This window comes from Rickettsia amblyommatis, assembly GCF_002078335.1.
In the GTDB taxonomy this organism is placed as follows: domain Bacteria; phylum Pseudomonadota; class Alphaproteobacteria; order Rickettsiales; family Rickettsiaceae; genus Rickettsia; species Rickettsia rickettsii.
Genome location: NZ_CP015012.1, coordinates 698,811 through 756,481, shown reverse-complemented (window position 1 = coordinate 756,481; position 57,671 = coordinate 698,811). Strand labels below are relative to the sequence as shown.

The following is a 57,671-nucleotide window of genomic DNA, read 5'->3' as shown; positions in this document are numbered from 1 at the left end:
CGTGAGGGTAAGCTTTCTATGGCTGATTTGTCAGGTGGGACATTCTCGATTTCTAACGGAGGCGTATATGGCTCATTATTATCTACACCAATTATTAATCCTCCTCAATCAGGTATTCTAGGCTTACATAAAACCGAGGAAAGAGCTGTAGTTATAGACGGTAAAATTGAAATACGTTCGATGATGTATATAGCTTTATCTTACGATCATCGTATAATTGACGGGAAAGAAGGAGTATCGTTCTTGGTAAAAATTAAGCAGCTTATTGAGAATCCTGAAAAGTTATTGTTAAATTTGTAAAAAATTGTCATTGCGAGCAGCCGTAGGCTGCGTGGCAATCTCATGAAATAATAACCAAACTCCTGAGATTGCTTCGTCAATTACTTCGTAATTTTCCTCGCAATGACGTGGTCCCGTTTTTACTCTTTAAAAAAAGTAAAATCATTCAAAGAAAGGAAGTATATAATAATGATAAAATGTACTCGTCGTATTGAGTTCGATGCAGGACATAGAATTATAGAACATCAAAATAAATGTCAATTCCTGCACGGTCATCGCTATGTTCTTGAGATCGCTATAGCTGCAAACAAAACCGATAAACTTGGTATGGTAATCGATTTTGGTTTAATTAAGGATTTAGCTAAAAAATGGATTGATGAAAATTTTGATCATAGCTTAATCCTACATCAAGACGATAAGGAAATGGGGCAGCAAATAGAAAATTGTACCGGTCAAAAAATATATTACATGCAAAATAACCCGACTGCAGAAAATATAGCGACGCATTTAAAGAATGAAATTTTTCCTAAACTTTTCGTAAGTCAAAACTTCTTCATAACGAGCCTCAAACTATATGAAACACCAAATTGTTTTGTTGAGGTTTAGGCATGCAAGATTGCTGTGTAATTTTAACTACTACTAATGATTTGCAAATTGCCGAGAAAATAGCATCTGTTTTGTTAGAATTAAATCTTACTGCTTGCATTCAAATTGACGATGTCAAAAGTTACTTTAGATGGGATGGTAGAGTAACTTTAGAAACTGAATATAGACTTGTAATTAAAACAAACTCTTCTAATTATAATGAAATTGAAAATAAACTCCTTGAAATTCATAATTATGAATTACCGCAAATAATAAAAATAAATATTGACTATGGCTTCCAAAAGTACCTAGAATGGATTAATCAAAATAATAAATAGATTTATAGTTGAGCAAATTTAAAAATTAAGTAAGTAAATTATGAAATTATGGCAAAAAGTTACCTTAGGGTTAATTTTAGGTATTATATTTGGTATATACTTACCACAATATGTTAATTATATTAAACCTATCGGTGACATTTTCTTACGTTTGATAAAAATGATCATTACCCCTTTAATTTTCTTCAGTTTAGTTTCCGGTATCACTAGTATGAATGATAATTCTGCCCTTGGTAGAGTAGGAATGAAAGCGGTAGCCGCTTTTTTAGGTACTACTTTTTTTGCCACGGTTTTTGGACTCACTGTTGCCTTAGTATTAAAGCCCGGAGTAGGCGTACATATAGATTTCACCTCTTCAGGAACGACAAGCAGAACTTCATTTAATATAATTGATTTTTTTGTAAATATCGTCCCTGATAATGCTGTTGGGGCTTTTGCAAACGGTGATGTCTTACAAGTTGTATTTTTTGCTATTTTTGTTGGAATTACCTTAAACAAAATGAAATCTATCGGTGAACCTATTACTGATTTAATTCATGTAATGTCAAAATTAATATTAAAAATGATATCGTTTGTTATTCAATTATCCCCTTACGGTGCTTTTGCTTTAACAGGCTGGATTGTAGGCATGCAGGGAGTTGAGGTAATGATTAGTTTATCAAAACTTGTTGTAGCGGTAGTTGTGGCAATGACATTCCAATATTTAGTTTTTGGCTTACTTATATGTGTATTCTGTCGTGTTTCACCTATACCTTTTTATAAGAAAAGTTTTGAGTATCAGATACTTGCTTTTTCTACCTCAAGTAGTAAGGCGACTCTTGCAACTACTATGCAAGTTTGTCGTGAAAAGCTTGGCATTTCAGAGTCTAGTACTTCGTTCGTACTTCCGATAGGTGCGTCAATTAATATGGACGGCTTTGCTATAAATTTATCTCTTACCACCATATTTTTTGCTCAAATGATGGGAGTAACGCTTGCTCCTCACGACTATTTAGTAATTATTCTTACCTCAACACTTGGATCTATCGGTGGTGCCGGTATTCCCGGTGCCTCTTTGATAATGCTTCCTATGGTTCTTTCTTCGGTTCACTTACCTATAGAGGGAGTAGCAATTATTGCTGGTATTGACCGAATACTTGATATGCTACGTACTACTATCAATATTACCGGCGATGCAACAATTACTATGATTATAGATAACAGCGAAGATACTTTAGATAAGGAAGTATATTTATCTTAATGATATTGCTAACTAAGACCAGACATTGTCATTGCGAGCAATTATAAGTATTGTTGTCTGGATTGACAAATGCGTTTTATGTCATTCCCGCAAAAGCGGGAATCCAAGGAAAAGCGAAATTAAAATATAGTTATCAAAATTTCTTTTCTTGTTTTTAACTTTTAATTAAAAAAACTATTGATTTTAGAATCTAAAGCATGTATTACAATAGTTATATTAACTTAAGGTTAAAGATATATGTTAAATTTCCTAAGTAATGCAGTACAATCAAAAAGGTTTGTATCTATAAATAATAGAACTGCAGTAAGTGATATACCTGAATCGTTTTGGTATTCTATCGCTAAAAATAACTGTGATATTAATTGGGAAAATATACCATTACAAAAAAGTCCTTTTCAGATTATTACTACTCAAGGTTAAATTCAAGCATTAAAACCTAAAACCATAATTGAATTTAGAAGTTTTAAAGGAGCTTCCGCCCTTTGGTTAGCAGATATACAAAGTTTATCGGTAAAAGACAGTAAAGTTATTAGTATAGATATCGATTTTGAAAATATTGATCAAGCCGTAAAAGAAGATAATAGAATAGAATTTTTACAAGGTGATTCTAATAAAGTAGAGGCAATATTCCCAAAAGAAAAAATATCTGAAATAATACATCCTATACTTTGAATAGAAGATGCTCATATTAATAATAGGTATTTTAGAATATTTTCATAATAATATTTTTGAAGAAGGGGATTATTTCATCATATTGACTATAATAATGCGTGCTATGATGTTTGGGGGAAAATTTTAGATGAAAAAACTTGTATAGTAAAATTAGAAAATTTAAACAATAAAATCGTTAGATTAACTAGCTGGTTAAAAGAAAACAAAGCTTTATATTTAGTAGATACAAAATATGTAGATCCTTTCGGTATTATTAGTGCTTCTAAAAACTGGAACTCAGTTATAAAAAAGATTTAGATAAATTATGAGAAAGAAAATTTATCTAAAAAATTTTAATACTAATAGTGATGAGGTTTTAAACAATTTTACTAAAAATCCATATAAATCTACTGTATTTTTTAAAAATTTTTTAGAAACAAAATATGTAAATTATACAAAAGAAATTAAAGATGCCATAAATAATAATGCAGAAATTATACATATAAAAAATAAAAAAAAATTATAATATAATGACTCCCTATGACGGGTGAGGTACGGATTAGCGGAATAGAAGAATTAATTTATCATATGTATGGAGTAATAGGGATAATTGGTAGTTTGCCTGTATTATATAAAGAGGAAGATAAGAATATTATTAGAGCAGTAGCATCAAGACGTAATTCTCATAATGAACGTAGCTCTCAATCGCCGTATAATGATTGAGATTGGCATGTAGATACTGCATACCGTCCAATGACCAAGAAAAGTGATAACTTATCTCCTATAGTTGACTATTTATTTTTGGGATGTACATAAAGGACATGAGAATCTACCTGTAGTATATATTAGCCTTAAAGATATATTAAATCAATTGAGCTACCAAGATATCTTAATCGGACTTAGTAATGAATTTACAGTAATAAGTGCAGATTCTTTTTCATGTAAAATAGTGAGCAAGAACCTCCCTTTATTAGTAGAACATGCTACCGGTTATTATAGCAGAATAAAAATGGTATTCCTGATACACAAAGAGCAGCAGGGTTTTTAAATCAAATTAGAGAAATCGTAGATCAAAAATCTATTCAAAACTATATATATGTTACGTCCGGTGATATTGTTGTATTAAGCAATAAAACGGTTTTACATAAAAGAGATAGCTATAGTCCTAAATGGGATGGGCAAGACCGTTATTTTATTAGAATATATTCAGTGAAAGATATAAACCAAGGCATATTAGCAAATGCTCCTCAACCTTGGATATAGATATAATAAACATCATACCAGACGGCTTTATGTAAATCACGTAAAAACGTCATTGCAAGCATTCATAGAATAGTAATAATTGTCCAGTAGATAGGATCTCTTGTTGCATGGATCGATTTTTCAGTTGTCATACCGCGACTTGATCGCGGTATCCAGTTTAAAATACTAAAATTATTAGTATCAAAAGTTGTTTTCATAGATATAATAGTCAAACCACAGTATGACATCGCATGCGTTTGTCCGATACATGCAACAAAATCGCAGTCGTAGACTGCACGGTACTCCCCAAAAAATAATAAAAAAATTCTGTAAATCAGAATTTTTTCTCTTCCTCACTTCGTCAATTGCTATGCAATTTTCTTGCAATGACAGAGACAGAACATAAGGCAGAAAATTAAGATAGGTTTTTATCCTAACTTGTAAAGTATAAATAGAAACGCTACAAAAATTTAACGGTGAGAATTGAGAAGCTTTTTTATTTCTTTTTTTCTTTGTTTTGAGTCTTTATGCTATTTTTTTCTTTTATAATTGTCAGTTTAGTTTTAAATGGAGCAACAAATAAAGCAGTATAGTATTCTGCGTCAGAAGCATGTAAAGTTCTATTAGCATCCACCGCTATCCAATCTAAAGCTCTTGTCCCTTTGAAATCTTTAATTTTGTGATTCTGCTCCATATTCTAATAAAATACGAGTAGTTTCAACATTAAGATATGATGATGCATAATAAGGGAAGTCATTCCGGTTTTAGAATTTTGAACATTAGGATTAACACCTAACTTAAGCAAAAGTTTTACTAAATCAAGATTATTTCTTTCTGCGGCTAGCATCATTCCGGTAATACCGTCTTCATATCTTAAATTAGGACTCATTCCCTGATTAATTAAAAGTGCAGCAATTTCCGGCTTCATGAATCCTATATATTTATATGGATTAAATTCATGGATGCACCACACTTTAATAAAAAATCGGCAATTTTTATATTATTATTCGATATAGCATAATCTAAAGGAGTCCAGCCCAAGTATGGTTGATTTACTCCATATCCCTCATCTAATATTTTTTTACTTCATCAATATTATCTGCTTTAATAGCATCTGCTATCGGTGTAATTGGATTTCCGACTTTTTGATCATACTCAATACCATTCACATATATCTTTTCGCGCTTAAACTTAAGTTTACATTCCATAACATGAACAGAAGAAATAATAAAAATAATTATAAACTTTATTACTTGAATAATTTTCATATAATCAATCTAGGTACTATGTAGCTATGCAGCATTAAACCTTTGTCGGTAAGATAGATATTTTCATCTAGTCTAATTAAGTCTAACGCTTGATAATGCTTAAGATTATTCATGTCTAAAATATTCTCTAATTTCGTGTTTAATTTCTGCTCTAATGTAGAAATATGTATACCTTTGCTAAGGCGTAAACCCATCATTAGCATTTCTTCAATAATCTCTTGATGTGTTAACTTAGTATTAGTTTGAATACCAACATTTTTTGTTTTAACCGAATCTAACCATTTTGCAGGTTTATGCCACATCATAATTGCCGATACCGAACTTGAGGATTCAATGATTCTACTATGAGCTCCGGGACCTATACCTAAATAGCTATTATAATTCCAATAAGTTAAATTATGCAAACATTCATGCCCTATCATAGCATAATTGGATATTTCATATCTAAAATACTTTTTAGATTCTAGATAATGATTCGTCCATTCATACATTTCAGCTGCCGCATCTGAATGCGGCAAAATCAGATTACCATCCTTAAATAATTTATAAAACGGCGTACCTTTTTCGATAGTCAATTGATAAAGAGAAATATGCGAGGTAGCGAGCTGCATAGCTTGTTTTAATTCTTCTTGCCAGTCTTTTAATGTCTGACCGCTACGTGCATATATTAAATCAAATGACACCTGTGGCAAAATCTTATCTGCCGCCTCAATTGTTTTAATGGCCTGCATACAATCATGAGTTCTACCTAATTTTTTTAAATCGTCTTCTTTTAAGGATTGCACTCCTATTGAAACACGATTAATTCCGGCGGCTTTGAATGCTTTAAATTTTTCAGTTTCAAAGGATGTGGGATTAGTTTCTAGAGTTATCTCGGTTTGATTATTAATAATTGCTAGATTACTGATTTTATTTATTATCCCTTCAACTATTACGGGATTCATTAAAGAGGGAGTACCGCCCCCAAAAAAAATAGATTTTATATATTTATTTTGAATAATATCCTTAAAATATTCAATTTCAGTTTCATAAGATTTAAGCCACTGATTATGATCTATAGTACTTGCCACATGAGAATTAAAATCACAATACGGACATTTTGACAAACAAACAGGCCAATGAATATAAATACTTAAATCATTAGTCATAACTCTCATATTTTGTATTTTTGCTAGTGCTAGCTTAGGTTTTGTGAACATTTCTCAAAAGATTTAATTTTGGTTATTTTTTGCTACAAATATAAGATTTTTTTTGCAATATGAATAACTATTTCTACAAAAATCTTATTAATTTTCGCTAAAAAAGACCTCAAAATAGCAAATCAATTAGCAATGTCCACAAAACCTAGCATTTTCTTTGAGTTTATTCAAGGTGTATGATAAAACACTATTCTAATTCAAAGAAAACTCCTTTTGGTGCTATACGTAAAGGTTACGTGTATAATTTTTGGATGGATTATAAAAACCCGCAAGGGTTATGGCGTAGGACATTGGTTGAGAATTACTCGAAAGATAAACCAAATTGGGAAGTTCTAATCGATTTTGATAAATTATCCAAAAAACTCGATAAAAAAGTAATGTATCGAGGTAGGAGTGATTGTTTTCAAAACCCTAATCGTTTCTTAATTACCATGTCATTTGGCGGTAAGGATGAGATGTTTTTTAGAGAATGGGATTTAGAGAAAAAAGATTTTGTAAAAAATGGTTTTGAACCAAAAACAAGTAGCGGAAAATTACTAGAAGGTAAATTTACTGTCCCTACTTGGGTTGATCAAGATACTATTTTATATTTAATCCAGTTTTGCATCAAGAGGAAGTGACTGACTCTTTATATCCTAGCTTGCTCTACATATGGAAGCGAGGAGAACCTATCGAGAAAGCCAAAAAATTATTCGAAATACCAAAGAATTATATACGTGTATCAGCCAGTAAGCTTGTATCCGATAATATTTCTTCATCTTTAATATTTATATCTGCAGATAAGGATTTTTATAATTACGATAATTATATTTTAGATACTAAAGATGCGAGCTTAAACTTACAAAAAATAAATATGCCATCAGATGCAACACCTGAAGGTTCTTTTAAAGAATATGTATTTTGGCTACTGCGTTCCGATTGGCAATTTAAAGATAGTAATATAAAGCAGGTTCACTTGTTGCCATACACTACGCTGATCTTCTAAAAGAAGATAGCGATAAAGCTAGCTTAAAAATATTATTTACCCCAACAGAGAGGGAAGTATTGTATTTTGTAGGAATGACTAAAGATACGGTATTTTTAACTAGCTATGAGAATGTTATTTCAAAAGTAGTAACATTTACATTAGAAAATAATGAAAACCGGTCACTTTAAAACTGCCTTATGAAAATACAATTTTTGGTATGTTGTCTGATGATGAGGAAGAAGATGCATTAATTACTATAGAAAATTCTATAGTTCCTCCAACTATTTATTTATGGGATAAAACTCATGCATTAAAAGTTATTAGAAAGCCTTTATATCCATTTGATAGCAAAAATTATGTTGTAGATCAAAAGGAAGCTACAAGCTCGGATGGAGTTAAAATACCATATTTTATTGTCTATAAAAAGGTACAAAATTTGATGGTAAGAATCCAACATTACTTGAAGCATAAGGTGGTTTTCAAGTAATCAACTCTCCATATTTCTCTCGCATGGAAAATGAAGTATGGATTAAACATGGCGGGGTTAGTGTTCTTGCTAATATTAGAGGTGGCGGAGAGTTTGGTCCTGAGTGGCATAAGTCGGCTCAAGGAATAAAACGTCAAACCGGCTTGAATGATTTTATTGTAGTAGCAGAGGATTTAATAAAGCAAAATATTACTAGCCCTGAGTATTTTAGGAATTAAAGGAGGAAGTAACGGCGGATTGCTAGTAAGTGTTGCACTGACGCAGCGTCCTGATTTATTTGGAGCTATAGCATGTGAAGTGCCGATACTTGATACGATATAAAGAATTCGGAGCAGGACATTCATGGGTTACAGAATATGGTGATCCAGCAAAAGTAGAAGATTTAGTACATATCAAAAAATATGCACCGCTAGAGAATTTATCTTTAACGCAACAATACCCAGCTGTGTTAATTACAGATTCAGTATTAGAGCAGCGTGTACACCCATAGCATGGAAGAATTTTTGAGTATGTGTTTGAGAAAAAACCCAAATACTAAAACTTACTTTTTAGCAAGTGTAGATAGTGGGCATGGTAGTAGTGATTTAAAAGATAGTGCCAATTATTTGATCAATATTTATACATTTTTTGCAAATGCTTTGAAATTAAAAATTAATTAAATTTAATACTAGGTCAATATGTGTTACTTATTATACTACCGGATAGTTTTTAAAAAAAACCGTCGATGTCATTACTGCGAAGACACATGGGTGTCCACTTAAGAAAAAGGTCACCCCGTGGCTTGACCACAGGGGCCATATAATTTTAGTATTTTTAACTGGATCCCGCAATCAAGTCGGCATTGTTGCATGGATCGGAAAACCTACTCGATGTCATTCCCACGTAGGCGGGAATCCAGAAAAATAACTTCAATATTGCTACAGCAGTTACATACTTGATAAAATAAGCATATAAAAACTTGTTTTTATATGCTTGACTGGATTTCCGCCTTCGCAGGAATGACATAATGTAGATATAATATAAATTCAAGAAAACAATTTTCCAATTCCGCTACGTAATAGATTTTTAGGATTCACTTTACTGGCTTTTTTCATCATCTCGCTTATTTGTTTATATTGCTTTAGCAAAATATTTACCTTTTGTACCGTAGTTCCTGCTCCAGCAGCTATACGTTTCCTACGAGAAGCATTAATTATATCGGGATTTTTACGTTCTTTTGGCGTCATAGATAAAATAATTGCTTCTTGATGTTCAATTATTTTACTATTTAATTTTGATTGATCTATTTGATCTATAATTTTACCGCTACCCGGTAACATACTAAGTATACTTCCAAAACCTCCCATTTTTTTTATACTTCTCATTTGCTGAAGATAATCATTTAAATCAAACGTACCCTTTTTTAATTTAGCTGCCGTTTTTTCGGCTTCTTTTCTATCAACGATACTAGCTGCTTTTTCAACAAAAGAGATAATATCACCCATATCCAGTATTCGAGAAGCTAAACGTTCAGCATCGAATTCTTCTAAATCAGTTAGGTTTTCACCGCTACTTAAAAATTTAATCGGCTTTTTAGTAATATATTTTACACTGAGTGCTGCACCACCCTTGGAATCGCCGTCAATTCTAGATAAAATTAATCCTGAAATTTCTAACTTTTCATTAAAACTACTTGCCGTAACTACTGCATCCTGCCCTGTCATACTGTCGATTACTAACAAAGTTTCTGTAGGCTCCACTATCTTTTTTATTGCAAGCGCTTCCTCCATCATCGCTTTATCAATTTGTGTACGACCTGCAGTATCATAAATTACGACATCATAAGCAGAAATTTTAGCCTCGGCAATAGCTCTTTTGACAATATCGAGGGGTTTCGCACCTTGCACAATAGGTAATGAATTAATCTGTACTGAGTTTGCAAGTATAGCGAGTTGCTCTTGTGCGGCCGGTCTGTAAGTATCCAAAGAAACAAGTAAAACTTTCTTATTTTGATTTCTAAGCCGTAAAGCAAGCTTACTACTCGCCGTAGTTTTACCGCTTCCTTGCAGCCCTACCATTAGGAAATTTACGGGCGGCTTTGAATTTAAATTTAGCTTTGCCTCACTTTCACTTGAAGCTAAGAGATTTATCATCTCTTCATGGATAATTTTAATTATCATCTGTCCAGGTGAAACAGACTTAATAACCTCCTGCCCTAAAGCTTTCTGTTTAACTTCCGCTATGAAATCTTTTATCACCGGTAATGCAACATCTGACTCTAAAAGAGCCACTCTTATATCCCGCATAGCAGCATCTATTTGGGCTTCCGTCAAAATGCCTGAGCTAACTAGCTTATCAAAAATCTTCGTTAAATTTTGTGTTAAAGTTTTAAACATGCAAATAATTTAATTTATAAAGTTCCTAAAACCTAATATATACTACGAGTAAATGAACAATAGTCAAAATAAAACATAAATTAAATTTATATTCTAGAGGGAAACCGCTTTCTATCTTGAATATCTATTAACTATTTTTTTAAAAAAAAGGAGTATATTTCTCTTAATATATTTTGTTGTTTTATGGATAACATGGAAAGAAACGTAGTGACATTGTGTTAATTACTAGAAAACTCATTCACCACTAATATATAACTTGTTCTTAAGTCCAAATCATAATCAATGGTATTATATATTAACTTTTTTATGTCGGTAAATTTTTGCAGTAAATATGAAGGGTGTCTATTTAATAGTTTATTAAAAATCTTATTTTCCAAATCTAGAAGTTCAATATTAACGTTGGCAGATTTTTTAAGGATTCTATTCATTAATAATAATAAATTATCAATAAAATCTAGCCATAATTCTCTGTCTTTAGTAGTAAAGCGATTAATAAAATCTAACGTTTTGTTATCTGCTATCGACTGAATAAACTCGGAATATAATTCGTTTTTAGTATGATGGATAGATGATCTCACATTAATTTTAAAACATCTTGATCTAATTGTAGAAATAATACTTGCAGCTCTTGAAGTAATTAAAAAAATGTAACTATTCTTTGGTGCATCTTCAAGAATTTTTAAGCATGAATTCGCTGCATTCAAATTCATAAGATCCGCCGAATAAATTATTGCAACTTTATAACCTGAAATTGCAGAAGTTTTACTTAAGAAGTCTTGTAATTTTCTTATTTGTTCAATAGAAATATTTTTAGCATTAGATGTAGCTGAAGTTTCCCTAGCGATGAAATGATAATCAGGATTGTTTTCAAGAGGAATGCTATTCTTAAAAAGCTTAATATATATAAACTCTTCTAAATCTTTTAAAGCTTGCTCTATATTTTCTGCTGCGATAAGCCAACTATTGTATAGCTTATTATGTTTTAAGTTAAACTCTAGGCGTTCAATCATCAATGGTTGTAATATCGTTATGAATTGTACTTAAGAAGTATTCTATATCATTCTGGCTTTTGCAGAGCATTGTTGCATGAGCCGGTTTTTCTATTGTCACCCCGCAAGCTTGTAACGGGGTTTGGAAATTATTAGTACTGTAAATACGTTACTTCTTTTAATTACAAGCTTCTTTCATTTTTCTTCCGGCTCTAAAAGTAGGTTGATTGTAAGCATCTATTTTCATTTTTGCTCCGGTTTTTGGGTTACGACCCTCACGTGCTTTTCTATGATGTATTTCAAATGAACCAAAACCTGTTATATTAATATTATGGTGGCTCTTTATAGCACCAATCACACTATCAAGAACCAAATTAAGTGCTTTCTCGGCCTCAGCTTTTGTTAATGTTTTGTGTGAAGCATGTTTATGATTATGACCATAGTCGGTCATAAATGCTATAAATTCGGTTTTATTCATTTTTTTTTGTTCTTTTTTGTTATGTGTACTCATAATAAAATCAACGCTCCTTTGATAGGTTAATATGTATTGATGTTTTTTTATAAAACAATATATACAACTGGCAATAATATACATCAATATATTTTGTATGTGAGTTAATTATAACAAACTACCCACATACTGCAAATGCCAGTTATTTACAAAGTTTAAATATATACGTTATTATATTAATTTATAGAAAAATGTAGCCATTTTACATCAGTTATACTGTTAAAACTATCTTAATCAAGTAATTAAAGTGAAAATTCATCATTAAAACCCTAATTTATTGTCAGTAGTAAATTACAAAAACTAATTTTCTACTCTATAAAAAATTATAAGTTTTTTAATAAAAAACAATATATACTTAATATACATCAAAAGTGGAAACCATCTTTCACCTTTTATATAGAATATTTCTAACCGAATAGCAGATTATGTAATAATTCGCTATTCACATTAATTTAGAATAAAAGTTTTAAAGAAAAATATATTAAATCCAATGTTATTGTCTGAAATTTGTATTAAACGCCCTGTCTTTGCTACAGTTTTGAATTTGGTTATCGTAGCTCTTGGAGCAATTTTTTTTACCAAACTACAAATTAGAGGCACTCCGGATATTTCGGTTCCCATTATAAATGTCGAAGCTCATTATGCAGGTGCCGATACCTTATATATGGAGCAAGAAATAACGACACGTATAGAAAAAGCTTTAAAGACGGTTAAAAATTTAGATTATATAACTTCTCAAAGTTCTACCGGCAAAAGTAGTATTACTTTATCGTTTCTATTATCTACCGATATTGAAGTAGCACTAAACGATGTCCGCGCCAAAATATCGGATATCACTTATATGTTCCCGCAAGATATGAAAGCCCCATCAGTTGCAAAACTTGATGCCGATAGTTTCCCAAGCCTCTTCATAAGCGTTGAAAGTGATCAATATAGCGATTTAGAATTAACAAAGATCGTCGAAGATAATCTACAAACACCGTTAGATAAACTTGAAAGCGTAGGACAGTCACAAATTTACGGCGGTCGGGAATATATAATGAGAATAGAACCCGATTCTAAAAAATTATATCAACATAAAATTTCTTTATTGGAGATTGAATCCGCAATAAAAGAGCAAAATAAAGATTATCCCGTAGGTACGATTAAAACAAAAAGTAATAATTTTATAGTAACTCTTGAAGGTTCTTTATCTACACCGGAAGAATTCGGTAATATTATTCTAAAAGTACAAAACGGAGGTATCATAAAATTACGAGATATAGCAACAATATCTTTAACTTCTCCCGATGAGGACATAATTTTTAGATATAACGGCAAAAGCTCTATTGCCCTTGGTCTTATAAAAGAATCAAAAGCTAACGTCATAGATTTATCACATGAAGTAACTAAAGCACTAGAAAGAATTAAAGAATCCATGCCCAAAGGAATAAGCATGGGTATCGCATATGATGGAGCAACGCCTGTAAAAGCATCAATTTATGCAGTATTTCAAACAATTTTTGAAGCTTTAATATTAGTAGTTTTAGTCACTTATTTATTTCTTGCTTCTGCTAAAATTACCTTAATTCCGTTTGTGACGATTCCGGTATCGTTGATCGGTACTTTTAGCGTAATGTATGCTTTTGGATTTTCTATTAATATATTTACGCTCCTTGCTATGATACTTGCTATAGGTTTAGTGGTCGATGATGCGATAGTTATGCTTGAAAACATTTTTAGATATAATGAAATGGGACATAAACCCATGGAAGCGGCTATGCTTGCTTCTAAAGAAATCAGCTTTGCAATCATTGCTATGACTATTACGCTTGCTGCCGTATTTTTACCCGTGGGTTTTATAGAGGGTTTGATCGGGAAATTATTTATTGAATTTGCTTGGACTTTAGCATTTTGTGTTTTATTCTCAGGATTTGTTGCTTTAACTTTAACTCCTATGATGTCAAGTCGTATGGTTACAAAACATAATACGGACTTACCGAAATTCTTAGTAAAGTTTAACGACATTCTACAATTTATTCAAAATAAATATATTTACTATCTAAAGCTAACTTTTGACAATAAAAAGAAATTTGTCATCATTATTGCATCATCATTTATAGTGCTGATTATTAGTTTTAAATTTACTCAAAAAATTTTCGTACCCCAAGAAGATGATGGATTTTTACAAGTTTCTCTTAAAGGTCCTGAAGGTTCTAGTTTAGAATCTTCTACTAAAGTAGTGAAAGAAACCGAAAAAATCCTTGCTAATTATAAAGATATATTAGGTTATCTGATGGTAATAGGTGCAGGCGGTAGCGATAATGTTTTTGGATTCATTCCTCTAAAAAATTGGGGTGAGCGTTCTCGTTCCCAAGAAACTATTAAGAATATGTTAAATAAGCAGTTTTCTGAAATACCGGGTATGTCGATTTACGCTATGGATCCACGTTCAATGGTTAGTGGGAATGCAAGGAGCCCTATCGAGTTTACTATTCAAACGAACCTTGAATATGATGATCTAGATAAAATATCACAACAATTTATTGATATAATGAAAACAAATCCTATTTTCTTAAACGTCAATAGAAATTTACAATCGGCAATACCAACTATAAATATAGAAGTCAACCGTGATAAGGCTTATTTATACGGAATGGATTTGGCAAATATAGGCAAAACGGTACAATATTTACTTGCAGGTCAACAAATCGGGGCTTTTAGAATGAGTAATGATTTATATGACGTTATATTACAATTTAATCAAAAAGATCGAAAAGATATTAGCGATTTTAGTAAAATTTTAATCAGAGCAAAAAATAATAATATGTTACCGCTTGAATCGATAGCCAATATTACGGAAAAAATATCAGTAAAATCATATAGTCATTATAATAATTCAAAATCCGTTACTATTGCTTCCGATCTTGCTCCTGACGGAAAAATTGATGATGCAATTAATGAAATCAATAAAATAGCCGCTAAATTACTTGATCCTAGTAATACTATAATTGAATATATCGGAGAAATTAAACAAATGAGAGAGGCAGACAGTAATATGCTTATAACATTTGTGTTTGCTCTTATATTTATCTATTTAGTGCTTGCAGCTCAATTTGAAAGCTTTACTGACCCTTTATTAATATTACTCGCCGTACCTTTCTCAATAACCGGCAGTGTACTTGCTCTCTGGCTTGCTGGTAATAGCCTTAATATGTATAGTAATATCGGAATTATTACTTTAATTGGATTAATTACTAAGAATTCTATTATGATAGTAGAATTTGCTAATCAGCTAAGAGAAAAAGGAGTAAAGGTTCAAGAAGCTATAATAGAATCCTCAAAACTTCGCTTGCGTCCAATTCTTATGACTACTCTTGCTGCCGTAGTCGGAGCTTTACCTCTAGTTTTTGCAGACGGAGCCGGTGCTGCTGCTCGTAATTCTATAGGCTTTGTAATAGTTGGAGGATTAAGCATCGGTACTATATTTACAATTTTTGTTATACCTGTAATATATCAAACTTTTAAGAAGGATTAATAAATTATAGAATTTAGTAGACATATAGCTCAAAATGAGAAATGATTATTTTACGTTAGTTTTGTTGCATGGCGCGGAAAACGCACACAGTGTCATCCCGAGGCCTCGCCACGGGATCTAAAAATGTAACCCATAATACTAGTAATTTTAGTATTTTAACTGGACCCCACTATCAAGTTGTGGGATGACATAGGTATGCGCCACGCAACAAGGTCTTTTACATTTAACTAAAAGGAGTTAAATATGTTAATAAATACTTCTAATAATCCGCTTATTACTACTGTACATTTATTATCTTCTATAGGTGCTATAAATTGGGGCTTAGTCGGATTATTTAATTTTAATTTAGTCACACTTTTATTTGGCTCATTTCCAATTATCGTTACAATACTTTATATAATTATAGGTTTTTGTGGTGTATATTCTTTCCTTTGTTTAGGTAAGCTATTTTGTAAACCCGGAATAGAAAAGGTGCAGTAACTCTACCTTTTCGTCATTGCGAGCAGCCGTAGGCTGCGTGGCAATCTCATGAAATCATAACAAACTCCTGAGATTGCTTCGTCAAAACTTGCAGTTTTTCCTCGCAATGACGACCTAACAACCTCACTTGTGCTATAGCAGTTATTGCTGCTGTTTCAGCACGTAATATATTACTTCCTAAACTTATAGATTTTGTATTCTTATATGAGGCAAGAAGTTCCAGCTCATCATTAGTAAAGCCTCCCTCCGGTCCTACAATAATAGTTATATCACTATTACTAAGTGATGATGAAATTCGTAATATAGAATTTTCTTCTTTTTCATGTTCATTAGCATATAACATCAAATTATTATTCTGTTTTAGATAATCTTGTATTGTGATAGCTTTTTCAATTATCGGGGGAGTAAGACGTTCTGATTGCTCTGTTGCCTCAATAACACATTTTGTTAAACGTTCGATATTTACCGATCTAAATTGACACCGCTTAGTAATTAACGGAATAATTTTAGTTATACCGAGTTGCGTAGCCATATTTATTGCAAGCATTAATTTATCTTGCTTTATTATAGCAACAGCAAGAGTTAACGTAGATTCTGTATAAGGCTTTTTTAACTGTTCTTTAAGTCTAAACGATAGGTTATTTTTACCTATATCATTAATTTGTGCTAGAAATTCTCCATCCGTACCGTTAAAGAGACGCAAGCCATCATTTACTTTAAGACGTAGCACCGTTTTAACATAATGAACATGATCACTTGCTAATTCTATCTTGCTATTTTCAGCTAAACGACTATTAATATAAACACGGTTATATTTCATATATTTAGTACTATGGACGATAAAAAAGATAATAGACATCTTTCCAAACCAGCTTATAGAGAGGAATTTACAGGAGACACGGAACGCAGCACCACAGCGTATATGGACATACGTGAGGATGCAAGTACCGGATCGACGTCTAAATTACCTCTAGAAGCGAAGTTTGTAAAGATGTCTAATAATATATCAGAAGAAGAAAATTTACCAAAAGAAAAAGAAATTGGCGGTGTTAAAGGTCTAGAACCGACAAGATACGGGGACTGGCAGCATAAAGGTAAAGTAACAGATTTCTAATGCTTTGCCTTCAACACACTAAAATTTTACCCTATAAACCGCAAGAATTGTTTGATTTGGTCTGGGACGTAAAATCTTATCCTAAATTCTTGCCTTGGTGTTCTGCTTCTAGAATTATTTCAGAAAATACTCAAGAGGTTATTGCTGAATTAGTAATTCAGTTAAAAGGCTTTTCAGAAAAATATAACTCACGAGTTACAAGCGAAATAACAGATGATGGAATATATTTGATTAATACGGTAGCTATTTCAGGACCTTTTGAATATTTAAAAAGTACTTGGCAATTTGTTCCATGCACGGCAGGAACTGAATTAAAATTCTTTATTGATTTTAAAATGAAATCCGTAATACTGGATAAATTAATCGGCACTTATTTTACCAAAGCAACCGAAAAAATGATTATAGCTTTTGAAAGGAGAGCTAAAGAGGTTATTAAATAAAAAAGAGTAAGGCTATAGATCTATAACCTTACTCTCTAGAAAGTTTTGTATTTAGTTAGTAGGCAATATCAGATATATATCCTTCATCTCCCTCATCTCCTAAGATTTGAGTTTGATCATCATTAATATGATAATCAAGGCTATAAAACTGCTCTTCTTGTTCTTCACTAGTACTGGAGTTATGATAATTAAATAATGCTTCATAAGCTTCATTTATTTCAGCATATTTCTGTATTTCTTTTGAAAGTTCTACTTCTTTATTTTGCATAGCTTTTTCCGTACCATGCCATAACTGACTTGTCAAATTTGGCTTGTATTCTGCTAATTGCTTATTTTTGTAACTTTCTCTCTTTGCAACAGTTTCTAAACTTAAAGCTTTTTCAACATCTTCACTTGAATAGCCATCTTGTATTAGCTGCTGAATAATACAATCATGTAAAGAAGGAATACTAGTATCTGGAACTAATTTATTTGTATATTGTCCTTTCACACCAGGTATTTCCTGATATAACGCACGATCTGTTGATTCTAATATTTCATAGCCACCATTATGTTTGTAACCAACGCCGTCTGCCGTAAAACTTAAGGTTGGTACGCGAGTTATTGCATTAGATATTATCTTACCGTTTATTCCTTCAATATATTTACTGGTAAATTTATCTATACCGTTTTTATCTACAGCAGTACCGTATATAAAACTTCCTAACCCCGCAGTAGCCAAATACCCTTCAACTTTAGTTGCTTCATGAGCTCTAGTAAAAAGCTTTATTTGTTCATTACTATCCATAATGCCTTTTGCCCCATAACTAGTACCAAAAACAGCCCCTGTTATTAAAGGTATTTTGCTTAACCAACTACTAGATGAAAAAAAACTACTTATTCCTACAAAAAAGCTTCCTGATGCTAATTTTGTATAAAAACTATAATCTGCTTTTGCTTTTTCTATTAAAGATAAGTAAGTAATCGGTTTATTACTTCCGAATAAATTACGTACTAATAATGTAAACATAGTCTATCTCCTCCTTATTTAAGTCACCATATCACCATATTTCATGGTTGTTATTGTTAATGTTAAATATAACACAAGTGCACTATATAACAAAAGTAATCAAATGTCAATCTTTATTTAATAATAGATTAATCAGTATTAATATTTGACTTGACATTTTTTAGAAAAAACCATATTTTATGGTAATATTGATCAAAAAGAGGTAGATATGTCTAGGTACAAAAATTCTAAACACATTAGCACTAAAAAGCTTGCTTATATAGGGTTAGACCTCGCATATAACACAGATGATTTAAATATTTATAAGCTAAAAGCATCAAAGGTCAATGAACAATTAACAGATAGCGGCTGGGAAATACTGACTGCTTCATGTGATAATATTAGCACTGCTAAATATAATTATAAAGCCGTCGCATTTATAAATAAAGAAACTAAAGAAGTGCATATTGCTAGTGCCGGCACAAAATTCAATATATATGATTTATTAGACGACTTGCTTATCGCTCTGCACTATTTACCTACTAAACTAACTCCACTTCAGGATTTTGTTAATGAAATAATTAACAAATTAGGCGGCTTAAGTAAAGCCACAGAATATAGTTTTAATACTAGCGGTCATTCACTTGGAGCAATAATTGCAGATTTAACCTTAGTAGAAATATATTCTCGCAACCTACATTTTAATAAATCTACAACTTTTGACAGCCCTGGCTCAAAACCAATAATTGAAAGAGGCATAGAAAAAAATTTATTTACCGGAAAAGTAACAACTCCAATAAAAGAGCTAGCTACCCATTCTAAGATATATAATGCAAAACATAATCTTATTAATATTACTAATAAGCATTTGGGAAAAACAACAATGGTACTTCCTGGTAAAAAAACAGAACTATCGCAATCAGAAGAATGGGCATCATATTTATATAATTTTGCCAAACAAAAAGTTACAAAATATCTAGGAATTAATGGAATAGTCGAAGGCTTTGAAGAAATCATAGCCGGAATCAGTAAACATGGACTTGTTAATTTTTCTGATTTGAAACAGAATATTACTTTAACCGTAGATGATTGGGAAGCAGCAACACAAAAATATGCTAAAAATACTCTAAATTTAAAAAATAATTTATATAATCAAATAGTTGAAACTGAAACCGGAGCTAATTTAGTTGGGATGTATAATAATTTTCAAAGCTGCAGTCAAGAATATGCTCAGGAAGTCAAAACAACAGGAGATATAAGTAATTATCATCTATATCCCCTAATATGTTAAATAAAAAAATAACATATATAATAAATTTATATAGAAATCACCTTGCGCCTTTCATATTCAGTATTTCTTATTTAGAGCAACTAAATAGATTTCCGTAGATTCACTGCGGCTAGATGAAGGTTTAAAATGTCTCACTGTTTTAAATTCACGCTTTACTTTATTTAATAATTCATTTTCTGCACCGCCACGAAAAATTTTAGCAATAAAATGACCGGAGGGTTTTAGCACTTTTAAAGCAAATTCAAAAGCTTGCTCACATAAAAGTAAGGTTCTTATATGGTCTGTAGCTTTATGACCTATGGTATTTGATGCCATATCACTCATTACTATATCAGCTCTACCGTCTAAAGCCTGAATAATTAATTCTTCCGTATCTGCTTCAAAAAAGTCCTTTTGAAAAAATTCAACTCCAGCAACAGGTTCGATTTTTAACATATCGATAGAGATTATTTTATTATTTAGGTTATTATCCGAAGCTTTAATAAGCTTGGAAGCTACTTGACTCCATCCCCCAGGGGCTGCTCCTAGATCAACAATTTTCATGTTAGGAGTAAAAAGTTTAAATTTTTCATGAATTTCAAGTAGTTTATATGCAGCTCTCGACCTAAAGCCGTCTATACGTGCTTTTGCAACATACGGATCGTTTAATTGGCGTCTAAGCCAATTACTAGAAGAGACAGTGCGTTTTTTAGAAGTCTTAACTCTAATGAATTTATTTCTATAACCGCTTAAATTATTTGTCATAAAATCTTTTATACTTATAAATAAATGAAGAATAAGTAGACGAAGTTTAATCTGGAAAAGAGCAAGGAATCCACAAGACGAGGAACAAAAGCCGTTAATAATACTGAGTACCACAGTACTTGTAGCCAATTTTTCAAATTAAACGAGTATGCTCTTTTGCTATTTTATCTAATACAGAATTAACAAAACCAATTTCATGCTCATTTAACATATCATTTGCTATGTCCGTATATTCGTTGATTACTACTTTAGCAGGCGTAGTAGGGCAAAATAATAGCTCACATATACTAACACGCAATAAAGCTCTGAGTAAGATCGGCATATGTGCAGGATCTTTATCATTTGTTAAATGATTGTCGATAACTTCGTCTAGTTTATTAATATTTTCAAATACTGACTTTACCAACATTTTAAAATGACTTATACTTAATGATATTTTTAAATGCTCAGGTAAATCTGTTATAGAATTATTATTTTGATAAAAAGAAAGTACATTTTGCATGATATCATCCATATCGTCGTTATTTTGCAATATGTTTTGATAAATAGCTTGCACTGCTGCAATACGTGCAATCGACTTTTTATTAATTTTATTTGAACTCATAGAGAAAAGAAATTTAAAATTTAATTTTCGTCATTGCGAGTGTGATATGGCATGATATCATTCCCGTGAAAGCGGGAATCCAGTAATTAAAAATATAAAACTAATACATTTGGATTATTTCATTTTTTTCTGTGGATTCCCGCTTTCGCGGGAATTACATCGGAAACCAAGGAGCAACATCCACTCACAACGACGAAATGATATCTATAACCTTGCAATATATACCTTAAAATAATTTATTAGTAAACTTATAAAATTTTTATGCTCTCTATAATAGGATTTATTATAACAATTAGTATCTTGGTATTTATCCATGAATTTGGGCATTATTGTATTGCTAGATATTTTAATGTAAAAGTTGAGGAGTTCTCGATAGGTTTCGGTAAAGCACTAATAGGTATTACCGATAAAAAAGGCGTTAGGTGGAAGATTTGCCTTATACCGCTTGGCGGTTATGTCAAGATTTACGGCTATGATCGCAGCCTCATGGATAAGACTAAAGAAGTTAACGAAAAAGTAGCTTTTGATTCTAAATCTTGTTTAAAACGTTTTTTAATAGTTGCAGCAGGTCCGTTAATTAATTATTTACTTGCCGTAATAATATTTGCAGGTTTTTATTGTTACTTTGGAAAAACAGAGATTCCTCCTATAATAGGTGATGTAGTAGCTTCATCACCGGCAGAGAGAGCAGACTTAAGAGCAGGAGATAAAATTGTTAAGGTTAACGATAAATTTGTTAAAGATTTCGGGGACGTGCAGAGAGAGATATTAATTAATGGTTTTAGCTCTTCTACTTTAACTATAGAAAGAAAAAGTGAGGAATTTATCGTTAATATAATGCCTCAAGAAATAATTATATCACCTCCCGAAGAAAAGCAAGTTAAGAAAACTCTTCGCATCGGTATTATAGCTAAAAATGAACCTATTCATACTAAAATAGGAATTTTAGGAGGATTCTGGGAAGCTATTAATACTACTATAGATATGTCTGCTTTAACTCTAAACGCAATATCGCAAATGATTGTAGGAAAACGTTCATTCGATGAGATAGGAGGGCCGGTAGCTATTGCTAAAGAGTCAGGCAAATCTATAGCTGGTGGAACCCAAATGTATCTGTTATTTATAGCAATGCTTTCCGTTAATTTAGGGTTACTTAACTTACTACCTATACCGGTGCTTGACGGCGGACATTTAGTATTTATATTATATGAAGCAATTACAGGTAAATTACCGAATCCTAAGATTAAAAATATTTTGTTACAATTAGGAGCAATAATCATAATTTTTCTTATTATAATTTCTGTTTCCAACGATATACAAAATTTGTTTTCCTAAATTATAGATTTGCTTGCTCTCGTTTGTATTATCTACTATAGTGGAGTACATTAATTATGTTTGAATGCATTAGTTAGGAGAACTTTGTATTATTCTTAGCTAGAAGCGGGAATCCAGTTCTTTGTCATACCGCGACTTGAACGCGGTATCTAATTTATTATTTTTACCGTGGTCAAGCCACGGGATGACATCGGGTTTAAACACAGAAATTTAAATTAAATCTTAAAGAAGGTTTTAGGTGACAATCAGATCAATTAGTAAGTTAACAATTTTATTATTAACGATTTTTTATTATCATATTTCATTAGCTGACTCTGTAATTCGTAAAATAACTATCGAAGGTAACCATAGGGTTGAGCGTTCTACTATTGGGAGCTATTTAAAGCTTAAGGTAGGAGAAACCTATAATAATTCTAAAGAAGATGAAGCAATAAAACGTTTATATGCCACCTCACTTTTTAGCAATATAAATATGCATATAACAAATGATGGTCATTTAATAGTTAACGTTACTGAAACGCCTTTTATAAGTAGTGTAGTATTTAGCGGTAATTCTAAAGTCAAAACTAATATGCTCGCTAAAGAAATTTATACAATGTCGGGCGAATCTCTTAGCCAAGCTAAAATTGAATTAGATGTAAAGAAAATATTAGAAATTTATAAACGTAGCGGACGTTTTGCTACTACGGTAACACCTAAAATCGAAAATTTAGAAAACAACAGAGTTAAGGTTATTTTTGATATAGCAGAAGGGCCAAAAACCGGTATTAAATATATTCATTTTAGCGGTAATGAAAATTATAGTGATTCAGAACTTAAATCTATTGTTTTAACTAAAGAATCTCGTTGGTTTCGTTTTTTAGAAAGTAACGATACTTACGATCCTGATAGAGTGGAGTATGATAAAGAATTACTGAGAGAGTTTTATCAATCTGTAGGTTTTGCAGATTTTAGAGTAATTTCGGCATCGGCAGAACTCAATAATACTAAAGAATATTTCACCCTTACCTATTCCATTGAAGAGGGAGAAAAATATAACTTCGGTAATATTACAATAGACAATAAATTAACTAATATAGATATAACACCGCTTAATAAAATTGTTAATATTAAGCAAGGCAAGGTTTTCAATATGAAAAAGGTTGATGATATAGCTGAAAAAATCGGAGAATATTTTACAGCGAACGGTTACCCTGCGGTAAATGTTTATCCGGATATAATGAAAAATGCTACTCATACTGCAGATATTAAATTTATTATTGAAAAAGCCGATAAGGTTTATATTAATAAAATTAATATTATTAATAACCTTAAAACCGAAGACCACGTTATAAGAAGAGAATTTAAAATAGAAGAAGGTGATATAATTAATCGTTCATATATTGAAAAAGGTGAGCGTAATCTTAGAAATTTAGATTATTTTGAGAAAGTAGCAATTAGCTTAGCTCCGACTAAAGCTAAAGATAAATATGATGTTAACGTTGAAGTTGATGAAAAATCTACTTCCTCTATAGGTTTTGATTTAGGATATAATACTGCCGGCGGTTTATTCGGACGTTTCTCTTGCTTAGAGCGTAATTTAGTCGGTACCGGGAAACTGCTTAATGCCGGTGTACAAGTAAGTAAAAATACTACAAGCTATTACGGTGGTATTACCGCACCGCACTTTTTAGATCGTGATTTATCACTGGGCGTAAACACATTTAGAAACTATACCGGACGCGGTGCTAGTGTATTAAATACAACTGATCAAAGCTATAAGTTACACTCTATAGGAGCCAAAACTTCTCTTGGTTATGAAATTCAAGAGGATTTAGGTCACGAAATAGATTATTTAATCAAACGTGATATTTTAAGTGCTCCAACTCCATCAAGCTCAATATTCTTAAAGGAGCAAATGGGAAGATTCATTACTTCTGCTATAGGACATACTATTACTTATGATCAAACCGATAATAAAATTGTTCCAAAGAACGGTTATTTAGTAAGCGGCACACAAGAATTTGCCGGCGTTGGAGGAGGTGATAACAAATATATAAAACATGAAGTTGACGGTAAATATTATAAATCTTTCATACATAACAAGCTTACTTTAAAATTATCTGCTTCCGGAGGCGATATTGCAGGGCTTGGAGGACACATTATTAGAATTTCCGATCGCTTTAATTTAGGTGATTATAGTTTAAGAGGCTTTGCAAGCGGTGGTGTAGGACCTCGTGAAAAGGTCACTAACGAAGGACTTGGCGGTGAGCGATATTACACATTCTCAACAGAGCTTAATTTCCCAACACCTGTACCTGAGGAATTTAATTTAACCGGTGCAGTCTTTATGGATTTAGGAAGCGTTTGGGGAGTAGCCCTAAATAAGAAACAATATCAAACTCCAAACGGTTTTTATAACGATAAATCTCTTAGAGCTTCTGTTGGTTTCGGCTTTATTTGGGTAACACGTTTTGCACCGATAAGAATGGATTGGGGTTTCGCGGTGAAGAAGAAGAAATATGACGATACGCAGCATTTCCATTTAAGATTTTCGACGCATTTATAAAGATGTTTCATTGTCACCCCGTGGCTTGACCACAGGGTCCAATTAAGGATGCTAGTCTTGAGCATTTTAAAATTTTTTATTGGATTGCCACGCTCCTTGTCAGTCGCTCGCAATGACAAAACATGTCTCGTAGGAATCCATATCTCAGCATAATATAATCATATTTCAGCCGATGTAGCTCAGCTGGGTAGAGCGGCGCATTCGTAATGCGTAGGTCTGGGGTTCAAATCCCCACATTGGCACCATTTTCTAAATAAAACTATAGCCATATTTGTGATAGGCGTGGTAGAACCTGATATACTAATAATGTGTAGAAAAACGCATTCGTGCCATACCGTGGCTTGACCACGATATCCAAAAAAATAACTTAAAATACTAATCATTTATTATCACCATCAATCCAAGTGGTCAAAAAGTCCAGCATCTAAAGAACCTAAAGCGGTTTTAAAAAATGCTTATAAAATAAGTAATGATACTGAAAGACTTATTGCTGTTGATATAAAAAATGACCAGTTTGTAATATTTGATAATACAGGTGGTAATAATGTAGCTCATGTAAGGACATATAAAGAAATAGAGAGAGACGCTGTTTTAAAAAAAATAACCTAATCACAACAAAAACATGCAAATAAGGTAATAAAAACTTTAATGAAACCTCGAAACGGTATAAATTATTGGAATAACAAAATGAAATAAACAATATTTCTGATCCAAATATAAAAAACTGAAATAAACAATGACAGATAAATTATGGTATGAAAAAATAAATGAAGAAGATGCATATATCAGAAAAACACTTCAAGAATATATAGATTTATATTTCTTTGATTCTGTAGAATTTAAAGCAGTAGAAGATATAACCTGAGAAAATTTAGGTGAATTTTTAGAAGTAATGTTAAAAAATTATCAACAGTATCATTTTCATTTAGGCGAATTATATGATACTGGAGAAATATTAGAAGAATATTTCGATTATGTTTTTATGGATGATGAAAAATATATAAATTATCCTAAATATTCTAAAGAGGATAAACGTAATTTAGGTTGGTTATTGATAGTAAATTATATACAAATGTGTAATCCAAGACTATTTCCAGCAGATGTCCCGCATTTAATAGAATTTTTACACGCTAAAGATGGAGGAGTGACAAAGGCTCAAGAAAAGCTAAATACCTACCTTGCCCAATTTGATTTAATGAAAAGACAAGATGAAGATTACAGATGCTGGGCAGCAATCACGAAAGAACGTCAGCAAACTATAGCAGAAAATAAACCTTTACCAATAAGACCTATGAGTATTGAACTATCAAAATGCTTGAAAGATTGAAGTTGGAAACTTTTTTAAGACCATCATAGAGCTAGCGAAAGCATCGACAGCTGGCGAAGATGATAGCGATAGAGAAAGTAACGGAACTTGCAGTAAATGCTGTAAATAACAACGCACTATCTGGTTTAGGGCAAAAGATAGAGAATAAAATAGCGGGGAGCGTTACTCCGGCTTTAAATTCTAATAACGGGATATTGCTAAGTGCTTACAGTCGTTTAGAGCAGGACAGTAACAAGAGAACATGACGCCATTCGTGATTCCCTGAGCCATAATATAGGCAAGATTGCAGCAACTGCGGTAATGCACTTTATTAACCGCAAGGTCACCTTAATATTTTAAACTGGATCTCGCTACAAATGAGCTAGGATGACAGGGTGGAATTAATCCATGCAACAACACCAATGCTACACGGAAATGACAATAAGGTCTTTTTAAGAGTGGTGTAAAACAACACTACCTTTTTTAGGTAATTCCATTATACTTTGTAAAGAATTATAAGTTTTTGCTAAAAAATAATATAGACTTAGCTTTATATAAAAAGTGAAAGCCAATTGTCACCTTTTATATTCAACTTCTTAAGCCGAATAGCAGATTATGTAATAATGCGCTATTCGTGTTAATTAACTATTATCTTTTTTCTTGGAGGAATATAGATTGTTTCATCTTCAGCATGCGAAATCTTTTCTAAAAGTCCGATAAAACGGTCTTTATTAGGTACTAGCTTTACTATCGCCCACCCCTCTTCTATTGATTTCTTTATGCGTTCTATATCAGATTTATGCTCTGAAAAAGATATAACTTTTTGTGCTGGGTTTTGCATATTGATAAATCAATTATAGTTAATCTCTCAGGGTTTAATTCCCCGAAGCTCTGCTTCGTGATATACTAATTAAAACTTTTTGAATAGATACCTCGTAGCTCCGCTGCGAGGAGCATCATTTAGTATTATAGTTAATATTTTTAATAAATCAATCACATATTTATTATTTGCTAAATATAAAAAATGATTACCATATATTATGTCTTGTCTACTTATATCCTAATAAATAGTTTAATTAAAAATTAAAAGTTGTATAATAATTTTTTATTTTAAACATATATGTCACTTATTAACTTTATTTAATTTAAACTGTATAATTTAATTATGTCAAATGATAATTTACAACCGCCTGCTCTTTCTAAAAAGCAATTATTTGCTTTTTTTGGTATGGTTGTCGGCATGTTTATGTCGGTACTTGATATTCAAATTGTCGCTAGCTCATTATCCGTAATAGCTGCCGGTCTTGCCGCTTCAAGCGATGAACTTTCTTGGGTTCAAACATCATACTTAATAGCGGAAGTTATCATTATTCCTATTACCGGCTTTTTAGCAAGGTTACTTACTACTAGAATTTCTTATTTTATTGCAGCTTTAGGGTTTACGGTTATGAGCGTATTATGTTCGCTTGCAACTAATATTGAATCCATGATTATCTTTAGAGCATTACAAGGTTTTTTTGGTGGTGCTATGATACCGACGGTCTTTAGTACCGTTTTTATACTTTTTCCTGCATCGCAACGTCCTATCGTTACTATCTTAATTGGACTTGTAGTAACTGTTGCCCCTACTTTAGGACCTACACTCGGTGGATATATTACGGAGATTTTATCATGGCATTTTATGTTTTTATTAAACGTCATACCCGGTATTTTCGTATGCACGGTAGTTTTTTTATATGGGGATTTTGATAAACCAAATTATAAATTACTGAAAAATTTTGATTTTCTCGGTATATTATTAATGGCTTTAACGCTCGGCTTATTACAGTATGTGTTAGAAGAAGGAAACAAAAAAGGTTGGCTTGAGGATAATTTAATATTATTCTTAAGTATTGCAGTAGTTTTAGGTTTTATTTTATTAATCATTAGAGAACTAACCTTTATTAATCCAATTTTAGACTTAAAAACATTTCTTTATAAAGACTTTACTTTTGGTTGCCTTTATTCGTTCGTTATGGGCATCGGATTATACGGGGCAGTATATATATTACCGCTATTTCTCTTTACTATTGCCGGATATGATACATTACAAATCGGGGCTACTATGATGGTAACGGGCGGAGCACAATTTTTATCTGCACCACTCGCTGGTAGAATGTTAGGGCTAGGGGTAGATTTACGCCTGATGCTTATTATAGGGCTTGGAGGGTTTGCTCTTGGATGTCATTTGAATAGTTTTCTAACGCCTGATTCTAAATTTGCTGCATTTGTGCTTCCTCAATTTGTTAGAGGGTTTGCATTAATGTTTTGTTTTATACCGACTAATAATATAGCTCTTGGCAATATGCCGAAAGAAAGAGTAGGCAACGCTAGCGGGCTTTATAATCTTACTCGTAATTTAGGAGGAGCGGTAGGGCTTGCAATAATCAATACTATACTTACTAATGATACTAAAACCTTTATGCAATATTTATCGGAAAATATCTCGTCTACTTCTATAATGGCATTAGAACAACTAGATTCTTATACTGAATTATTAAGCGGGAAAGTTTTGAATCCCGAAAAAGCATCATATTTGTTATTAGCAAACAAATTAAATCATGATGCTTTTGTAATTGCAATAAATAATATATTTAATATGATAGGGCTGTTATTTATATTTATAATGCTACTAATACCTTTTACTTCAAATATCAAATTAACCGCAAATGTTAATGCTCACTAAAATTAAACTTATATCATATTTTCCTTGGTTATTATTAGAAATATGGAAATCGGCTTTCGCGGTTATTAAAATAATTTGGCAAAGAAAGATAGGAATAGAGCCGGTTTTTGAATGGGTGGACGCAGAAGGGCTAGAAGAAATAGGCGAAATAATGTATGGTAATTCGATTACTCTAACTCCAGGTACAGTAACACTTGATATAAATAATAATATGTTATTAGTGCATGCACTCAATAAATCATCGATTACCGACCTACAAAGAGGTATAATGATTAAAAAAATTAAGCAGATATTAAAAACAACTTGCAGTAGAAAATGATATCAGATATACACGCTCTAAAGTATAAAAAAGTTTTACTTAAAGTGTCAGGGGAAGCTTTAATGGGAGATAAGCAATTTGGGCATGAATATGACGTAATAAAAAAGATTGCCGGCGATATTAAAGAAGTTATCGATTTAGGAGTAGAAGTCGCTATTGTAGTCGGCGGTGGAAATATTTACCGCGGGATTAATGCAGCACTTGTCGGTATGGACCAAGCTTCAGCGGATTATATAGGTATGCTTGCAACGGTGATTAATGCTTTAACTTTACAAAACGTTATGGAAAGCCTCAATATCTATACAAGAGTTCTATCGGCTATTCCTATGATGAGCGTGTGCGAGCCTTATATTCGCCGCAAAGCTAAAAGACATATGGAAAAAAAGCGTGTAGTAATTTTTGCCGGCGGTACGGGTAACCCGTTTTGTACAACCGATAGTGCCGCAGTACTTCGTGCAATCGAAATGAATTGCGATATTTTATTAAAAGCAACTCAGGTTGACGGTGTATATGATTCCGACCCTAAAAAAAATCCGGATGCTAAAAAATATTTCACTATTAGCTATAAAGATGTTATAACTAATAACCTGCAAGTCATGGATACGGCAGCTATTGCAGTTGCAAAAGAAAATAAATTACCTATAAGGGTATTTTCGATAAAAGAACAGGGAAATTTTGCTAGAGTAATACAAGATAAAGGGGAATATACGATCATTGAGGAATAATATATTGTAGTGTAAATTGTTATATGATTTTTATGTCATTCCCGCATAGGTGTTGTTGCGTGGAGACCAAATCGTCATTGCAAGCAGCCATAGGCTATGTGGCAATCTAGTAAAAAATTCTGTAAATCAGAATTTTTTACTAGATTGCTTCATCAAAACTTATAGTTTTTCCTTGCAATGACGGGAAAACCAATCCACGCGGGAATGACATCGGGGGCATTGCCTAATACACATAACAATGTCTCAATTCGTGTACTAATAATAATATATGGAGCAATAAAGATGGAGAAAGAGAATTTAAAGAAAAACTTACAAGAAAAGATGGAGAAAGCTCTAAAAGTTTTAGATCATGAGCTTAAAGGGCTACGTACCGGTAGAGCTTCAGTTAATTTACTTGATAACGTAACCGTGGAAGCTTACGGGAGTAAAATGCCGCTTTCACAAGTTGCTTCTCTATCCACCCCTGATGCACGAACAATTAACGTGCAGGTTTGGGATAAATCTATGGTATCATCGGTAGAGAAAGGAATTACGATAGCAAATCTCGGCTTAACTCCTGCAACGGACGGTCAATTAATCAGACTGCCGATACCGGCTTTAACTGAAGAAAGACGTAAAGAACTGGTCAAGCTTGCTCATAAATACGGTGAAGATACTAAAATTGCATTACGTAATATTAGAAGAGACGGCAATGAAGAACTTAAAAAGCTAGAAAAGGATAACGTTATCGCAAAAGATGAGCATCATAGCTTATCTGAACAAGTACAAAAGCTAACCGATGATTATAGTAGTAAAGTTGACTCGGTAATAAAACAAAAAGAACAAGAAATAATGACTGTTTGATTTTCTATGTCATTCCTGCTTTAGATTTGGTGGATACTGAATCGTCTATTGCGAGGAGGCATTGTTGCGTGGACTGGTAAAATCCACTGTGTCACCCCGTGGTCAAACCACGGGGTCCATAAAAACAATAAAAAATACTAATAATTTTAGTATTTTTAACTGGATCCCGCAATCAAGTCGTGGGGATGACAGCGGTGGAATTGATCCACGCAACAATGCCAAGCGAGAATGACATAAATTGAATCTATACTGACAAAATTAGTTAGAGATTTAATTCCAGAAATTATCTTAAAATCAGGCATGATACCAGTTACTCATATTGCTGAATCATATGAGCATAAAGAATTATTAAAAAATAAACTACTAGAAGAAGTAGAGGAATTTTTACAAGATGGTATATGGAGAAGTTGCCGATATATTAGAAGTACTTGAAACAATCTGTAATATTAATGGCTATAAACTAAAAGATATATTAAAAAACAAAAAAAGAAAGTTAATGATGGTTTTGATGATAAGATAATTTTAGAAAAAATAACTAATTAGCTTTTTTACCTTAATAAAATAAAGGAGTCATGCAATAAAATCGGCTATAGAACCTCACAAGCTGTATCTAGGATCTAGCTCAGAACAAGTCACAGGATGACAGAAATACCGTTACACACAGGCAAGCCTTCACGGGAATAACATCAGACTATACCACTTAAAATAATAAAACTATGATAACAAAAGAAGAAGCACAGAAAATAGCAAAATTAGCTAGATTAAAATTTGAAGAAGATACTGTAGAAAAATTTTCTACTCAGCTTAGTACTATTATGGATATGATCGATATTTTAAATACAATAGATTGCAAAGATATAGAACCTTTAACTTCGGTTTCTAATATGAGTGCTAGAATGCGAGAGGACGCCGTTACAGGTTCTGATTTATCAAGTGAGTTATTTGATAATGCAAGTGGAAATAGTGCTCAGCTGGCTAAAGAAGTAAAATATTTTATCACTCCAAAGGTTGTTGAATAATTATGACGGAACTAAACAAGCTAACAGTAGCAGACAGTATAAAAGGTCTAAAAAATAAAGATTTTACAAGTACGGAATTAATAGGTGCATATATTAAACAAATAGAGAAGCATAGAAACCTAAATGCTTATGTTACCGAAACTTTTGACTTAGCTTTAAAACAGGCTGAAGCAGCCGATCAAAATTATGCTCAAAATCACGCAAGAACCCTTGAGGGTATCCCGTTTGCCGCTAAAGATCTTTTCTGCACGAAAGGAATTAGAACTACGGCATGTTCTAATATACTGAAAAATTTTATACCTAATTATGAATCAAGTGTTACACAAAATATTTTTGATAAGGGCGGTGTGATGCTCGGCAAAACCAATATGGATGAGTTTGCTATGGGTTCAGCAAATATCACTAGTTGTTTTGGAAATGTAATTAGCCCTTGGAAAGCAAATGATGATAATGCTGATTTAGTTCCAGGCGGTTCTTCAGGCGGTTCAGCTGCAGCAGTTAGCGGATTTATGGCATCTGCTGCTCTTGGTAGCGATACGGGCGGCTCAGTACGTCAACCTGCCAGCTTTACAGGTTTAGTCGGTTTTAAACCGACATATGGTCGTTGCTCAAGATACGGAATGATATCGTTTGCTAGCTCCCTTGATCAAGCAGGAATATTTACTAGAAGCGTTTTAGACAGTAGCATTATACTTGAAGTGATGATGGGGTTTGACGAAAAAGATTCTACTTCAATTAAAGCAGAAGTGCCAGAGCTACAATCCGCTATCGGAAGTTCTATGAAAAATATGAAGATAGGCGTACCTCTTAGCCTTGGTGAGGGCAGTATTATTGAACCGGATATTATGAAAATGTGGCAGGATACCATAGAACTACTTAAAAACGCCGGTGCTGAAATAGTTGATATTACTTTGCCGCATGCTAAATACGGTGTTGCTGTTTATTACGTAATAGCACCGGCTGAAGCTTCTTCAAATTTATCTAGATATGACGGCGTTAGATACGGTCTTCGAGTAGAACGTGAAAATATGACGCTTGACGAAATGTATGAAATGACTAGATCAGCCGGATTTGGGGAGGAAGTAAAACGTCGTATTATGATTGGAACATATGTGCTATCATCTAGTGGTATGGATACATATTATCTAAAAGCTCAAAAAGTACGTCGTTTAGTTGCAAACGATTTTAATAATGCTTTTGCAAAAGTTGATGCCATTTTATTACCAGCTGCCCCGACCGCAGCTTTTAAGATTGGTGAAAAACAAAATGATCCGACTATGATGTATTTAAACGATTTATTTACTATTCCTGCAAGTTTAGCCGGTTTACCTTGTGCATCGGTTCCTGCCAGATTATCGGCACGCGGTTTACCTCTTGGGATGCAGATTATAGGTAAACAATTAGACGAATATAATGTTTTGAAAGTAGCATCGACAATTGAGTCAGGTGTAAAACATATTAAATTTGAGCCAAAGGGTTTTTAATTATGACATATATTGAAGGTAATACGGGAAAATGGGAATATGTAATAGGGCTTGAAATCCATGCTCAAATTTCCTCAAAATCTAAGCTTTTTTCAGGAAGTAGTACTATTTTTGCAGCAAGTCCAAATTCGCAGGTTTCCTATGTTGATGCAGCAATGCCCGGGATGTTACCGGTATTAAATAAGCATTGTGTACACCAAGCAATTAAAACAGGGCTTGGGCTTAAAGCTAAAATAAATAAATATTCGGTATTTGATCGTAAAAATTATTTTTATGCCGATCTGCCTCAAGGTTACCAAATTTCGCAATTTTACTATCCTATAGTACAAAACGGTACTGTGGAAATACCGACTAGTACCGGCAATCTTAAAACTATTCGTATTAACCGTTTGCATTTAGAGCAAGATGCGGGTAAATCTATGCATGATCAATCACCACATTACAGCTTTATCGATTTGAATCGTGCCGGTATTGGGCTTATGGAAATTGTGACCGAACCTGATATATCATCACCGGAAGAAGCAGCTGAATTTGTAAAAAAGCTAAGAAATTTGTTACGTTATATTGGCAGCTGTGACGGTGATATGGAAAAAGGCTCGATGCGTTGCGATGCTAATATTTCAGTAAGACGTAGCGGCGAACCACTCGGCACAAGATGCGAAATTAAAAATATTAATTCAATTCGTAACATCATTAAAGCAATAGAATTTGAAGCTAAAAGACAAGTAGACTTGCTTGAAAGCGGTGAAGCAATAACTCAAGAAACACGCCTATTTAATGCCGATAGCGGCGAAACAAGAACTATGCGTTTAAAAGAAGAAGCACTTGATTATAGATATTTTCCTGATCCCGATTTATTACCGCTTGTTATTTCTGATGAGTTAATAAATGAGCTAAAAGCAAATTTACCTGAGCTACCTGATCAAAAGATTGAGAAATATACGAAGGAATTTAGCTTAAGTAAATATGATGCTGAAGTAATAGTAGCCGATGAATCGGTTGCTGGGTATTTTGAGAAAGCAGCAAATGAATGTAACCCTAAAATGCTTACTAATTGGCTAACTAGTGAATTGTTCGGCCAATTAAATAAAGCATCGATAGGAATAAATGAATGCAAAATTACCCCTAGTAACTTTGCAAAACTGGTAAAATTAATAGAAAATGATACTATTTCCGGTAAAATTGCAAAAACCGTTTTTGAAATTATGTTTGAAACCGGTAAAGCACCTGATAAAATAGTAGAAGAAAAAGGACTTGTACAAGTTTCGGATAATAACGTGCTAAACACGGTAATTGACGAGGTAATAGCTGAAAATCCTGAATCAGTAGAGGGTTATAGAAGTGGTAAGGATAAATTATTTGGTTTCTTTGTAGGGCAGGTAATGAAAAAAACCGGCGGTAAGGCTAATCCGACGCTTGCGCATCAGCTTTTAAAGGAGAAATTGAGTTCGTGATGCTATTCCTTTGAAGGTATTGCCTGCGTGGATAGATTCTCCTGTCATTGCGAGCAGCTATAGACTTTGTGCTCGGTTTCATCGTCATTGTGAGCAGCCGTAGGCTGCGTGGCAATCGCGCCAAATATCCTGAGATTGCTGCGTCAATTACTACGTAATTTTCCTCGCAATGACGATTTGATATCCGTACAACAAGGGCAATGCCTCGTAGGATGACACAGAACATACTCAAACTTAAAGCATTGTTTTTATGAAATTGCTGAAAATATTTTTACTATCTTGCTTACTAGTTTCTTGTGAAAAAAAAGAAACGGAAAAAACTTTAATAGTCGGTACTGCCGCAGATAATCCTCCTTATGAATTTATCCAAGACGGAGAGATTGTTGGGATTGATATTGATATTATCACAGCAATAAGCAAACGTCTAAATAAAAAAGTTATCATAAAAAACTTCGACTTTAACGGTTTACTTGCAGCTTTAGTTAGTGAAAATATTGATGTTGCGGTGGCGGAGCTTTCCGTAACACCGGAGCGTGCCGAATATATCAGCTTTTCCGATAATTATGCTACTGCAAGATTTGCCATAATATATAGAACAGGCGATAATATACAAAATAGCAAAGATCTAGAAAATAAAATAGTAGGGGTACAGCTCGGTAGTGTTTTAGAAAAAAAAGCACACAATCTATCACAGACTATAAATATTAAAGTTCATTCTTTAGCAAATCATTTAATGTTGGTTGAAGAATTAAAAGCCAGAGTCATAGATGCTATTATTTCTGAGGAATTTCAAGGCAAAAAATTAAAAGAAAATAATTCAAATTTAGAAAGCAGTACTTTAGAAGAATTTTCATCTGATTTTGCTATAGGCATGTCTAAAAACTCAGGACTAATTAATGAAATTAATGAGGCAATCGATTCATTAAAAAAAGACGGAACCATTAACAAAATTATGAAAAAATGGCTGGGACAGTAACAGAAAGTCAATTTAAAGATGCTATGAGCCGATTCCCTCAGGGAGTGACTATTATAACAACAAATTGCAATAACGAACTTTTTGGCTTTACTGCTAGTTCTCTTACTTCCGTATCTTTAAAACCGCCGTTAATATTATTTTGCCTTAATAAAAACTCTTTTAGTATAAACAGTTTTCAAAAAAGTGACAAGTTTGCAATTAGTATTTTAGCAGAGAATCAAATTGATATCTCAAAACATTTTGCTAAATCACAATCTAATAAATTTACAAAAATTGATTATGAGCTTGGCAATAAAACTGATTGCCCTTTAATAAACGGTGCAACTTATCATATAGAGTGTAATAAATATGCTTCTTACGATGCCGGTGATCATGTTATATTTATCGGTGAAGTAATAAATACCGCTATTAAAAATGATTTAAAGCCTCTATTATATTTTCATAAATCTTATACAAAGATTTAATTTTGGTTATTTTTTGCTGTATAAGTAACTATTCCAGCAAAAATCTTATTAATTTTTGCTAAAAAATACCTCAAAATAGCCAATCAATTAGAAATATTCACAGAACCTAGTTTAATTTGAAAAATTGGCGTCGTCTAATAAGATCTGCGGTTCGAACTATATTAAGTATACACTGCGATCCAAGGACTTTAGACTCCTTGCTCTTGTCCAAATTAAACTTCATCTACTTACTGTTCATTTATTAGGAGTATACATTGCCAATATGTTAAATATCGGTCTTAGTGGTTCTACCGGTAAAATGGGAGCAACCATTCTAGAGAGAATAGATAAATTTAAAGATTGCAAAATTTCAGCAAAATTTAATAGTACTAATAGTTTAGATGATTTAGATAATTTTTGTAAAAATTCTGATGTGATCATCGATTTTTCTACCCCTGAAATATTAGAAAAATTAATTAATTATGCATTAAAACATAATACAAAATTAGTAATCGGAACCACAGGTCTCCAACCTCAACATTTTAAGCTTTTAGAAAAAGCAGCTCAAACTTTACCTGTTTTATATTCTGCCAATATGAGTATAGGAGCTAATTTGCTTAGCTATCTAGCTAAAGAAGCAACAAAAATACTAGAGGATTACGATGTTGAAATTCTAGAAACGCATCACCGTAATAAAAAAGATTCACCCTCAGGAACTGCTTTTATGCTTGCTGAAACAATTGCAAGCAAAAAAGGATTAAATATAACATTTAATCGTGGTAATAGACTAAGAAGCGAAAAAGAAATAGGTATTTCCTCGCTTCGTGGTGGAAATGTTCACGGTATACATGAAATATCTTTCCTAGGTGACGATGAAATAATCACCTTAAAACACGAAGCTCTGAATAAAAATTCTTTTTCTATTGGTGCAATTAAAGCCGCTATTTGGCTACAAGATAAACCTTCTGCTTTATATTCAATGCAAAATATTTATAAAATATAATTAATATAGCTTGAAAAAATACCTTTAAGAGGCTATCTGCAGAGATATTTTAAATGATAATTAAAGAACTTTTATAGCGAAAATTAATAAGATTTTTGCTGGAATAGTTACTTATATTTCAAAAAATCTTATAATTTGCAGCAAAAAAGAATTTAATTAGCTTTAAAATATCTTTACAGATAGTCTCTAAACGACTATATTTTATTATGTAAATAACATAATCCTAAGGTTACTTATGATCGATTATACAAAAACTTTAACTGCCGCCTCAAAAAATAAAACTTTTGATGAAGGCTTAAGAAAATACATGCTTAAAGTATATAATTATATGGCTTTAGCACTTTTACTAACCGGTGTAGCAGCCGTAACGACTATATCAGTTGAGCCTATTTATAATTTAATGTTTCAAACAGGTTTCGGTACTATTATAATGTTTGCTCCGCTCGGTATTGCTTTATATTTCTTTATGGGCTTCGGACGAATGAACCTGCAAACGGCACAAATATTATTTTGGGTTTATGCCGGTTTAACCGGTATGTCACTTGCATATTTAGCTCTTATTTATACCGGTGCATCAATAGCTCGTACTTTCTTTATTTGCTCTTCCGTTTTTGGAGCAATGAGTTTATACGGTTATAGTACAAGTAGAGATTTAACATCTATGGGTTCATTTTTTGCAATGGGTCTTATAGGTCTTATCATTGCTTCATTAGTCAACTTGTTTCTAAAAAGCTCGGCTCTTTCTTTTGCTACTTCTCTTATTGGAATAGTAATATTTATGGGATTAATTGCTTGGGATACTCAAAAGATTAAGTCTATGTATTACACGGCAAGAAACGATGAAGTAGGACAAAAGCTTTCTATTATGGCAGCCTTTACTTTATATTTAGATTTTATAAATCTTTTCCTATATTTAATGAGATTTTTAGGCAATAGAAGAGATTAATTGGTATCATTCTTGCAAAGTCATGATTTTATTTCATTGCTTCGTTTTTTCATTGTTATATCACGATCAAATCTATAGTACTGAATAGTTTTTAAAAAGACCTCGCTGTCATATCCCCGCAAAAGCGGGGGCCTTGTTGCACGGCTTGAAAAACTTATTCAATGTCATTCCCATGTGGCATTGTTGCATGGATACCGCATCGTCATTGCAAGTGGTCGCAACGCACTCGGCAATCCAGAAAAAATAATAAACAAATTCTGTAAATCAGAATGTTTACTGGATTGCTTCGTCCATTGCTGCATGGTTTCCTCACAATGATACGGATTTTGACCCACGCAACAACACTTTTTCACTATTAGTTAGGTTATTTTTATGTCTAAAGAGAAAACTCAACAGGCGTTATTATTACAAGAGCAACTTTTTCAAACCCTGAAAACTAACGATACAGAATTGAATGCCAAAATATCTAGAGCCTGCAAAGGCATTGCCGAATCTGTTATTGACCTTTCTAATGACCAATCTCCTACTGCTGAAAGCCTATATATTAGCTATATGGCCCTAGCCGATTTAAACACTAAGGATTTAGCTAAAGTTACAACAATAATAAAAAACTCGTTTCCAGGAGATCAAAACAAGGAATTAAGGGAAATAATCGATGCACCTCTTTTACAGCATTTAGTTATGGCAGAGGCAATTGAACGACAGGTTGGATTAGATGATATCCGATATAACGCAGATTACAGAACACTTGAAGGAATAAGAAATCCTAATGACCCTAAAAAAGTAATTGATGCTATGCTACGTGATAAGAGGGTGGCACAGCAAGCTGAGTTTGAGGGGCAAGGAAAAAAGACAGCAGGAGTCTCGGCCGGTTATGTTGCTAAAGATAATGCCGGTAATACTTTTATTTTAAAACATTTTTATAAAACTCATGCTGCATGCCAAAAAATACAAGATAATAAGGCACAAAAACAGGCTATTGCTGACCGAAGAGACGGAGTACAAGAATTAATAGGATCTACTATGTATCAATTTTTATTACATGATCGCGCACCAAAAGAAGGGCTGGTAACAGCGGACGTAAAACACCCTGATTCACTTTATGTACGTTCTAAATTTTTTGATAATGCTGTAACACTAACAGAATTTTCCGGTTTATCAGGTCAAACTAGAGTCAGAGCTAATGATCAAAATTTAAAAAAGTTGGAAGGATTTGAAAAAGTCATAGCTGCTTGTCATATGCTGGGGGAAGTAGATTATCATGCTGGTAATTTAATGGTGCAGGATGGTAAAACAATAACCAAAATTGATCATGGTCGCTCTTTTTTAGCATTTCATAAGAATTTTGGCAGTATGATTCAATCAACAGCTAAAATGTTTGCACATCCTGGTGTTGGCTACAGTGCTGCTATTAAAGCAGGTAATTTCTCATTTAGTATCGATAAATATAGCGAATCGTTAAATCAAATGATAAGTCAATTTGATGAGAAACAGATGGAAGCAATAGTTGATCAAAAAATTGATGAATTAAAAAAAGCTGGGTTTGATCCAGAAAATATTGCGTTATCCACTAATATTAAAAATTTTGATGATTTGAGAAAACACTACAAAGACAGTATAAAAGAAAATCTTGTTAATATGCAAGAAGTGGCCAAAGGAGCTGAGATAGTAACAAAATTCAGTAATGTTTTACCTGAATTTAACAATGGTGGTTGGTTAGAGGCTTTCGCTAATTCACCTGTAAAAGACCCGATACTCTATGCAATAGATAATAACATTACAATTGAAGGTAAAAATGCTAAAGAGTGGGCGTATGAAAATAATTACCAAATTAAAATTTCTATAGGCTTGAAAAAAGAAATAATCAAGGAACAACAATGGAGCAAAGGTTTGGACGGAAAATGGAAAGAAAAAGAAGTTGATGTTATTAAGACAGGTAAAGTAGAAGTACTAATTTCTGATCCTGCAAAATCAATGCGTATACAAGACAAATCTACAGGCGAAAAATTGGCATCACTAATTGTTGATTTTACAAAGCAGGCAACAACTAAAAACGTAACCGATAAAGCAGTAGCAAAATTTTACGACAATATAATGAAAGCACTAAAAAAAGCAAATTATCTTACCGAGCAAGATATTGAGGGTATAAAGAAAAATTTAAAATATCAGGATAATATCGAAAACACGACCAACTTATTAAATGCTAAATCTTTCAAGTTAACTGCTAAAGATACTATATATTACAAGGTAGGAAATTTTTGTGAAAAGAGAGGTTTATCTAGTATCTCAAATTATTTTATGAAGCAAATTTCTCCTGAGAATTTAAATAAAATTCATAATACAGAAAAACTTATAGCGGAAAGTATAAAAATTGGTAATGTACTACAACAGAAGAAGCAAGAAGGACTCCAAACAAAAAGAGTAGAAACGGTAAAAGGAATCGCATTCTCTAAATTACAAGCTAGGAAGGAAAGACATCAACAAAGGTAAGCACTGTTGAGTGTATACCTTAAACGTCATTGTGAGCAGTCACAGAGTCGTTGCATAGTCCTAATGTCATTTCTAGCTAAAAGCGGAAAGCCAGTACTTTTCGCTGTCATACTGTGGCTTGACCACGGTATCTAGAAAAAAATTTAAAAAAGACTAGATCCTGCGATCAAGTCGCAGGATGAGATTAATAGTTACTGGCTTTCCGCTTTTAGCTAGAAATGACATACTACAGGCCAAGTTGCGGTATGACATAATAACATACAACAACTATAAATTCTTATTCTTTTTCTGCATTTTTTCTAGCAGACGGTGAGAGCATGATACTTAGCTCTTTTAGAGCTTTATCCTCTACATAGCTTGGGGCGTTCATTAGCAAATCTTCAGCCTGCTGGTTTAAAGGAAACGCAATTATTTCCCTTATATTTGTTGCTTCCGCAAGCAGCATAACGATTCGGTCAATACCGGGGGCTATTCCACCATGTGGTGGAGCTCCAAACTTAAATGCTCTAATCATCCCTCCAAATCTCTTATCAACTTCCTCTTCACTATAACCTGCTATGGAAAATGCTTTATACATAATTTCCGGCTTATGGTTTCTAATAGCACCGCTGGAAAGTTCAATACCGTTACAAACAATATCATATTGGTATGCGGTAAGTTCTAATAACTCTTCAATGGTTTTAGCTTGCTCTAAAGCATCTATGCCGCCCTGCGGCATAGAAAACGGATTATGGCTAAAATCAATTTTTCCTGTTTCTTCATTTAACTCATAGAATGGAAAATCGGTAATCCAGCAGAATTTAAAACAATCTTTTTCAAGTAAATCAAGCTCTTCACCAAGTCTTACTCTAACCTTACCGGCAAGTTTAGCAGCTTTCTCTTTCTTATCGCTAGCAAAAAATACAGCATCACCATTACTAATACTAGCTGTAGCTTTTAGACTCTCTAATTGCTGCAGGCTTAAGAATTTTACTACCGGTCCTTTTGCTTCACCGGTTTCACTAAACTGAATATAGCCAAGTCCACCTGCTCCTTCTGATATCGCAAACTCTATCATTTTATCGAAGAAACTACGAGGCAGTACAGCTGCCTTAGGTGCAGGAATTGCACGAACTATGCTACCTTTTTTAATATTCTCTCTAAAGATTGTAAAATCGGAATCTCTAAATATCTCAGTTACATCGGCAATTATAATAGGATTACGCAAATCAGGCTTATCAGAGCCGTATTTTAGCATAGATTCATTATATGGAATACAAACGAAAGGAGTCTCTGATACTTTCTTATCCGTGAATTTAGTGAATAAATCATACATCACAGGCTCAATAGTACTAAATACGTCTTCCTGTGTAACAAACGACATTTCTACATCTAGCTGATAAAACTCGCCGGGTGATCTATCGGCTCTTGCATCTTCATCCCGAAAACAAGGAGCAATTTGGAAATAACGATCAAAGCCTGATACCATCAATAACTGCTTGAATTGCTGAGGTGCTTGCGGTAATGCATAGAACTTACCCGGATGCATTCTACTCGGTACTAAAAAATCCCTAGCCCCCTCAGGTGAGCTTGCTGTTAAAATCGGAGTTTGAAATTCGGTAAAACCGCTTGCCGTCATCAAATGACGAATATGAGAAATAATTTGTGAGCGGAGTATTATATTATTATGTAATTTCTCACGTCTAAGATCTAAAAAGCGATGTTTAAGCCTAGACTCTTCGGGAGCGTCTTTTTCGGTATTAATAACAAAAGGTAGAGTGTCCGCAGCTGACTCAACACTAAATTCCACAGCTAGTACTTCAACATGACCTGTCGGAAGCGTATTATTAATCGTGTCCTCTGATCTTGCTACAACTGTACCCCTTACCGTAATTACTGACTCATAACGCAAACGACTTGCATCCTCCATAAGCTGAGGGTTTTGATCGGTAAACACGATTTGAGTTATACCGTAATGATCACGTAAATCTATAAAAACTAGATTCCCGTGATCTCTTCTTCTATGTACCCAACCGGATAGCTTAACTTCTTGTTCTACATCGGATATTTGTAATTCGTTACAATTATGAGTTCTGTATTTATGCATTTTTATTTTTTTATTATACGATTTCCCCTATATTATATACATAAAATCGCAAATAAAAACTAAAAATTTACCTTGCCAAAGTTTTATCTTGATATTGCAGCAGCTTTTGGCTTTGATGGGCGTTGCTGATAATTTTGTTGTTGAGGTTTTACTTGATTTAACTCACCTTCAATTCATTCATATATTGCTTTCTTAGGATTTTTAATTATCTCTGCAACATTTTCGACTAGATTTATTATTCCTTTAACTAACGATAATACATCTTTTGCTATTTCACCTATAGAATTATTACCTGCTTGTAGTTTTTCGTGGTCTTGCCTAGACAAATTACTACGTATCCTATTCATTCTTGATTTAAGCTCATCTTGTTCTAGCTCTTCTTTTGTAAAATGTGACTTAAGTTTTCTATCAACAATTTTTTGTTCTTCCGGAGTTAAATTTTTATATTGATCAACAAGCTTATTAACTTTTTCTTGTGCTTCCGGTAGTTTTGAAATATTTTCAGCAATATTTGGCATTTGTTTCTCTTATAAAGTTACAACATATCAATTTTGCACATTATATATATATATATTTTAACTTTATACAAGAAAAACTTTAATAGAAATTAACCTTTGAACGCAGCCTTAATATCTAGAAAGTCTAAAAAATTTCGTAATTCTTGACGTGCAAGCACGTGTGAGCTATTAAATGCTCTATCATATTTTGCAGTTTTTAGATCAAGTAATGTTAGACCTTGTAAAAATAACTCCCTATATATTACACGTTCACTAAACCCTTCTGCGAGTTTAAAGTTAATTCTTTTAGCAAGTTTAGCTAATACATTTCCTACGCGTCTTTTATTTAATGCATCAATATTACTTAAACGATTACGAAGTATTACCCAATCTATACTAATTCTATCACGACTAGCACGTTCCATTTTCTGCTCCCAAATCATTTGACTATATATTGATGGGCTAATAATTTCATCCTTGCTATCGACTTTTGCTATTACGTCTAAATCTAGAAAGCTATCATTAATCGGTGTAATAATTGTATCGGCGTAAGAATGAGCAACCCTTGATAAAGGAGTATGACTGCCTGGGGTATCAATCACTATACAATCGACATCCTGATTATTTTTGAGTATCTGCTCAAAACTCTTTGCTTGCTCTTCTACTTCGCTTTCCGATATATGAAAATGTTTCGGTACTAATACAGGTTTATCAGGATTTTGTTTATTATATAAATCTCGATTTTTTAAATAATTCGTTAACGAACTTTGACGTGAATCGGTATCTATACTTACTACCGAATAATTTTGATAAAGCAGAGCGATTATTAGATGCATAGAACAGGTAGTTTTACCTGCTCCACCTTTCTCATTACCTATAACAAATATATAAGGTTTATTTATTGTGTTCATAATTATATTCAGAATAAACGAATAGTCAATAGATGAAGTTTAATGTCATTCTTAGCTCAGTATTGCCCATGTGGATAGTTTTTTCCGTCATTGCGAGGAAATTACGAAGTAATTGACGAAGCAATCTCAGGATATTTGACGAGATTGCCACGCAGCCTATGGCTGCTCGCAATGACGACTCGGTATCCATGCGGGCGGCAATGCAACGCAAGAATAGCACTTAAGTATATTCTTTGATAAATTTCTCTAGTAATCTCACGCCGTATCCTACTGCCCCCTTAGGACCGAGTGCTGAAGCTTTATTACTATTTGCAACGCCTGCTATATCTAAATGAGCCCAATCTACTCCATCTTTAATGAAACGTTTAATGAAATGTGCAGCTATGCAGCTTCCGGCAGCTCCCGGTACGTTCCCGATATTTGCCATATCGGCTATGTCGGAGTTAATCATTGCATCATACTCATCGTGCAGCGGCATTCTCCAAAGTTTTTCATTCACTTCTTCCCCTACTTTTATTAACTTATCAGCTAACTCATCATTATTGGAAAAACAACCAGCATATGTATTACCAAGTGCTACGGTTATTGCTCCTGTTAGAGTTGCAACGTCAATCACGCATTTAGGCTTAAATTTTTCTTGTGCATACCAAACAGCATCAGCAAGTACTAAACGCCCTTCTGCATCGGTATTTAAAACTTCGGCAGTTTGCCCTGACATGGTAGTTACTACATCCCCTGGACGCTGTGCATTACCGGACAGCATATTTTCGACAAGCCCTACAACACCGACTATATTTATAGGTAATTTTTGACCGGCAACCGCAATGATGGTACCCACAACTGCTGCAGAACCTCCCATATCGTACCTCATTAAGTGCATATTACTTGACGGTTTTAATGAAATACCACCTGTATCAAAAATCACTCCTTTACCGACCAAAGCAATAGTCGGAGCATCTTTACTGCCGCCTTTATATTCCATCACCACTAACTTTGACTCGTTTTGTGAACCTTGCCCCACACCAAGTAATGCTCCCATACCAAGGTTTTTCATCTCACGTTCACCGATAACATCAACATCTACCCCTAGCGGTTCAAGTATATCAACTATTCTTTCGGCATAAACTTGAGGGGTTTTAATATTTGACGGTTCATTACTTATATCTCTTGTAAAAAATACTGCTTCAGCAATTAATTTTTTGATTTCAAATAATTTTGCCGTTTCAGTGCTATTATCGGTAAAAATTTCAATTGACTCTACTGCGAACTTCTCTGCTTCTTTTAAGGTAGTTCTATATTTATCAAATCTGTAAGAAGCAAGCAACGCACCGCTAGCAACTAAAGATGCAAATGTTTGAGATGTAAACCTGCTAATTCTATTTGTAAGTTTTAAGCCGATAGTAGAAATTTTACAACCGGTTGCATGCTGTAAGATTTTGCCGCCTAACTCTTCAATTTGTGCTTCAGTTAATTTTGCTTCATTTCCAAGACCTGCTATTATCAAATATCTAACCTCGCCTGATTTAATGACGGACGGAATAACCTTAATCTGTCCATATTTACCGGTAAATTGCAGTTTATTCTGAATAGTTTTAGAAATTAATCCATGATGTTGTTGATCAAGTCCTATTAAATTACTATCAAGCTTTAACTGTTCATCAATAAAAACTACTAGACCTTGATTAGTAGATGATTCTTCATTCACAAAGTTTATGTTAAGCATATTTACTCCTTCATATTATTTTTGACTTTGGATCATTCTATTTATCTTGATAAAACTTTGCAAGTATTATAAACAAAATCTCATTAAATAGCATTTGACAAATGTTAACGTTTTTTATATCTTACTGATACTGACGAATTAATTAAATTTTAAGTAATAATATGCCAGTATATGACATCACTTCTCATTTAATTAAGCAGAAGTATACAATGATTAGAGCATCATGTGAGTTAAACCAAAATATGGCTAAGATTTATAGTCTCACGCCTCATCCAATACGGTATACTTGCCTTAACTATTTAAAGTTATTATCTCTACCTATATCGCTAGCATTTTATGGAATAAAGCTTTGTTTTACGGCTAATCCGGCATGGACATGGCTCGGGGTTAATATTTTGTATGAGAAGATGGGTCAAGCAACAGCCAAGAAGATATTACACGGCTTACCTGACGAAGTAGAACCAGATCAAAATATACCTAAAATTGTCGAGTATATATTTAGAAAATATGAAGAAAATCCTACATTAACCCCTCTTATTGAACCTACCTTTATACAAAAATTTTTAGCAAAGGCCGGTAAATATATTCCTGCTTTGTCTAAAATAGTAAAGTTTTGGAATGAAGGAGGAATTAACTATTCTGATGAAATACAAACAAAACGAGCATTAATTGACTTTATTTATAAACAAATTATTGCTAAAGCTTATGAAGTAGGTAAAAAAGGAGGAAAACTTGAAATAACGGATGTGACAGCACTTTTCCCAGAGATAAATTTTGAAGAAAAAGTCAATGCTGAATCAGAAAATCTTGAAGTAGAGAAGATAGAAGTAAGCAATGAAGAGTCTTTAATTTCTGAATTGTCTGTTAGACATCTTTCTAAACCAACTTATAGAGAGGAATTTAAAAGAGATACGGAACGCAGCACCGCAGCGTATATAGACATACATGAGGATGCGAGTACCGGATTGACGTCTAAATTACCTCTAGAAGCGAAGTTTGGAAAGATGTCTATTGATCAAAAACACGAAGAAGCTACGATTACTACTAATGCAAATAATGGTATTAACCCATTAGTAAACTTACTCATGTTAAAAGCTTTACATGATGAAATTCGTCAAGAAGTACTGAAAACTTATGTTGAACATTGTGTAGCAGAAATTCAGATATCTAAAAATCAAGAAACACTTGAAAACTTCCAATATGAAGATTCTTTAGCAAGATTACAATTATATGGTAATTATAATTATGATAACAATAATACGTATACCTTTGAACAACCAATATCTTATTTAGGTCAAACCTACGAGCATTTAACAGTACCGATTGCTTGTTATTAAAGCGTCATTTCTGCAAGCGCGGGAAATAAGAAAAAGCCTATAAAAACCAAGTTTTTTATAGGCTTTTTTTGTCAATAATGCGTAGTAAGGTTATTTTTCTGGATTCCCGCTTCTAGCTAGGAAGGCATTGTGTTGCGTGGATACCCCCGTCATTGCGAGGAAATTAGCCATCTCAGGAGTTTATTATTATTTCATGAGATTGCCACACCAGCATAAATGCTGGCTCGCAATGACGGATTTTTTATAAACTATCCGGTACATACAAAGATCAACTTGGAAAAGAGCAAAGAGTTTGTAAGTCGAGTAGCGGAACGTATATTAAACGTTCAGCATCCTAGGACTTACAAAGACGACACAGCCAATTTTTCAAGTTCTATCTTAGTATATTTATACATTCTCTTCATCAAGCTTTACGGCTGCTTTACGCATTTTATCCATAAAGTAACCGGTTCCGGCAGGTACTAATCGTCCAACTATCACGTTTTCTTTTAGTCCTCGCAACTTATCTACTTTACCGGCAATAGCTGCTTCAGTTAAAACTCTAGTAGTCTCTTGGAATGATGCCGCAGAGATAAACGATCTAGTTTGCAGAGAAGCTTTAGTAATACCTTGTAATATTAATTGTGCTTCAGCAGGTTTTAAACCGTTTTTCATAGCTTTTTCATTTATCTCATCAAATTCATGTCTATCTATTTTTTCACCTGCTAATAACGTAGTTCCACCTGAATCTGTAACCTCTACTTTTTGTAACATCTGACGGATAATAACTTCTATGTGCTTATCATCAATCTTTACACCTTGTAGACGATAAACGGCTTGAACCTCCTTAACAATATAATTTGCAAGAACCTCTACGCCCATTACTTTTAAAATATCTTGAAGTACCGGATTACCGTCAATCAATAAATCACCTTTTTTAACAAAGTCACCTTCGTTAACTACAACATGCTTGCCTTTTGGTACCATATACTCAATAGACATTGTTTCATCAACCGGATGTATAATAATACGTCTTTTAGATTTATAGTCTTTACCGAATTCTACTCTACCATCAATTTCGGCAATAACTGCATGATCTTTAGGGCGTCTTGCTTCTACAAGCTCGGCAACTCTCGGTAAACCACCGGTAATATCTTTAGTAGTGGTTGATTCTTTCGGTATACGTGCAATGATATCACCTACCGATATTTGTACTCCGTCTTCTACGCTTAAAACTGCTCCAACCGGCAAGTAATATCTAGCTTCTAAACCGTTTGATAAGGTGATAACTTCACCTTTAGCATCTAAAAGCTGTATACGCGGGCGTAATTCTGCACCGCGTGAATATTGCTTTGATTCAATAATAACTTTACTCGGTATTCCGGTAGCTTCGTCAGTTACGTCACGAATAGAAATACCCTCAACCATATCTTTGAATAAAACTTTACCTGACTTCTCGGTGATAATCGGTATAGTATAAGGATCCCACTCTGCTAGTTTTTGAGTTTTAATCACCATATCACCGTCATCAACAAGTAATCTAGCACCGTATGGAATTTTATGACGAGCCTTTTCATTACTGTTATTATCAAGCAATAATAATTCACAATTTCGGCTCATAACAATTTTGCGTTCTTCGGAATTAATAACAACGTTACGGCTTATAATTTTCACTTTTGCGTCATAGGAAGCGTCTACGGAAGAAACCTCAGCACCTTTTGTTGCCGCTCCTCCGATATGGAAAGTTCTCATTGTAAGCTGCGTACCCGGTTCACCGATAGATTGAGCAGCAATAACCCCGATTGCTTCACCCTCCGATACTAATGTACCGGTAGCAAGATCCCTACCGTAACATGTGCTACATATACCGGTAGTACTTTCACAGGTTAATACGGATTTTATAATAATTCTGTCAAGTCCCGCTGACTCAATCTGCTCTAACTTTGCTTCATTAATAAGCTCGCCTTTATTGAGAATTAGATCATTAGTTACCGGATGAAATATATCAATAGCAGCAGTACGACCTAAAATCTTTTCAGCTAAAGGTACTATAACTTCTCCGCCTTCAATAACACTCTTAACTTCAATTCCTTTATAAGTTCCACAATCTTTTTCAGTAATAATACAATCTTGTGCAACATCTACTAATTTTCTTGTTAAGTAACCTGAGCTTGCCGTTTTTAAAGCCGTATCTATTTGCCCTTTACGCATTCCGTTAGCAGAATTAAAACACTCAAATTCAGTTAATCCTTCCTTAAAGTTAGAAATAATAGGAGTTTGTATAATTTGACCATTTGATTTGGTCATTAAACCTCGCATACCGCCTAGCTGCTTAATTTGCTGGAAAGAACCTCTTGCTCCGGAAATAGCCATCATATATATAGCATTTATTTTCTGATGATTTGGATCATCATTAACCGGCGGCGTAGCAATCTCTTTCATCATGTCGTTTGCTACTCTATCGGTACATCTTGACCAAGCATCGACTACTTTATTATATTTCTCTCCGTAAGTAATTAAACCGTTTGAATATTGTTGTTCAAATTCTTTTATTTCAAGCTGAGTTTCGTTGATATGAGTACTCTTAGATTCCGGTACTACCATATCGTCCATTCCAAAAGAAATACCTGAAGAACAAGCATATTTAAAACCCAATTTCATTAGCTGATCGGCAAAAATTACTGTAGCTTTTTGACCGCAGTGACGATAAACTAAATCTATAACTAATGATATGTCTTTTTTAGTTAGTTGTTTATTAATAAACTTGAATTCTATATTAGGGTTAGAAGGCAATAACTCACCGACCATTAACCTACCGTAAGTAGTATCCATGATAACAGGAACCATTTTACCTTCGGCATTTAACTGATTTCTGCGATATTTTATCTTTGTATGAATAGTTATAAATTTATTATATAAAGCATGTTCCATCTCAGCTAAATCTGAGAACATCATTCCTGCGCCTACTTCATTATCAAATGCAAGGGTTAGATAATATAAACCAAGCACTATATCTTTATCTGGTACAATGATAGGACGACCGTTTGCGGGGCTTAAGATATTATTTGTAGACATCATAAATACCCTAGCTTCAAGCTGTGCTTCAATCGATAACGGGATATGTACTGCCATCTGATCACCATCAAAATCCGCATTGAACGCAGCACACACAAGAGGATGCAGCTGGATCGCTTTACCTTCAATTAATAGCGGTTCAAATGCTTGAATACCAAGCCTATGTAATGTCGGAGCCCTATTAAGTAAAACCGGATGCTCTCTAATTACCTCTTCAAGCACGTCCCACACTTCGGATTTTTCAGCTTCCACCATTCTTTTAGCGGCTTTAATAGTTGTAGCGATGCCGTACAACTCAAGCTTAGAATAAATAAACGGCTTAAATAACTCCAGAGCCATTTTTTTAGGTAAACCGCACTGGTGAAGTTTAAGCTCAGGTCCTACCACGATAACCGAACGTCCTGAGTAATCAACCCTCTTACCTAGCAAGTTCTGACGGAAACGCCCCTGCTTACCTTTCAGCATATCACTTAATGACTTAAATGGACGCTTATTAGTATTTTTTGCTGCTCTACCGCGACGACCGTTATCAAATAACGCATCCACCGCTTCTTGTAACATTCTTTTTTCGTTTCTGACTATTATATCAGGAGCTTTTGACTCTATTAATTTCTTTAAACGATTATTTCTATTAATTACTCTTCTATAAAGTTCATTTAAGTCTGAAGTAGCAAATCTTCCGCCGTCAAGCATAACAAGCGGTCTAATTTCAGGAGGAATAACCGGTAAAACATCCATAATCATCCATTCCGGCTTGTTTTCCGACTCTAAAAAATCCTCTACTAATTTTAAACGCTTTACTAATTTTTTCTTTTTGACTTCTGAAGAAGTGATTTGTAATTCCTCGTATAATTCTTGCTTTAACTTTGAAAAATCAAGCTCTTTAAGCATTTGTTGTATTACTTCTGCACCTATAGAGGCAGTAAATGCATCTTCACCGTACTTATCTTTTGCTTTCTGTAATTCTTCCTCTGTTAAGAGTTCGCCTTTTTGTAAAATCGATAGCCCTGGGTCAACTACTACATAATTTTCAAAATAAAGAATCTTTTCTATATCTCGCATTGTCATATCAAGAAGTGTACTAATTCTTGAAGGTAGCGACTTTAAAAACCAAATATGAGCAACGGGAGCTGCAAGTTCAATATGCCCCATTCTTTCACGTCTTACTCTAGAAACCGTAACTTCAACGCCGCATTTCTCACACGTAATTCCACGGTTTTTCATCCGCTTATATTTACCGCAGAGACATTCATAATCTTTTACCGGACCAAAAATTCTTGCACAAAATAAACCATCTTTCTCAGGTTTAAAAGTTCGATAGTTAATTGTTTCAGGTTTTGTTACTTCACCGAAAGACCACGAACGTACCTGATCGGGACTTGCTATATTAATCCTTATCTGATCAAATTGTTGAGTATTACTTAATTGTCCGTAAAAATTTACTACGCTCATAAATACTTTTCCTTAAAAATTACTCGTATATACTCGGTGAATTTCAAAAATTGGCGTTGTCGTTCTACAAGTTCTGCGGTGCTCACGTATTAAGTATACGCTCCGCTCCTCGCCTTGTGAACTCTTAGCTCTTTCTGAAATTGACCTTCGTCTACCATGAGTTCTTATTGCACCCTATATGTCATTCCCGCAAAAACGGGAATCCAGTAAGACAGATAAAAAACTTGTTTTTTATCTGTTTAAATGACCTGTTTTTCTTAACTTGAAGTTACTTCAAGCTTTACGTTAAGACATAAAGATCTAAATTCTTTTATCATAACATTAAATGATTCAGGAATGCCTGATTCAAAATTATTTTCACCGCGTACTATAGAATCATAAGTTTTGATCCTACCGTTTACGTCATCCGACTTAACCGTTAACATTTCCTGTAACGTATAAGCTGCACCGTAAGCTTGTAATGCCCAGCATTCCATTTCCCCGAAACGCTGTCCGCCGAAATGAGACTTACCTCCAAGCGGTTGCTGCGTTACTAAGCTATAAGGTCCTATAGAACGGGAGTGAATTTTATTATCGACTAAATGATGCAATTTCAGCAAATATTTCTGTCCGACGGTTACTAGACGGTCAAAATATTCACCGGTTCTACCGTCAATTAATTTCACTTGTCCTGAAGGGTCTTGACCGGCAAGCTTTAGCATATCTTTAATGTCCTGAACTTTTGCTCCGTCAAATACAGGAGTTGCAAAATGTACGCCTTTACTTACTTTCTTACAAAAAGAGATAATCTCTTCTTCCGGTCTTTCAAGTATAGCATTAATATTTTCTCCATACAGTTCAATTAAGAATTTCTTAATCTGCTCAATACCTATATGTTTATTTTTATATTCCTTTACTAAGGTAGATATTTTTTTTGCTAAATTTATTGATGCCCACCCAAGATGCGTTTCTAAAATCTGTCCTATATTCATACGGGACGGAAGACCTAGAGGGTTAAGAACGATATCTACCACAGTTCCATCTTCTAAAAACGGCATATCCTCTTCAGGTACGATACGTGAAATAACACCTTTATTTCCGTGTCTTCCTGCCATTTTATCCCCGGGTTGTAATTTATGCTTAGTTGCAATAAATACTTTTACTACTTTTAAAGCTCCCTGAGGTAAATCATCACCACTTTGCAATTTCTCTACCTTAGTAGCAAATCTTTTATCAAGAGCCTCTTTTTTCTCATCATAATGAGTCTTTATCTGCTCTATTTCATTCATTACATTTGCATCTTCCACGGTAATCTGCCAAAATTGCCCTTTAGATAAGCCTTTTAGTATTTCAGTAGTAATAGTTTGTCCTACTGTTACTTGCTTAGGACCGTTAATAATCACCTGCCCTACTAAAAGCTTTTCAAGCCAACTAAACACAAAATGCTCAATAATTTCTAATTCATCGTCTCTGTCTTTTGCTAATTTTTCAATTTGTTGTTTTTCAATAGCAATAGCTCGCTGGTCTTTTTCTACACCTCTACGAGAAAATACCCTTACTTCTACTACAGTTCCGCTAACTCCGGAAGGTACGTGCAGCGATGAATCTTTTACGTCAAAAGCTTTTTCCCCGAAAATAGCACGTAGTAGCTTCTCTTCAGGAGTAATAGGCGATTCACTTTTCGGTGTTACTTTTCCGACTAAAATATCACCAGCTTTTACTTCTGCACCTATATAAATTATTCCGACCTCATCAAGATGATGCAACGCTTCTTCACTTACATTCGGTATATCACGGGTAATTTCTTCAGGACCAAGGCGTGTATCTCTAGCTATTACTTCAAACTCTTCAATATGAATAGATGTAAACACATCCTCTTTTACTATACGTTCGGATATTAAAATTGAATCTTCAAAATTATAACCGTTCCAAGGTAAGAAAGCCACAAGCACGTTTCTACCTAAAGCAATTTCACCGTTATCCGTACTAGGACCGTCAGCTATAATATCGTTTTTCTTAACGTAATGACCAACCTTAACTAAAGGCTTTTGATTTATACAAGTATTATGATTGGATTTTTGGAATTTTAGTAAGTTATAAATATCAACCGAAGGAGAACCGTTAACTTTTTGTTCTAGAGTTCTAATCACGATTCTATTTGAATCTACCTGCTCAACAATACCGTCATGTAATGCAAGCACTGACGCTCCGGAATCTTTAGCTACTACCCCTTCAACTCCGGTACCTACAAAAGGTGCATCCGTTTTCATTAAAGGAACGGCTTGTCTTTGCATGTTTGAACCCATCAAAGCACGGTTAGCATCATCGTTTTCTAAGAAAGGTATAAGAGAAGCCGCAACCGATACTACCTGCATAGGGGTTACATCAATGAAGTCTACCTCATACGGTGCTACCATTACAAAATTACCGCCTTCAACACGGCAATTAATAAACTCTCCTTGCAGTTTTCCGTCTTTATTAACTTTAGAATTTGCTTGTCCGATTTTGTATTTACCTTCGTCAATAGCAGAAAGATATACCACTTCATCGGTTACACATCCATCTTTAACTCTTCTATACGGACTCTCTATAAAACCGTGTTTATTTATTCTAGCATAAGTAGCCATAGAGTTAATTAACCCGATATTCTGACCTTCAGGTGTTTCAATAGGACAAATACGACCGTAATGAGTCGGATGTACGTCACGCACCTCAAAACCTGCTCGATCTCGACTAAGACCTCCGGGACCGAGTGCCGATAGCCTTCTTTTATGAGTTATTTCCGATAATGGATTTGTTTGATCCATAAATTGGGATAATTGGGAGGTACTAAAAAATTCTTTTACTACTGAAACTAAAATTTTAGAATTTACTAAATCATGAGGCATTACGGTATCAACATCACCTGCCGACATCCTTTCAATTAAAGATTTTTCCATTCGGACTAAACCTATTCTAAATTGATTTTCTATCAATTCACCTACCGATCTAACCCTTCTATTACCTAAATGATCAATATCGTCTATGATACCTTTACCGTCTTTAAGCTCTACTAAAACTCTTACGATATTTTTAATATCATCAATTGTTAAAACCGTAACTTCTTCAGAAACATTCAGCTCTAACCTAGAATTCATTTTTATTCGCCCGACTTCTGAAAGATCATATCTTTCCGCATCAAAGAATAAATTATAAAACAGGCTTTCAGCCGCTTCTATATTAGCAGGTTCGCCTGGTCTTAGAACTCTGAAAATATCACATAATGCTGCCTCACGATCCTGATTTTTATCCGCAAATAAGGTGTTCCTTATATATGGACCGGATTGAGGATTGATTACTAATACGTTAACATTTTTAATTTTAAGATCATTAATAACATTTAGCATATCAGCAGTAATCATTTCACCGATTTTTGCTAATACTTCATCGCTTGCAGGATCTCTTAAATCTTCGTATAGATATTTGCCGATTAAAGTTTCATGAGCTACTAAAATATTATTAAGCCCTTCCCCAAAATATTTTTTAGCCAAACGCGGAGTAATTTTTTGCCCTGCTTTCAGTAGAATATTTCCGGTATCTGCATCTACTAAATCACTTGTTAAACGATGAGTAGTAATATGCTGAGGTATAAATTTAACCGCCCAACCTTTATTTTTAACAAGCTTATAAGTTACTGAATTATAATAAAATTTTATAATTTCTTCAGTACTCATACCTATAGCTCTAAGCAAAGTAGTAGTATAAAGCTTTCTTTTTCTATCAATCCTGAAATAAATAACATCCTTAGCATCGAATTCTAAATCAAGCCAAGACCCTCTATATGGAATAACACGAGCGGAATATAAAAGCTTGCCGGAAGAGTGGACTTTGCCTTCATCATGATAAAAGAATACACCAGGTGAGCGATGCATTTGTGATACAACTACTCTTTCCGTACCGTTGATAATAAAAGTACCGTTTTTAGTCATTAATGGGATATCACCCATATATACTTCTTGCTCTTTAATCCCTTTAATTTCTCTAGTACCGGTATCCTCATCTATATCCCAAATACTTAATCTTAAAGTAACTTTAAGAGGAGCAGCATAACTTAAACTTCTTTGACTGCACTCTTCTACATCATATTTTGGAGCATCGAATTCATATTTTACAAATTCTAAATTAGCAATATTGGAGGAATCTGAAATAGGAAAAATTGAGTTTAATATAGATTGTAAACCTTTGTTTTTTCTTTCAGAATCTTTAATATTTAACTGTAGAAAGTTTTTCTCATATGAATTTTTTTGAATTTCAATCAAATTCGGTATATCTGCTACTAAATTTATGTGACCGAAATTTTTTCTTATTCTGCTATTATGTGACAAGGGTTGTGCTTCTATATTATCCCTTAATGAAACCATATAATCTCCTGATTGATAACAATTACTGCCCGTACTGCAGTGATTAGGTCCTATGCACTTTTAATAGCATAATCATAATTATGGCTCTTTTTAGCTGTAAATCATAAGATTTTTTTTGAAATATTAATAAACTCTCCTCTCAAAAATCTTATTAATTTTCGCTTAAAAATATCTCCTCATTATAATCATTAATCAAAAGTGTTCAGAACCTAGGTTCTGTATATAAAATTTAAATTATTTATATTTTAAACAGTAAAGTTTTTATTGGAATAGCTACCTATTTCAATAAAATGCTTATAATTTGCAGTAACTTATAATTTGCAGTAAAATAAAATATACTGTTTTAAATTTTTTTATATAGAACTTAAATTAAAGAAACCTAATAAGTTTCTTATTTAGATCTTGTGTAGGCTCTACGAACATTTCCAAAAAGCTTTGATTTTGGTTATTTGTTTGTTGCAACAAATTATAATATTTTTTTTAAAATAGGTAGCTATTCCTTCAAAAATCTCATTAATTTTCACTAAAAATCAATTATAAATGTTCACAACACCTAGAAAATTTCAATAATTTAAATTTCTAGACGTATGGTACGTTAACAAAATTATTTTAATCAATAAGATTTTTAATGTAATAGCTTTATCCTATTTCAAAAAAATAACTTAAATTAGCTTTAAAATAATTTTTAAACAAAAAAGCCTTATTCAAATTTAATTGCTAAAATAAGGCTTTTTGGATTTTAAGAAGTTAATTTAAAGCTATAAAATATTTCATCTGTAATGCAAAAACATTAGGTCCTGTAAAGAAATTAATCTATACTTAGTTGTTTTTGCAACTGTTTCAACAAGAATCTTATTAATTTTTACTTAAAAATATCTAAAAATATGAATAATTCAACTTTTCCTTACAGAACCTAGTGCAGAAATAATTATTTTAATTCAACTTTTGCTCCGGCAGCTTCTAACTTACCTTTGATTTCGTCTGCTTCTGCTTTTTTCACATTGCTTTTAATCGGCTTTGGAGCTTCATCAACTAATTTCTTAGCTTCAATTAAACCAAGACCTGTGATATCTTTCACAACTTTAATTACTTCAACTTTCTTGTCACCGGCAGCTGTTAAAACTACTTCAAACTCAGTTTTTTCAGCTACTGCTTCAGCCGCAGGAGCTGCTGCAACGGCAGCTGCTACAGCTACAGGAGCTGCTGCAGATACACCCCATTTTTCTTCTAGCATTTTCACAAGCTCAGCTGCTTGCATTAATGTTAATGATGATAATTGTTCTTCAATTTTAGCTAAATCTGCCATA

Annotated in this window: 48 protein-coding genes, 1 tRNA gene and 6 pseudogenes (1 of these 55 only partly in view); 36 read left to right on the top strand and 19 right to left on the bottom strand. The window is 33.3% G+C overall.

The window, feature by feature from the left end:
• The 9 genes and pseudogenes from odhB to A3305_RS10390 form a co-directional block, all read left to right on the top strand.
• Positions 1–300: the 3' end of a 2-oxoglutarate dehydrogenase complex dihydrolipoyllysine-residue succinyltransferase gene (odhB, locus tag A3305_RS04265; RefSeq protein ID WP_014391892.1), read on the top strand. Its footprint begins 900 nt before the window's first position; the window shows 300 of its 1,200 coding nt (coding positions 901–1,200); its start codon lies off the left edge, out of view; its stop codon occupies positions 298–300.
• 168 nt (positions 301–468) lie between these two features.
• Positions 469–885, top strand: coding sequence for a 6-pyruvoyl trahydropterin synthase family protein (locus A3305_RS04260; protein WP_014391891.1), 417 nt, complete (start codon positions 469–471; stop codon positions 883–885).
• Positions 886–887: 2 nt separating this feature from the next.
• Positions 888–1,202 carry a divalent-cation tolerance protein CutA gene (gene cutA / locus A3305_RS04255; RefSeq protein WP_014391890.1) on the top strand — a complete coding sequence of 105 codons (315 nt, stop codon included), beginning with the start codon at positions 888–890 and terminating at the stop codon, positions 1,200–1,202.
• Positions 1,203–1,242: 40 nt separating this feature from the next.
• Positions 1,243–2,442, top strand: coding sequence for a dicarboxylate/amino acid:cation symporter (locus A3305_RS04250; protein ID WP_014391889.1), 1,200 nt, complete (start codon positions 1,243–1,245; stop codon positions 2,440–2,442).
• A 237-nt stretch (positions 2,443–2,679) separates the two neighbouring features.
• Positions 2,680–2,862, top strand: a complete 183-nt coding sequence (locus A3305_RS10410) for a hypothetical protein (RefSeq protein ID WP_014391888.1) — start codon at positions 2,680–2,682, stop codon at positions 2,860–2,862.
• Positions 2,863–3,009: pseudogene (locus A3305_RS10405) on the top strand (CmcI family methyltransferase); the annotation flags it as partial. It lies immediately after the preceding gene.
• A 409-nt stretch (positions 3,010–3,418) separates the two neighbouring features.
• On the top strand, positions 3,419–3,619 hold the full coding sequence (locus A3305_RS10400) for a hypothetical protein (protein WP_226983999.1): 201 nt from the start codon (positions 3,419–3,421) through the stop codon (positions 3,617–3,619).
• 14 nt (positions 3,620–3,633) lie between these two features.
• Positions 3,634–3,816 (top strand): hypothetical protein, encoded by a 183-nt coding sequence (locus A3305_RS10395; protein WP_041860487.1) that lies wholly within the window; start codon positions 3,634–3,636, stop codon positions 3,814–3,816.
• 64 nt (positions 3,817–3,880) lie between these two features.
• On the top strand, positions 3,881–4,141 hold the full coding sequence (locus A3305_RS10390; RefSeq protein WP_226983998.1) for a hypothetical protein: 261 nt from the start codon (positions 3,881–3,883) through the stop codon (positions 4,139–4,141).
• A 690-nt stretch (positions 4,142–4,831) separates the two neighbouring features.
• Here A3305_RS10390 and A3305_RS04215 read toward each other — a convergent pair.
• The 4 genes and pseudogenes from A3305_RS04215 to hemW all read right to left on the bottom strand — a co-directional run bounded on the left by A3305_RS04215 (position 4,832) and on the right by hemW (position 6,802).
• Positions 4,832–5,029 (bottom strand): hypothetical protein, encoded by a 198-nt coding sequence (locus A3305_RS04215; protein ID WP_014391887.1) that lies wholly within the window; start codon positions 5,027–5,029, stop codon positions 4,832–4,834.
• Between the two features lie 3 nt (positions 5,030–5,032).
• Positions 5,033–5,376 (bottom strand): annotated as a pseudogene (locus A3305_RS04210) (ankyrin repeat domain-containing protein).
• A gap of 29 nt (positions 5,377–5,405) precedes the next feature.
• A complete protein-coding gene (locus A3305_RS04205) occupies positions 5,406–5,603 on the bottom strand; it encodes a hypothetical protein (protein WP_014391886.1) in 198 nt (65 codons plus the stop codon).
• A complete protein-coding gene (gene hemW, locus A3305_RS04200; protein ID WP_014391885.1) occupies positions 5,600–6,802 on the bottom strand; it encodes a radical SAM family heme chaperone HemW in 1,203 nt (400 codons plus the stop codon). Before hemW ends, A3305_RS04205 begins: the two co-directional genes overlap by 4 nt.
• A gap of 203 nt (positions 6,803–7,005) precedes the next feature.
• Here hemW and A3305_RS10380 point away from each other — a divergent pair.
• A pseudogene (locus A3305_RS10380) lies at positions 7,006–8,915 on the top strand (prolyl oligopeptidase family serine peptidase); the annotation flags it as partial.
• 366 nt (positions 8,916–9,281) lie between these two features.
• Here A3305_RS10380 and ffh read toward each other — a convergent pair.
• The 3 genes from ffh to A3305_RS04150 form a co-directional block, all read right to left on the bottom strand.
• Positions 9,282–10,631 (bottom strand): signal recognition particle protein, encoded by a 1,350-nt coding sequence (gene ffh, locus A3305_RS04160; RefSeq protein WP_014391884.1) that lies wholly within the window; start codon positions 10,629–10,631, stop codon positions 9,282–9,284.
• A 218-nt stretch (positions 10,632–10,849) separates the two neighbouring features.
• Positions 10,850–11,644 carry a PRK06581 family protein gene (locus tag A3305_RS04155; protein WP_014391883.1) on the bottom strand — a complete coding sequence of 265 codons (795 nt, stop codon included), beginning with the start codon at positions 11,642–11,644 and terminating at the stop codon, positions 10,850–10,852.
• 154 nt (positions 11,645–11,798) lie between these two features.
• Positions 11,799–12,131, bottom strand: coding sequence for an HU family DNA-binding protein (locus A3305_RS04150; RefSeq protein ID WP_014391882.1), 333 nt, complete (start codon positions 12,129–12,131; stop codon positions 11,799–11,801).
• Positions 12,132–12,621: 490 nt separating this feature from the next.
• Here A3305_RS04150 and A3305_RS04145 point away from each other — a divergent pair, with 490 nt between their 5' ends.
• Positions 12,622–15,648, top strand: a complete 3,027-nt coding sequence (locus A3305_RS04145) for an efflux RND transporter permease subunit (protein WP_081120849.1) — start codon at positions 12,622–12,624, stop codon at positions 15,646–15,648.
• Positions 15,649–15,891: 243 nt separating this feature from the next.
• Positions 15,892–16,128 carry a DUF378 domain-containing protein gene (locus A3305_RS04140; protein WP_014391880.1) on the top strand — a complete coding sequence of 79 codons (237 nt, stop codon included), beginning with the start codon at positions 15,892–15,894 and terminating at the stop codon, positions 16,126–16,128.
• 46 nt (positions 16,129–16,174) lie between these two features.
• On the opposite strand, the gene A3305_RS04135 is transcribed toward A3305_RS04140, so the two are convergent.
• Entirely contained in the window at positions 16,175–16,948 is a 774-nt protein-coding gene (locus A3305_RS04135; RefSeq protein ID WP_014391879.1) for a 16S rRNA (uracil(1498)-N(3))-methyltransferase, read from the bottom strand.
• Between the two features lie 12 nt (positions 16,949–16,960).
• Between A3305_RS04135 and A3305_RS04130 the strand changes: the two genes are divergently transcribed.
• Positions 16,961–17,242, top strand: coding sequence for a DUF1674 domain-containing protein (locus A3305_RS04130; RefSeq protein WP_014391878.1), 282 nt, complete (start codon positions 16,961–16,963; stop codon positions 17,240–17,242).
• Entirely contained in the window at positions 17,242–17,682 is a 441-nt protein-coding gene (locus tag A3305_RS04125; protein WP_014391877.1) for a type II toxin-antitoxin system RatA family toxin, read from the top strand. The genes A3305_RS04130 and A3305_RS04125 overlap by 1 nt, the downstream gene beginning before the upstream one ends.
• A 55-nt stretch (positions 17,683–17,737) precedes the next feature.
• Here A3305_RS04125 and A3305_RS04120 read toward each other — a convergent pair whose 3' ends face one another.
• Positions 17,738–18,691, bottom strand: coding sequence for a hypothetical protein (locus tag A3305_RS04120; RefSeq protein ID WP_014391876.1), 954 nt, complete (start codon positions 18,689–18,691; stop codon positions 17,738–17,740).
• A 208-nt stretch (positions 18,692–18,899) separates the two neighbouring features.
• Here A3305_RS04120 and A3305_RS04115 point away from each other — a divergent pair, with 208 nt between their 5' ends.
• The gene (locus tag A3305_RS04115) at positions 18,900–19,961 is read left to right on the top strand and encodes a hypothetical protein (RefSeq protein ID WP_014391875.1); all 1,062 of its coding nucleotides are present in this window, start codon (positions 18,900–18,902) and stop codon (positions 19,959–19,961) included.
• A gap of 57 nt (positions 19,962–20,018) precedes the next feature.
• Here A3305_RS04115 and A3305_RS04110 read toward each other — a convergent pair whose 3' ends face one another.
• Both A3305_RS04110 and nusB read right to left on the bottom strand, forming a co-directional pair.
• Positions 20,019–20,705 carry an RlmE family RNA methyltransferase gene (locus A3305_RS04110; protein ID WP_014391874.1) on the bottom strand — a complete coding sequence of 229 codons (687 nt, stop codon included), beginning with the start codon at positions 20,703–20,705 and terminating at the stop codon, positions 20,019–20,021.
• A gap of 133 nt (positions 20,706–20,838) precedes the next feature.
• Positions 20,839–21,309: a transcription antitermination factor NusB gene (gene nusB / locus A3305_RS04105; RefSeq protein ID WP_014391873.1), complete on the bottom strand. Its 471-nt coding sequence runs from the start codon at positions 21,307–21,309 to the stop codon at positions 20,839–20,841.
• A 261-nt stretch (positions 21,310–21,570) separates the two neighbouring features.
• On the opposite strand from nusB, the gene rseP reads away from it, so the two are divergent.
• From rseP to A3305_RS04080, 5 genes and pseudogenes are all read left to right on the top strand, one after another.
• Complete coding sequence (gene rseP, locus A3305_RS04100) at positions 21,571–22,644, top strand: RIP metalloprotease RseP (protein ID WP_014391872.1); 1,074 nt, start codon at positions 21,571–21,573, stop codon at positions 22,642–22,644.
• Positions 22,645–22,882: 238 nt separating this feature from the next.
• The gene (gene bamA, locus A3305_RS04095) at positions 22,883–25,192 is read left to right on the top strand and encodes an outer membrane protein assembly factor BamA (protein ID WP_014391871.1); all 2,310 of its coding nucleotides are present in this window, start codon (positions 22,883–22,885) and stop codon (positions 25,190–25,192) included.
• A 168-nt stretch (positions 25,193–25,360) separates the two neighbouring features.
• Positions 25,361–25,437: transfer RNA gene (locus A3305_RS04090), tRNA-Thr, on the top strand.
• Positions 25,438–25,928: 491 nt separating this feature from the next.
• Positions 25,929–26,519 (top strand): annotated as a pseudogene (locus tag A3305_RS04085) (hypothetical protein).
• 59 nt (positions 26,520–26,578) lie between these two features.
• Positions 26,579–26,764: a hypothetical protein gene (locus tag A3305_RS04080; RefSeq protein WP_014391870.1), complete on the top strand. Its 186-nt coding sequence runs from the start codon at positions 26,579–26,581 to the stop codon at positions 26,762–26,764.
• A 371-nt stretch (positions 26,765–27,135) separates the two neighbouring features.
• Here the strand turns inward: A3305_RS04080 and A3305_RS04070 are convergent, their stop codons facing one another.
• The gene (locus A3305_RS04070) at positions 27,136–27,339 is read right to left on the bottom strand and encodes a DUF2674 domain-containing protein (RefSeq protein WP_011271433.1); all 204 of its coding nucleotides are present in this window, start codon (positions 27,337–27,339) and stop codon (positions 27,136–27,138) included.
• Between the two features lie 324 nt (positions 27,340–27,663).
• Between A3305_RS04070 and A3305_RS04065 the strand changes: the two genes are divergently transcribed.
• The 15 genes and pseudogenes from A3305_RS04065 (at position 27,664) to A3305_RS04010 (ending at position 40,925) form a co-directional block, all read left to right on the top strand.
• Positions 27,664–29,223 carry a DHA2 family efflux MFS transporter permease subunit gene (locus tag A3305_RS04065; RefSeq protein ID WP_014391869.1) on the top strand — a complete coding sequence of 520 codons (1,560 nt, stop codon included), beginning with the start codon at positions 27,664–27,666 and terminating at the stop codon, positions 29,221–29,223.
• Positions 29,207–29,542: a monovalent cation/H+ antiporter subunit E gene (locus A3305_RS04060; protein ID WP_014391868.1), complete on the top strand. Its 336-nt coding sequence runs from the start codon at positions 29,207–29,209 to the stop codon at positions 29,540–29,542. The genes A3305_RS04065 and A3305_RS04060 overlap by 17 nt, the downstream gene beginning before the upstream one ends.
• Positions 29,539–30,267, top strand: coding sequence for a UMP kinase (gene pyrH, locus A3305_RS04055; protein WP_045799388.1), 729 nt, complete (start codon positions 29,539–29,541; stop codon positions 30,265–30,267). Before A3305_RS04060 ends, pyrH begins: the two co-directional genes overlap by 4 nt.
• Before the next feature lie 96 nt (positions 30,268–30,363).
• Positions 30,364–30,458, top strand: a pseudogene (locus A3305_RS11810) (lytic transglycosylase domain-containing protein); the annotation flags it as partial.
• A 91-nt stretch (positions 30,459–30,549) separates the two neighbouring features.
• Positions 30,550–31,110 carry a ribosome recycling factor gene (gene frr / locus A3305_RS04050; RefSeq protein ID WP_014391867.1) on the top strand — a complete coding sequence of 187 codons (561 nt, stop codon included), beginning with the start codon at positions 30,550–30,552 and terminating at the stop codon, positions 31,108–31,110.
• A 61-nt stretch (positions 31,111–31,171) separates the two neighbouring features.
• The gene (locus A3305_RS08880) at positions 31,172–31,342 is read left to right on the top strand and encodes a proline/betaine transporter (protein ID WP_231289072.1); all 171 of its coding nucleotides are present in this window, start codon (positions 31,172–31,174) and stop codon (positions 31,340–31,342) included.
• A gap of 68 nt (positions 31,343–31,410) precedes the next feature.
• Positions 31,411–31,542, top strand: coding sequence for a hypothetical protein (locus A3305_RS11240; RefSeq protein ID WP_014391866.1), 132 nt, complete (start codon positions 31,411–31,413; stop codon positions 31,540–31,542).
• Between the two features lie 284 nt (positions 31,543–31,826).
• Entirely contained in the window at positions 31,827–32,129 is a 303-nt protein-coding gene (gene gatC, locus A3305_RS04045) for an Asp-tRNA(Asn)/Glu-tRNA(Gln) amidotransferase subunit GatC (protein ID WP_014391864.1), read from the top strand.
• A gap of 2 nt (positions 32,130–32,131) precedes the next feature.
• The gene (gene gatA, locus A3305_RS04040; protein ID WP_014391863.1) at positions 32,132–33,613 is read left to right on the top strand and encodes an Asp-tRNA(Asn)/Glu-tRNA(Gln) amidotransferase subunit GatA; all 1,482 of its coding nucleotides are present in this window, start codon (positions 32,132–32,134) and stop codon (positions 33,611–33,613) included.
• Between the two features lie 2 nt (positions 33,614–33,615).
• Positions 33,616–35,067, top strand: coding sequence for an Asp-tRNA(Asn)/Glu-tRNA(Gln) amidotransferase subunit GatB (gene gatB, locus A3305_RS04035; RefSeq protein ID WP_014391862.1), 1,452 nt, complete (start codon positions 33,616–33,618; stop codon positions 35,065–35,067).
• 250 nt (positions 35,068–35,317) lie between these two features.
• Complete coding sequence (locus tag A3305_RS04030; protein WP_014391861.1) at positions 35,318–36,043, top strand: ABC transporter substrate-binding protein; 726 nt, start codon at positions 35,318–35,320, stop codon at positions 36,041–36,043.
• Positions 36,028–36,507: a flavin reductase family protein gene (locus tag A3305_RS04025; protein ID WP_010976860.1), complete on the top strand. Its 480-nt coding sequence runs from the start codon at positions 36,028–36,030 to the stop codon at positions 36,505–36,507. The genes A3305_RS04030 and A3305_RS04025 overlap by 16 nt, the downstream gene beginning before the upstream one ends.
• Positions 36,508–36,769: 262 nt before the next feature.
• Entirely contained in the window at positions 36,770–37,489 is a 720-nt protein-coding gene (gene dapB / locus A3305_RS04020) for a 4-hydroxy-tetrahydrodipicolinate reductase (RefSeq protein WP_014391860.1), read from the top strand.
• Between the two features lie 235 nt (positions 37,490–37,724).
• Complete coding sequence (locus A3305_RS04015) at positions 37,725–38,435, top strand: Bax inhibitor-1/YccA family protein (RefSeq protein WP_014391859.1); 711 nt, start codon at positions 37,725–37,727, stop codon at positions 38,433–38,435.
• Between the two features lie 372 nt (positions 38,436–38,807).
• Positions 38,808–40,925, top strand: a complete 2,118-nt coding sequence (locus A3305_RS04010) for a hypothetical protein (RefSeq protein WP_014391858.1) — start codon at positions 38,808–38,810, stop codon at positions 40,923–40,925.
• 277 nt (positions 40,926–41,202) lie between these two features.
• Here A3305_RS04010 and aspS read toward each other — a convergent pair whose 3' ends face one another.
• The 4 genes and pseudogenes from aspS to A3305_RS03990 form a co-directional block, all read right to left on the bottom strand.
• On the bottom strand, positions 41,203–43,011 hold the full coding sequence (gene aspS, locus A3305_RS04005; RefSeq protein WP_014391857.1) for an aspartate--tRNA ligase: 1,809 nt from the start codon (positions 43,009–43,011) through the stop codon (positions 41,203–41,205).
• Positions 43,012–43,094: 83 nt separating this feature from the next.
• Positions 43,095–43,529 (bottom strand): annotated as a pseudogene (locus tag A3305_RS04000) (DUF3106 domain-containing protein).
• An 89-nt stretch (positions 43,530–43,618) separates the two neighbouring features.
• The gene (locus A3305_RS03995) at positions 43,619–44,419 is read right to left on the bottom strand and encodes a division plane positioning ATPase MipZ (protein ID WP_014391855.1); all 801 of its coding nucleotides are present in this window, start codon (positions 44,417–44,419) and stop codon (positions 43,619–43,621) included.
• Between the two features lie 220 nt (positions 44,420–44,639).
• Entirely contained in the window at positions 44,640–46,142 is a 1,503-nt protein-coding gene (locus A3305_RS03990) for a leucyl aminopeptidase (protein ID WP_014391854.1), read from the bottom strand.
• A 161-nt stretch (positions 46,143–46,303) separates the two neighbouring features.
• Here A3305_RS03990 and A3305_RS03985 point away from each other — a divergent pair, with 161 nt between their 5' ends.
• A complete protein-coding gene (locus A3305_RS03985; RefSeq protein WP_014391853.1) occupies positions 46,304–47,479 on the top strand; it encodes a palindromic element RPE1 domain-containing protein in 1,176 nt (391 codons plus the stop codon).
• A gap of 387 nt (positions 47,480–47,866) precedes the next feature.
• Here A3305_RS03985 and rpoC read toward each other — a convergent pair whose 3' ends face one another.
• From rpoC to rplL, 3 genes are all read right to left on the bottom strand, one after another.
• A complete protein-coding gene (gene rpoC / locus A3305_RS03975; protein ID WP_014391852.1) occupies positions 47,867–51,985 on the bottom strand; it encodes a DNA-directed RNA polymerase subunit beta' in 4,119 nt (1,372 codons plus the stop codon).
• Positions 51,986–52,242: 257 nt separating this feature from the next.
• Positions 52,243–56,364: a DNA-directed RNA polymerase subunit beta gene (gene rpoB, locus A3305_RS03970; protein ID WP_014391851.1), complete on the bottom strand. Its 4,122-nt coding sequence runs from the start codon at positions 56,362–56,364 to the stop codon at positions 52,243–52,245.
• A gap of 928 nt (positions 56,365–57,292) precedes the next feature.
• On the bottom strand, positions 57,293–57,670 hold the full coding sequence (gene rplL / locus A3305_RS03965) for a 50S ribosomal protein L7/L12 (RefSeq protein WP_014391850.1): 378 nt from the start codon (positions 57,668–57,670) through the stop codon (positions 57,293–57,295).
• Between the last annotated feature and the right edge of the window lies 1 nt (position 57,671).

What these genes read in the sequence shown, in the direction of transcription:
- A3305_RS04260 (WP_014391891.1), top strand. Translation starts at nt 469, where the DNA reads ATGATAAAATGTACTCGTCGTATTGAGTTCGATGCAGGACATAGAATT.
- cutA (WP_014391890.1), top strand. Translation starts at nt 888, where the DNA reads ATGCAAGATTGCTGTGTAATTTTAACTACTACTAATGATTTGCAAATT.
- A3305_RS04250 (WP_014391889.1), top strand. Translation starts at nt 1,243, where the DNA reads ATGAAATTATGGCAAAAAGTTACCTTAGGGTTAATTTTAGGTATTATA.
- A3305_RS10410 (WP_014391888.1), top strand. Translation starts at nt 2,680, where the DNA reads ATGTTAAATTTCCTAAGTAATGCAGTACAATCAAAAAGGTTTGTATCT.
- A3305_RS10400 (WP_226983999.1), top strand. Translation starts at nt 3,419, where the DNA reads ATGAGAAAGAAAATTTATCTAAAAAATTTTAATACTAATAGTGATGAG.
- A3305_RS10395 (WP_041860487.1), top strand. Translation starts at nt 3,634, where the DNA reads ATGACGGGTGAGGTACGGATTAGCGGAATAGAAGAATTAATTTATCAT.
- A3305_RS04215 (WP_014391887.1), bottom strand. Translation starts at nt 5,029, where the DNA reads ATGGAGCAGAATCACAAAATTAAAGATTTCAAAGGGACAAGAGCTTTA.
- A3305_RS04205 (WP_014391886.1), bottom strand. Translation starts at nt 5,603, where the DNA reads ATGAAAATTATTCAAGTAATAAAGTTTATAATTATTTTTATTATTTCT.
- hemW (WP_014391885.1), bottom strand. Translation starts at nt 6,802, where the DNA reads ATGTTCACAAAACCTAAGCTAGCACTAGCAAAAATACAAAATATGAGA.
- ffh (WP_014391884.1), bottom strand. Translation starts at nt 10,631, where the DNA reads ATGTTTAAAACTTTAACACAAAATTTAACGAAGATTTTTGATAAGCTA.
- A3305_RS04150 (WP_014391882.1), bottom strand. Translation starts at nt 12,131, where the DNA reads ATGAGTACACATAACAAAAAAGAACAAAAAAAAATGAATAAAACCGAA.
- A3305_RS04145 (WP_081120849.1), top strand. Translation starts at nt 12,622, where the DNA reads ATGTTATTGTCTGAAATTTGTATTAAACGCCCTGTCTTTGCTACAGTT.
- A3305_RS04140 (WP_014391880.1), top strand. Translation starts at nt 15,892, where the DNA reads ATGTTAATAAATACTTCTAATAATCCGCTTATTACTACTGTACATTTA.
- A3305_RS04135 (WP_014391879.1), bottom strand. Translation starts at nt 16,948, where the DNA reads ATGAAATATAACCGTGTTTATATTAATAGTCGTTTAGCTGAAAATAGC.
- A3305_RS04130 (WP_014391878.1), top strand. Translation starts at nt 16,961, where the DNA reads ATGGACGATAAAAAAGATAATAGACATCTTTCCAAACCAGCTTATAGA.
- A3305_RS04125 (WP_014391877.1), top strand. Translation starts at nt 17,242, where the DNA reads ATGCTTTGCCTTCAACACACTAAAATTTTACCCTATAAACCGCAAGAA.
- A3305_RS04120 (WP_014391876.1), bottom strand. Translation starts at nt 18,691, where the DNA reads ATGTTTACATTATTAGTACGTAATTTATTCGGAAGTAATAAACCGATT.
- A3305_RS04115 (WP_014391875.1), top strand. Translation starts at nt 18,900, where the DNA reads ATGTCTAGGTACAAAAATTCTAAACACATTAGCACTAAAAAGCTTGCT.
- A3305_RS04110 (WP_014391874.1), bottom strand. Translation starts at nt 20,705, where the DNA reads ATGACAAATAATTTAAGCGGTTATAGAAATAAATTCATTAGAGTTAAG.
- nusB (WP_014391873.1), bottom strand. Translation starts at nt 21,309, where the DNA reads ATGAGTTCAAATAAAATTAATAAAAAGTCGATTGCACGTATTGCAGCA.
- rseP (WP_014391872.1), top strand. Translation starts at nt 21,571, where the DNA reads ATGCTCTCTATAATAGGATTTATTATAACAATTAGTATCTTGGTATTT.
- A3305_RS04080 (WP_014391870.1), top strand. Translation starts at nt 26,579, where the DNA reads ATGATAGCGATAGAGAAAGTAACGGAACTTGCAGTAAATGCTGTAAAT.
- A3305_RS04070 (WP_011271433.1), bottom strand. Translation starts at nt 27,339, where the DNA reads ATGCAAAACCCAGCACAAAAAGTTATATCTTTTTCAGAGCATAAATCT.
- A3305_RS04065 (WP_014391869.1), top strand. Translation starts at nt 27,664, where the DNA reads ATGTCAAATGATAATTTACAACCGCCTGCTCTTTCTAAAAAGCAATTA.
- A3305_RS04060 (WP_014391868.1), top strand. Translation starts at nt 29,207, where the DNA reads ATGTTAATGCTCACTAAAATTAAACTTATATCATATTTTCCTTGGTTA.
- pyrH (WP_045799388.1), top strand. Translation starts at nt 29,539, where the DNA reads ATGATATCAGATATACACGCTCTAAAGTATAAAAAAGTTTTACTTAAA.
- frr (WP_014391867.1), top strand. Translation starts at nt 30,550, where the DNA reads ATGGAGAAAGAGAATTTAAAGAAAAACTTACAAGAAAAGATGGAGAAA.
- A3305_RS11240 (WP_014391866.1), top strand. Translation starts at nt 31,411, where the DNA reads ATGATACCAGTTACTCATATTGCTGAATCATATGAGCATAAAGAATTA.
- gatC (WP_014391864.1), top strand. Translation starts at nt 31,827, where the DNA reads ATGATAACAAAAGAAGAAGCACAGAAAATAGCAAAATTAGCTAGATTA.
- gatA (WP_014391863.1), top strand. Translation starts at nt 32,132, where the DNA reads ATGACGGAACTAAACAAGCTAACAGTAGCAGACAGTATAAAAGGTCTA.
- gatB (WP_014391862.1), top strand. Translation starts at nt 33,616, where the DNA reads ATGACATATATTGAAGGTAATACGGGAAAATGGGAATATGTAATAGGG.
- A3305_RS04030 (WP_014391861.1), top strand. Translation starts at nt 35,318, where the DNA reads ATGAAATTGCTGAAAATATTTTTACTATCTTGCTTACTAGTTTCTTGT.
- A3305_RS04025 (WP_010976860.1), top strand. Translation starts at nt 36,028, where the DNA reads ATGGCTGGGACAGTAACAGAAAGTCAATTTAAAGATGCTATGAGCCGA.
- dapB (WP_014391860.1), top strand. Translation starts at nt 36,770, where the DNA reads ATGTTAAATATCGGTCTTAGTGGTTCTACCGGTAAAATGGGAGCAACC.
- A3305_RS04015 (WP_014391859.1), top strand. Translation starts at nt 37,725, where the DNA reads ATGATCGATTATACAAAAACTTTAACTGCCGCCTCAAAAAATAAAACT.
- A3305_RS04010 (WP_014391858.1), top strand. Translation starts at nt 38,808, where the DNA reads ATGTCTAAAGAGAAAACTCAACAGGCGTTATTATTACAAGAGCAACTT.
- aspS (WP_014391857.1), bottom strand. Translation starts at nt 43,011, where the DNA reads ATGCATAAATACAGAACTCATAATTGTAACGAATTACAAATATCCGAT.
- A3305_RS03995 (WP_014391855.1), bottom strand. Translation starts at nt 44,419, where the DNA reads ATGAACACAATAAATAAACCTTATATATTTGTTATAGGTAATGAGAAA.
- A3305_RS03990 (WP_014391854.1), bottom strand. Translation starts at nt 46,142, where the DNA reads ATGCTTAACATAAACTTTGTGAATGAAGAATCATCTACTAATCAAGGT.
- A3305_RS03985 (WP_014391853.1), top strand. Translation starts at nt 46,304, where the DNA reads ATGCCAGTATATGACATCACTTCTCATTTAATTAAGCAGAAGTATACA.
- rpoC (WP_014391852.1), bottom strand. Translation starts at nt 51,985, where the DNA reads ATGAGCGTAGTAAATTTTTACGGACAATTAAGTAATACTCAACAATTT.
- rpoB (WP_014391851.1), bottom strand. Translation starts at nt 56,364, where the DNA reads ATGGTTTCATTAAGGGATAATATAGAAGCACAACCCTTGTCACATAAT.
- rplL (WP_014391850.1), bottom strand. Translation starts at nt 57,670, where the DNA reads ATGGCAGATTTAGCTAAAATTGAAGAACAATTATCATCATTAACATTA.